Genomic DNA, 57,671 nt, shown 5'->3' with positions numbered 1-57,671 from the left:
TTCTGGAATATATGGAAAACGGACTTTGACGAAAGTCATGGGGGTAGAACCTTTGGTTGTTGTTCCCTATATCGACAACCATGATGATGAACGAGCGAGATCACAGAGACACAAGATGGTGTTTACAGGCTTCCTCTCTATTTCTCTGGTTTTCGTTGTTTACGTGCATTTTTATTACAAGCCCCTCGGTGAAATCGGTTTAGGGCTGATGCAAAAGTTGGGCTTACTATGATGACGCAGGTTAGTTGAAGATGGAGAGAATTCAAGAAGCAGTTGATCGAGCTCGTACTGAACGCCAAGATACTCCTGGACGAGCCCGAGCAGGTGGCACTATGGGTTCTGCGGGGCTTTTGCTTAAGTCAGCAAGAGATAGAAGAACCGTACCTCTAAAGGTTGAATATACAGAGACTCGATGTGTTCCTCTCAATGAAGATCTGCTCAAGTCACAGAGAATTGTTGCGGGTTTTAATCTAGATCCTCGCGCTGAAATATATCGCCAATTTAGAACTCAGGTTCTGAGGCAGCTAGAAAAGAACAATTGGAGCTCTTTGGCAATCACTAGTACCCGAGAGGGTGCGGGAAAGTCTTTGACGGCTGCAAATTTAGCGATTTCGCTAGCACGAGATGTCAATCACACCGTATTGTTGGTTGACTTAGATCTGCGTGCGCCCAGCCTGCATAAGTTATTTGGCTTTGATGTCCAGCATGGTCTCGTCGACTTTTTAAATAATGACATTCCGCTGTCCGAGTGCTTGGTAAATCCTGGGATTCCTAAGTTGGTTGTGCTGCCAAATCGTGAGGATAGTGATAAATCTTCGGAAGTTCTTTCTTCCCCCAAGATGAAGAGCTTCCTCAAAGAGGCGAAGAACAGATATCCCGATAGGATTATTATTTTTGATCTTCCTCCGCTATTAAGAAACGATGACGCGATGATATTCACGCCTTATGTAGATACCACGCTCCTGGTCGTAGAGGATGGTGTCACTACCGAGGAGGAGCTGCGTCGCTCTGTTAATTTGTTAAAAGGCTGCGACATTATTGGAACTGTCCTAAATAAGGCTCGCTGAGTTCATCGAATGTACCTAAAGCACTTCGATTTGGACGTAAAACCATTTAATTTGGTTCCTGACCCTAACTGGCTGTATATGTCAGGCCAGCATAAGTCTGCTGTCGCGACCTTGGAATATGGGCTGCAAGAAGTTCAGGGCGTTATACTGCTAACAGGGGATGCTGGCGTAGGTAAAACCGCTCTTATAGGGCACATATTGCAAAGATTGGACGCCGACAATGTGAATGTCGGGGTGCTTAATAATACTGTTAACATTCAATGTGGGTTGTTACCCTGGGTGGCATCCGCTTATGGTTTATCGGTCGAAGGAAAAAGCCTGGTAGATTTACATGCCGAGTTTTCAGCCTTTCTGTACCATCAACATCAAAGCGATAAACATTGTGTTTTGGTCATTGATGAAGCCCAGTCCCTCTCCCAAGAGTCTTTGGAAGAGTTACGCTTGCTTTCAAATTCCGGCTTTGTCGGAAACAGAGTTCTCAAATTAATGCTAGTTGCGTCAACCGAGCTAAAGCAGCGTTTGATGTTGCCGGCTTTCGGGGGTTTTGCACAAAGAGTTAGCGCAGAGTATCATCTGCCGCCGCTCGGATTGGGTGATACGTCAGAGTATATTGATTTCCGCATGCAGCGTGCTGGAGGCCGGCCGGAGACTTTTGACGAGCTGTCTAGGGCGTCAGTTTTTTTTCTTTCAGGAGGCGTGCCTAGGCTAATTAATACCTTGTGCGATTATGGTTTAGTTCACGCCTACGCAGCAAAACAGGACGTTGTTAACGCAGATATCATCGCCGACGTTGTATCCGGCAGGGATGTTGGGGGGATCAATAGAACTCCTCTGGAGTCTGCAGATCGTGTGGCTGCTCGTGAGTTTATTCTTGAAGCGGCCCATTTTGACATCCAGGAGATCCTGTCTTAGTTTTTCTGGCGTCGCAAGTTGCGCAAAAATATTTTGCGGTCCTGCAATATAAGTACTTCAGCTTAATACTGTAAATTATAAGGAATGCTCTGGTTGTCGATTATGCAGACAGGGCATGTTATGGAAAGAGGTCTAGCTTCCATTATGGATTCAAATAACCTTATCTTTATTGTGGGTACTGGGCGATGTGGTTCTTCCTTTGTTCACGAAATAATTGCGAAACACCAATCCATGGGTTTTGTCTCAAATATTGAGGATAACATCACGTGGTTAAATCGTACCGGGCGATACAATAACTGGCTTTATCGTACCTCTTTGGGAAACTTTCGCAGGAAGGGAAGCGCTCGATATGCTCCGTCTGAGGCGTACAATCTGATCAGTCGAGAAGTCTCTCCTATTTATGCTAATTCGTCTCGGGACCTTACGGCTGACGACGTTACTCCCTGGTTAGAAAAAAGATTCCAACGATTTTTTAGTGAAAGGATTTCCTCTCAGAAAAAGCCGGTTTTCAGCCATAAGTATACTGGGTGGTCTCGGTTAGGTTTTTTTAATGAGATCTTCCCAAAAGCTAAATTTATCAATGTTGTACGAGATGGCAGGGCTGTCGCTAATTCATGGTTGCAGATGCCTTGGTGGAACGGATATCGCGGTCCAGAAAACTGGCTTTGGGGAAGGTTATCTGAAGCGTACGAAGAGGAGTGGCGTCAAAGTAACTGTAGCTATGCGGTGCTTGCTGCGATTTCCTGGAAAATTCTAATGGACTCTTTTCACCAGTCTGAGAAGGTTCTGGAACCAGATCGCTATCTTAAAATCCGCTATGAGGATATTCTTTCTGAGCCAGAGCATAATTTCTCAAAAATGCTCGATTTTTCTGGCCTGGAAATGGACCGGGATTTTCAGAAGTTTTTTAAGCAGCAAACAATCAATGCCGGTCGCAAGCGCGGATTTGAGAAAGACCTATCCTCTGCTCAATTAGACGGTATTGAGAGAAGCCTCGAAGAACACCTAAGTCTCTATGGCTACGATTAGTTTCGTGCTTGAAATACCGCCGGTTGACAGATCTATTATGTTGATATTTTGTAAATCTACTTCCCCTGTCGGGCATAAGTTGAGGGTTTGAAGGCCGTGGACAGCAGCTCTTCAGGTAAAGAAAATTATTTTTCAAAGCGTAAAGTTCGTGGCAGCATGCTGCACTATTTGACAGGGCGCGGTATTGCATCTGTAGCAAACTTCGTTGTTGCAATCCTTGTCGTTAGAGAACTATCTGTTGCAGATTATGCGGCTTACACTGCGATAACCGGTTTGGTTCTTACTTTGATGGCTCTAACAAACGGAGGTTTGGATAGGGTCGTAGCGAGGTATATCCCAGGACTTTGTCAGGAAAATTTAGCCTCAGATCTAAAATGGTATTGCTGGGTCTTTCTCGGTTTGAGGATGTTACTGGTAATTCCGTTTATTCTGATCATGTTTATTTTCGAAGATCAGCTATCCGCAATGCTTAATGTGGACTTTGATCGAGCGATTTTAATTTGCATGTTCTGGTACATTCTTGCCAGAGCTGCATGGATGCAGCTGCAATGGACTTTGCAGTCAATGTTGTTGCAAAAAGAGATAACGAAAGCGACTGCGTTAGAATGGTTTTTTAAGCTCGTACCCATTGTGGGGTTGATGGTCGCTACGGGTTCATTGGATTTGTTTGTAGTTATTTTTATTCAAGCCCTTTCTACTTTCGCCAGTGCTTTTTATATGTTGTGGCGAATGGTAATGCATCACCAACAACTTATTAAGCGGAATGCTGAAAATGAAATTGGTGAGGAGAGGTTGTCATTGGATCATAGGCAATTAGCACGTACTGCTTGGTGGAACTACCTTCAATCAAATACTGGAATACATACTTCACCCTCTTTTGCAAAGTTATTGAGCGCAGCATTTTATAGTACTGGTGCTACAGCTGCTTTAGGCTTCGCGTTTTCTCTAACGGTTATTATAAAAAGATATCTGCCTGCAAACCTTCTCATTGGCCTAATTGAGCCCGTCGTTATGGCTCGCCACAATACTCATGGCGATTTCGAAAAAACATCACTATTGGTTGGAATTGTTTTAAAGGTAAACATGTTTATCCTAATTCCAATAACCGTTTGGTTTTATCTCGCAGGAGAGCCCATTGTATTGATGATAACTGGTGGGAAGTATGCTGATTCGGTGTGGATGATTTGTCTGCTGATGATTGTGACAATGCTTGAAAGTCAGCGGCTGGTTTTGCAAATGCTGGTGAACGCAATAGAGCAAAGCCAGTTACTGCTGTACAGTAATTTGCAATCTTTGTTTGCGGTTCCGATCGCTATCCCTTTGATGTACTTTGCTGGCATGCCAGGCTTGGTTGTTTCTATAGTGGTGGTCGCCTTACTTCGTAATTATTTCCTTATTCGTTCTCTTAGAAACAAGGGGTTTGACTACAAAACTGACTATGGCAAAGGTGTCCAGTTGGTCGTCGTTTCTATAGTAAGTGGGTTGTTAGCCGAAGCCCTACTGTTGCCGTTTATCCATGGGCTTCTCTTATCTGCATGTTCTGCCGTGATCATGGCTGTAATATTTCTTTGCTGTCTCTACTTCTGGAAGGTTTTCCACGCGGAAGAACGGGATACTCTCAACAGGTTTATTGGAAAGCCCCTAATCATCTGGTAAGGGTGTAGAATTTACACCATAAATCTCTTAACGATGGATAAAAATGCTTTACATTAAGCGCCCTATTTATTTACACACCTGCAATCTGCAGGTGTTTAAGTGTAAAGTTATTGTAAAGTATTGATTGTCTGTGTTAACCTTCCTCTTGTAGTATACGGCGGTTCGCTTCATTTGCTTGTCTTTTGAACTCTTCATCCGCCTGTAAATTATCCTAAATTTCTCATTTTGCCGTTATTTTCTGAATCTGATCTGTGATCAGATGGTGTTTTGTTGCTTTTAACGCCACAATAAAGAAAGATTAAGATAATTTAAAAAAAACCACTAAACTTATGAACTAAACAGATCTTAAAAAGTCTGTTTATAAGTCGATTGTAGGAGTTTTGTAATTTTTACTCATATTAAGCTGAGCTGGACTCGGTGGACCTGAGAGAGTTTTCTTAAATTCCTTACACGGCATGTTTATCCAGATAGTGCCATCACCAAACAAACTAGTCCTCTGGAAAAGGATGGGAGGTGGGAAACCTAAAATACTGATTCGTTTAGGTAGGAAATGGGGTGATTTCACCTCGCACAAAGTGGAGTAAAAAGATCTCAAAAGAATGAGACATCTCCAGTTTTTGCTAAACGCTTTATTTCGTGGAGATAACACATGTATCGTAAGATTCTGACTGCCGTCAGTGCAACTATTTTGTCTATTGCTTTTACAGCACCCGTTTTCGCTCAGCAGGTCAAGTGGCACCCGGGTCACTATGTGACTTTGGCTGGTGAGGACAGCATGAAGCTCAATAAACGTAACATCAACGAGATCGGTAACGTATCCTCCATTAAGGGGGTTAAAGTGAAGGTCTGGTGGAGTGATGTTGAGACGTCGAAGGGTAAATATGATTTCTCAAAAATTGATCAGCTTCTGGCTGCTTTAAGATCTCAACCTCAGAAAAAATATCTTGTCATTAAGTTTATGGATCGCTGCTTTGGCGCGAATACCTGCTCAAAGTCCAGAGCCGTGCCAAGCTATATGTTAAATTCTGCCTATGGTGGTGGAGTAACGAGAAGTAAGAGCAACGGTTGGGTTGCTCGCCAGTGGGATAAGCGAGTCATGAACCGCTGGATTGCGTTGTTTAAAGCTGTTGGTAATCGCTATAACAGTGAGCCGTTGCTTGAGGGCGTTATGCCAGGTGAGTCGACGCTTTCTTTGCCTAAGCCTTTCCCGTCTGGTTACTCAAACGAGTTGCTGGGGCAGCAATACAATCGTTTAGTTTCTCAAGTGAAAGGCAACTTTAAGAACACCAATTTTTGGATGAACCTGAATTATATCGGTTCTACCAGCATCATGAATTCTGTTGTCTCTGGGTCTAAGAACAACACCGGAGGGTTCACTGGGCCAAACACCATGCCGAACACTCTTACATTGGGTCAGAAAGTTTTAACCGGCTCTGCTGGTCCGGTATACACTTGGTCGATGCCTGTTTCAACAGGAGTTGAGGGTGGAGAACTTGGTGGTAACTTGGGAAATTATACCCCTGCTCAAATTGCTGACTTTGCATACAACACCCTTACGGCAAACCATATCTTCTGGGTGCGCAATACTTGGCAAGGTAAGGCTTCGCAACGCTGGTCGACAGGTATTTTACCCTTCCTTAAAACTAACCCTCGGTATCGAAAGAACTGTCCTCAAAATTATGCTTCTTGCAAGTGGAACTAAGCAAGGCGAATTTATTCAGAGGATAGGTTAGAAAAAAGGCGTCATCGATTTTCGATGACGCCTTTTTTCATTGTAGGATTAAAAAAAGTTTTGGCGCCTATATCATTATAAAGGCTGGTTCTGTCTAAAAGATAATCTATTAGTTTAATAAGTGAGACTTTGGTCTCGTCCCTGCGGTGTCTCGTTTCTCGGAAAGTGGCGGCACGAATACGTAATCTAATGCCATGGAACTGTTGGGAAGTCTTTTCCAAGGACTTATTAGATTATTATTTAGGTGCCACTTATGAATGCGATCAAGAAATTTTCAGGAGCGATAAAGTTATCACTTTTGACGGGAGCGGTAATGTGCTCGACAACTGCGTTAGCCGCGTCTCCTTCTTCTCCGACTTTGAGTACAACAAGCTCAACAACAACGACATATGCAAAAAAATGGCGCCCGGGCCATTATATGCTGATGCCTACGAAAGCATCTGATACTGCAGTTCTTTCTGCTTGTAGTTCGCTTAAAAATGAGAAAAATGTCCCAGGCATAATGGTTCGAATTCCATGGTCTCGTTTGGAGACGGCTAAAGGCAAGTATGACTGGTCTTTTACTGACCAGCTTGTAGAAAATTGCGCTGCGAACAATAAGCTGGTTTTTATTTTTGTTCTTGATCGTACGTTCGGTGGAAAGTCGAATGCTGATTCATGCCTTGCTCCAGAATATGTTAAAAATTTATCTGGTGGTACGGGATGTATGGCAAGTGCAAAAGGTGGATTGCCTGCGTTACATAAAGCAGAGGTTATGGATCGTCTAATCGCTCTGACCAGGCGCGTTGGATGGCGCTATGATAGCAAGGATGGTTTTGGTGGAATGCAATCTCCAGAGACGGCTACTGGCTTCGATAAGACCGTTAAAGCACCTGCTGATTATACCCATGACTCTTACGCGCAGCAGCTCATCAGGTTGCACCAAGCGGGTGCGAAGGTGCTAAAAAGAAGCATATATATCGCAGGTGTAAACTGGTTTAACAAAGCAAAGCTTGCTGAGGTTATTGACGCTGGTTATCAAAACGGCGTTGCAATTGGTGGGCCCGATGTGTTGCCGCTATCTTGTTCTTCTGGTGGTACTGCAGGGCAAGACTATTTCAAGAAGAATTATGCCGGCGTAATGGGTGGAATGTTTCAAATTCAGGCGCCAGAAATGATGGGTGATTTGGGGTTGTGCAGTGTTAATCAGTTGGTAAAAGAAGGGCAGCAACTTGGCATGACTCATTACTTCTGGTTGAAAATGTGGAAAGGCGGTAATCCAGGCATCAACTGGTCAGATGATATCTTGCCAGCAATAAGGAAGGGGCTTAGCTATAACTCCCAGTGCCCATCTAACTTTAAAGGTGGCTGCGAGAAATAATCTTAAGTTCCTTTTTACGGAGGGAAGCTACGGCTTCCCTTTTTTTGTGCTCGAAGAAACTGATTTCGGTCTACACTTCAAGAATTCGTTTTCAACACAGGTCGATGTGGTTGACCTGTTTCTTCGGATTCAATGCCATGATGAAGTTTGTTCTAGGTACACGCATTCCGGAAACTCCCCAAAAGTCTGTTTTCTGTAAGTCTCTGGCCGTCGCATTGATGGTTTGTGCTTACAGTATCGCTGTTGTGGCGGACGTTAAGACGTTGGGCTTTGCCGCGAAACCAATTCTGTCTGCATCGTTATCGCAAGAGGATGGAGGCAGTGTCCTGGCTAAATTCTACGGTGGTGAGGGTAGTCTTGCTCTATTGCCGGATAGTGAGCCATGGGACTGTCGTTCTGGAAATGCAATTGGTCTCAATTTGGTTAATCAAACAAATCACCTTCTAAATTTGACCGTAGAGCTGATCAGCAGTGATGGTTCTATGGTGCATGCGATCGATTCGATGACACCGAATGAGCAGCGTGCCATTGTGCTGCCATTCTCTGACTTTCGAACAGTAATTTACGGTGAAAAGACAAAATTCGACAGCAGTGCAATACAAAAAGTACTTATAGATGCCGGGCACTTTAATGGTGCGGCGAAGCTTGAGGTCGATGATCTACATTGTTTGTTGGTGGCTGAAGATCTGCCGGCTTGGCTTGGTCAAAGGCCACCGGTTTCGGGTGAATGGCGACAAACGTTTGTCGATCATTTTGACGGCGCCAGTGTAGATCTCTCTCGCTGGAATATTTATACCGCAAATCACTGGGACAAGCGCACTCACTTTAGTAAGCACAATGTTATTAGTGGCGCTGGGCAGGTACGTCTGAGGTATGAACAGCGGAGTGGCTATCACTGGGATGACCCTTCTCGAGGCTATTTCCATTACGCCTCAGGATATCTCGATACTTATGGTAAGTGGGTTCAACGATACGGTTACTTTGAGGCGCGCATGAAGCTGCCTGTCGGGGATGGTCTATGGCCTGCATTCTGGTTAATGCCTGATCGGGGTATAGATGTTGGGCCTCAATGGGTGAGGGCGGATACGAAAGATGGCGCTATGGAATTTGATATTATGGAGCATCTCTCTCGCTGGGGGCCTTACCGTTTCACCGCAGCGTTTCATTGGGATGGTTATGGGGCCAGTCACAAGGCGACTGGCGTGCCGGTATATTCGGCGCCTGATCCCGAGGGCTTTATCACGGTCGGATTACTCTGGTTGCCCGGTGTTGCGGAGGTCTATAGTCAAGGTAAGTTGGTTGCTCGCTATCAGACGGACCGTATCAGCGATGTTCAGTCCTATCTGATCTTTACCCACGTCTCCGGAGGTTGGGATAACAGTGAACTGTCGCCAAAACAGCTGCCTCAGGATTTTGTCATTGATTATGTCAAAGTTTGGCAGCGCCAAGACTTGGCTTCGCAAGTTGATGGGGTGCAATCAACCTTGGCTCAACCCTATGCCCCTAAATGAGATTACAGGTGTCAAATATTTGACGCTTGAAGTAGCTGTTAAATCTGGTCTTCAGGCTCGCCGTTGATTTGACGACGGTCTATTTCTCGACTATTAAATAGTTATACTTTTTGCGAGCGGGTTTTTGCCGCTCGACGCTATTCGCTCGTGACCCTTCTGGGGTGGGTTTCTGAGCAACATCTTTTCATTTCTATAACGATCGAGCTATTCCAACTAAGCTCGAGACGCAACGATTTAACCACCATTGATCAGGTAACATTCTGCGTGAGATTCTCTGGGAATCAACATATCGGGGGGCGTGGTTCGACATTTACGACCTCACCCTTCGCGTCAGTCGCCGATGCAGCACCGGCGGCCTTGGCTTCTCCTTGGGCGGACTATAAGCGGTCCTCATTGCAGCGTCGAATAGATTTTTTTTGCAGTTTCTTCATTATTTTTTTTCTGCTGACAGCGGGACCATTTGGTGTCGTTGCAACTCTGGCATTTCTCGCAATCGGCGGCACCTTCGTAGCATTACGAGCCCCCTATGCGTTGGCTGCAATGGCCAATAATCTGCCGCTTTTAATTTATCCCTTCGTTGCTTTGCTGTCCGTTTCCTGGGCGATCTATCCGGGCGAGGCCTTGCGCGGTGGTTTACAGTTATTGGTCACTGTGATCATTTTGTTAACGATGGTGTACTGCGTCAGTTTTCATCAAATTGTTTGCGCGGCATGTATCGCATTATTGCTGTTGATGGTGCCAAGTCTTTTTTCCAGTAATACAGAAACCATTTATCAAACTGGAGAAGTAGTCCGGGTTGGCTTTTTTGGCAGTAAGAACAATCTCGCAATGATTGCATCTATTGCTGCAGCATTTGGAGTTGCTCAGGTATTAATTTCGCGGAGAAGGCTGCCTCTGCTGATGCTTGGTGGATTATGCTCGCTGGTTGCATTACAAACATTCATTCAAGCGCGATCTTTAGGGACTACTTTGTCGGTAATCGTACTAGGTTTAGCGACCTCTATGTTATACCTCTACTCTGCAGCGCCACTTCAAAAGGAAACCAAGCAGGTAATCAACACGGGAATTGCCGTGCTTTTGCTCTCTGGCTTGTTGGCGCTATTGGTGTTTTTCGACTATGGCGCTTACGAGGACTTGATGTACGGCTTGGGTAAAGACCCAACCATCACTGGCCGCACGCTAATCTGGGAAGTCGGTGCAGAATCAATTCACGAGCATCCATTTCTCGGGGTTGGATTGAATTCATACTGGCAATTGGCGAATCCTGGCGCACTGGAGATTTGGGAAATCGGAGGTAAGGAGCCTGGTACCCCATTTGGCTTTCACAATTTGTACATTCATAAAATGGTCGAGTTGGGATTGCTTGGATTGATAGGGGTTGTTTGGATCTATGCTGGCTGCATCAAAGCGATTTTTGTGCGGTGTTCTGAGCGATTAGGCCCGGATGAACTGTTTGCGATTTTTCTGTTTCTTATTTTGCTCTCTAAATCATTTTTTGAAAATGCGGGATTTGCGCCCTTTAATTTTTCTACATTTTGCATTGCGTTGATGTGGGTAACGTTGCAGCGAAGCTCTTACGATCACCTGGGCAAACATGTACTTATCAGGATATAGGTCGTGGTGATTTTATATTTCGTCCATAACGTTAATGATCCGGCCGTCAAGCGGCGGGTGGCAATGTTTCATGCTGGCGGCGCAGAGGTCGTCGTCACGGGCTTTGTCCGCGGTGCGTATCGTGCGGGTATCACTGGGGCAAAGCGCGAGGTGATCTTGGGGCAAACTCATGACGCCAGATTATTTCAGCGAGCTTGGAAAGTGATGGCAAGTTTGGTTCGCGTGCCTCGTGAGCTGAGAAATATCGGCAAGGTTGATGTGGTTGTTGCTCGTAATCTTGAAACTCTCGCGGTCGCCGGTCGTTGTATCAGAGCCTTCCCGAAAGCAACTTTAATTTATGAGTGTCTTGATATTCATCGGTTATTGATTTCAAAATCAATTACTGGAGTGCTGTTAAGAGCTTTTGAATCACTATTGCTCAGGCGCTGTCAGCTTTTGCTGACCAGCTCATCAGGGTTTATCGAGAACTATTTTTCAGCGCGTCGTCCTCCGTCGATCCTATTGGTAGAGAACCGAGTTTTTGGCCCAGAACTAACCGCCACCCTATCGTTCCGTAAAGATTGCGATGCGCTTCCTAACGACTGTGATCAGGCCGATGGCAGGCCTCTAGCATTGGTTGATCGGCCCATTGTCATAGGTTGGTTTGGTGCTATCCGCTGTCGTCGAACGCTGGAGCTTTTATCCCAGTTGTCTGGATTGTTGCAGGGGCGTCTTCGTGTCGTAATTCGCGGTAGGCCGGCGGTGACTGAATTTGATGATTTCTACGGCAGGGTAAAAGCAGAGCCGTATATCGATTTTTTGGGTGAGTATTGCTATCCCGATGATCTTGCGCAAATTTATGCGGAAGTTGATTTTGTTTGGGCGATGGATTTCTTTGAGGAGGGCGCCAATTCTGAGTGGCTGCTACCTAATCGAATTTATGAAGGCGGCCTTCACTGTGCCATACCGATCTATCGGCAGGCGACACAGATCGCTATTTTCTGTCAGACGATGTCAATCGGTGTCCCTTTCTCTGAAAATCAGTTGCAGGAATTCGCCGAGTGGCTGTCAGAGCTGACGGACGAACAGTATCAGCAATTACGTCGACAAGTCACATCCATCAATCGCGGGCGTTGGCTGTATGACGAGAAAGATTGCCAGCAGCTGGTCAACGCTATGAGCAGTCCTCGCAAATGCTATGAAAGAAACGGAATAAAAGCGCAAAGAGAACATTGCCAGGTATCCTTATTGGGGGCTGCACATGAAGTTTGATGCGGCTGCAGTTACTCGCGGTGCATTTTGGTCCACCCTCGGCGCGGGCTTATCGACGGTGATTAAATTCGTCTCCATTCCTGTGTTGGCGAGATTGTTGTCGCCAGAAGAGTTTGGGGTTGCAGCTCTAGTAATGGCTATCGCGTCGATGGCGTTGATGTTAGGGGGGCGCAGTGGCTTTGGTGCCGCGCTTGTCTATTTTCACAGTCGCTGTGAAGATTATATTTATACGGCGTTTTGGGCGAGCCTGATATCTGGCGTGTGTCTTGGCGCGCTTACGTATTTTTCCGCAGAGATGATCGCCCAGTTCTTCTCTGTCCCGTCTGCTAAACCGTACTTGCAGGCGGTGAGTTTCTGCTTTCCTATTATGATGCTCGCATCTGTTGGCCGGTCTCAACTAACGGCAACAATGCAATTTCGTAAAATTGCCACCGTACTTACGGTGTCCTCGTTTTTATCGACCGTCGCTGCGCTTGTGGCTGCCGTCTTCGGTTTGGGGGCCTGGAGTTTGGTATTGCAGTTTGTATTTTTCAGTTTGCTCAACACCGCTGGGTTTATCTGGCAGTCTTCATTTCGGCCAGCTTGGGTATTTGATGTCCATGCTTTGCGGGCTATGGCACCTTTTGCCGCTCGGGTAACCCTGGCGGATACCTTTACCTGGATTGGGCAAGAAGGGCCTGTGTTAATCCTATCTCGTTTGGCGGGTGCTGCAGGCACTGGCTTTTACCGTGTTGCTCAACGCGTCGCCAGCATGCCAAGGGAAATTTTGGTTGAGGGAATGAGTAATGCGCTCTTCGCTCAAGTTGCCGGCGGCAAGAATTTGCCGGAAGAAATTAGCCGAGGTGTACTCTGGTCGCTGAAAGTCAACATCTATACCTTGACTGCAATTTATTTGGCTCTGGCGGCTTTAGCGCCTGCCATCGTTAAAGTGTTGTTAGGGCAGAGCTATATGGAGGCTTGGCCGCTTTTTTGCTGTCTTTGTTTGGGTATGGCATTAAGTGGCCCTTTCTCGGGATTAGTCGCCAGTTTGAAAGGCATCGGCAAAACATCTTGCGTGTTATGGCTAAGTGGTTTTCGCTCTTTATTTGTCGTGATAGGTGTTGCCGGTGGATGGCTTATCAATGAAAGTTTATTGGCTGTAGGTATTGGATTTATTGCTGCTCAGGTAGCGATTCTCATACTTAATCTTGCCGTTACAAGTCGCCAGTTTCGAATTACTTTTACTGCTCTGGCCGTTTGTTTAAGCAGGCCAGCGTGTGTCGCGTTTATCGTAGGAATCTTACTGTATTTGAATCAGTGGCAGTTACATCTTTTGTTGCAGCCATTGTCGCTTCTCGTTTTTTCAGGGATTGTATTTTTGGCAGCTTACTGCCTGTTGATGTGGCTGTTAGCCAGAGAGGATTTTATTGGTGTGCGGGAGGGCATGCTGGGACTCTGCGGTCGGCGCTGATAGTTAAAGAATTCATTGTACTAGTTGCGTTTTTTTCGGAGTAATCGGAAGGGTATCGGCCGCTCTGAAATTAGTAATTATTTGCACGCTTTGCTTCTAGAGTATAAAAAAATTTCAATATCTGCAGCGCTTTGAAAAATATCATCTACATTTAATGGGGTGAGAAAGTCCTGATTATCGGGGAAGTATTTTTCGGAGCGTCCTCAATGCCATCGAAAGAAGTTCTAGTTGTTATTCCTTGCTTAAATGAAGTCGATCATATCGAAGCCATTATTACTTATGCAGTGGGTTCGGTCGCGAATCCATCGTCACTGATTGTGGTGGCCGATGGTGGTAGCACTGATGGCAGCCTGGAAATTATCAAAAATTGTTGCGACCGCTATGACCAAGTTCGTCTGTTTAACAATACTCAGCGTTTACAGAGTGCGGCGATAAATTCGGTTGTTGCTCATTATGGCGATCGATTTGAATATATCGTTCGACTTGACGCGCATGCTGAGTATCCAGAGAACTTTATTGATCAGCTGGTGAAGGAAGCGGATAGCGTTCAGGCGGATTCCGTTGTTGTTACCATGAGAACCGTCGGCGCTTCGGTCAAGCAACGCTTGGTTGCTATCGCGCAGAGTTCGCCTCTCGGAAATGGCGGCTCCCCTCATCGAAATCGGTTAAAGGAGGGGCGCTGGGTTGAGCATGGTCACCATGCATTAATGCGTATAGACGCGTTTCGTGAGGTCGGTGGTTATGATGAAACATTTAGTCACAACGAAGATGCGGAATTGGACTGTCGGTTGGTCGAGTCTGGGCGCCGAATCTGGCTGACCGCAACAACGGATATGACGTATTTCCCTCGCGCTCGATTTCGTGCGCTGTTTCAGCAGTATCGAAACTATGGGCGAGGTCGAGCTAAAAACAGTCTCAAACATCATCGTATGCCTGGGGTTCGTCAATTGGTGCTTCTCTCGGTCTTTCCGGCATTTATCTTATGGCTGTTTTGTTGGGTTCATTGGGTTTTTGCTATCCCGTTTGCTGCGTGGTTGGCGTTAACCCTAGGGGCGGGAGTGATTGTTGGCGCTCGGTCTCCGGAATCTCTCAGAAGTCGATTCTTCGTGGGGATACCTGCGGCGACCATGCATTTTGCTTGGTCCTTCGGCTTTCTGGAGGAGCTTGGCAAGCTGGAGATTCGTCTGCCTAATCTTCGGGAGACTAAGCGTGTCTAACGGAATGATTTCAGTCACTATCGCCGTATGTACCTGGCGTCGAACCTCACTTGCTTTTACGCTGCGCTCACTGAATCAGCTTAGTGTGGCGCCGGAATGGCAAGTGAGTGTTTTAATTGCTGACAATGACGCTGAGCCTTCCGCCAAGGCTCTGGTCGATAGGATCGCTCCAGACATTATATTTCCAATTCGCTATATACATGCGCCTGAGTCCAATATCTCCCTCGCTAGAAATGCCTGCCTGGATCATTGTGATACTCAATGGTTGGCATTCATCGATGATGATGAAGAGGTGTCTCGGGATTGGCTGTCGGAGCTTTTGGTAACAGGGATCAAGCAGCGTGCTGACATCGTTATTGGTCCCGTTAAAGCCTGCTATCTGCCCAACCAGCCAGGCTGGATGTTAGCCGGAGACTTTCATTCCACGTATCCCGTTATTCGTGGCGGTAAGCCTGAGACCGGCTACACCTGTAATGTGTTGATGTCTATGTCTACGCCTGAGATCGCTGCCAGTCGTTTTGATCTGGCCTATGGTGCCAGCGGGGGCGAGGATACCTTATTTTTCAGCAAGCTGGTCTCCCGAGGTATGCGTATAGCGTTTGCGCCGGGCGCGATTGTGACAGAAAAGGTGGTTACCGGCCGGGATCGATTGCGCTGGCTTGTCAATCGCCGTTTCCGCAGTGGGCAGACTCATGGAGATCTGCTCTTGCTGGAAGGGCGTCATATTTTAGATCGAATCAGAAACGCGACAATCGCCATTGGCAAGGCGACCTATTGCTTCGCGGGTGTGGTGCTCAATGCTTGGTCTCCTGTTGGCTGGCGACGCTGGCTGTTGCGAGGAAGTCTTCACGTTGGTGTTGTCAGCCGCCTGATGGGGCAATCGTTATTGATTCAGTATGGCAATCTTCGTCGAGGACAGGCGAATGTTTGAAGTCGCTCGCGAGCCCAGCATTACCGTTATTATCAGCAATTACAATTACGCCCGTTTTCTGCGGCAGTCTATCGAAAGTGTCCTGTCACAAAACTATCCGAATAAGCGGCTAATTGTGGTTGATGATGCATCGATCGATAGCTCTCGTGAAGTGATCGAATCCTACCAGAATCAACTCACAGCCATTTTTCAGGATGAAAATCGCGGACATGGAGCCGCATTTAATGCGGGATATGCGCAAAGCGACTCTGATCTGATTATGTTCCTGGATGCGGATGACTTCTTAAAGCCGAACGTGCTTAAGATCATTTCCGAAGACTTCCGGCCGGAGGTTGCTCTCTATCAATACCATATGGATTTAGTCGATGGTGATGGACGAGTCTACGATGTATTTCCGAAGTTCGAGCGACGTCTGGACGCGGATAGTGCATTGCAAAAAGTATTGGACTGCGGTCGCTACGTTGCGACAGTAACATCAGGTCTGGTGTTTAGCCGTCGTTATCTATCACAGGTGATGCCGATGAACGCCGATGCATTTCGGCAGGGCGCGGATGGCTACTTGGTCACACTGGCGCCTCTCTACGGAGATGTGACAACCAGTGAAACTATTATCTCAGCCTATCGACAGCATCAGACAAATCACTCTGCATTCAGCCAAGCTCTGGCTCAAAAATCCCAGTGGCACTTGGCTCATAATAAGGCGCGCTATGGTGCATTGCGGGAACATGCGAAACGGCGTCAATTAGGCCTTAGGGAGCCATTGCCGCTTCGTGATGAGCTGAATTTAGAGCAAATGTTGTGTAGCCATTTATTTGACCCTAATTCGGACATATCTACAGCGCGCTGGCGCTTAGCGCTAAGAGCGATCAGTGCCATCAAAAAAAATAACGATTCCGTCGTGAATAAGTTGATTACCACTCTCTGGTGGTTATCCGCGGTGTTAACGCCATCTCGGTTGGCTCGGGTCATCTATTGTTGGCGATTGCAGCCTCAGTCGCGACCGGATTGGGTATCCGGCCTCGCACGTCGACTGCGGACAATATAAAAGGGAGAAATAATGAACGCATTCTATTCTGCAAATCCGTTAGCCATGTCCGATCATGACGAGCCTCGTGTCGCACTTATTGTTCCATATTACGGTAAGTTGCCCAGCTATTTTCCGTTCTATCTAAAAGGGTTGGCTAACCAGAAGGTTATCGATCTTCTGTTGATTACAGATATCGATGTCAAAGGTCAACTGCCGGAAAACTGCTATGTCATACCCATGGGTAAAGAAGAAGTTGTTGCCCGTATATGTGACGCCACAGGGATCAATGTTGATTTATCCAGCAACTATAAGCTATGCGATTTAAAGCCGAGCTATGGAATGATCTTTCAAGACCTGATCGTCGGATACAGCCACTGGGCGTTTGGCGATATTGATCTGGTTTATGGGGATGTTGAGCACTTCTTGCCAGCACACTGGGAGTCTTTCGACTTGTTGAGTTTTTTGACGCCCTGGATTTCTGCGTCATTGTGCATTCTCAAAAACAGTGAAGAGATGAATCGACTCTTTATGAAGAGCCGTAGTTGGCAGAGAGTTTTTCGAAGTCCTGAACATTTTGCGTTTGATGAATGCCATTTTCTCTATGATGAATTACGCAGTGGTGGCGATATTTTCGAATTGGATCATCAGGAATCCTTTACGTGGGTTGTTAAGCGTGAAGCAAACGAGGGTCGACTAAAATCCTGGTTCGGGGAAGGCGTCATTCGTGAATATATCGAAGACGATGCACATATCACCTATGAGCCTGGAAAAATCAGACATTCAGGCGGATCTGAGTTTGCCTATTACCATATGGTCAGCGAGAAAATTCACTCTCGCTTCTACGTTCCTGAGTGGACACATATTCCCGACCAATTTATCGTCACTCCGTCCGGGATACATAACACGCAAGTTTTTCGCCAGGGTTGGCTAAGTCAGCCGGGATTGCAGAGGTTTTTCCGCGCAAAAGTTCATCAGTGTCATTCGCTGGCGGTAAGAGCCTTCCGAAAAATTATTCGAATTCTACGTCAAAGACCTTTGTCACAGTTGCATAAAGCCGCATGAAACACGTCGATTTATCCTCGAGAAATATTTTTTGCAAGGTCCATTATCTTATGGACCGTATTGGTGCCGTTTATGGAACCTCTGAGAAGCCGGTTCTTATCAGTGGGTTCTGGCGCAGCGGGACAACGTGGGTTCAGGAAACAGTGGCAACGGCACTGAAGGCCAAGACCGTCTTCGAGCCTTTTGACAGCAATACATTGATGCCGTGCCACCTGCGTGGTGACATCAGTCATCCGGCATGTATTCCGCTCACGCCCGAGCTTTTCGATGAGGCAGATCGCCATTTTCTCCGGCTAGCTTTTCGAGGTGTCGCCCCACGCCGTTCTCGATTTAATTATCTTTGCCGAAAGGAGCTCACCGAGGCCGCCAGGCGTCGCGTGGTTGTTAAATTTGTACGTTGCCAGTTTCTTTTGGACTATTTAAGAGAGACCTACGGAACACACACGCCCATCCACATTGTTCGGCATCCCCAAGCGGTGGTCGCCAGTCTGCTTAATACGACCTGGAATTGGAGTTTTCAGGACGTCGATTTTCGCACGTTATATCAGCGATTTCCGGCTGACTTGTTTTCTGAGTTTGGAGACTTTCTGGATTCTGAAGTAATGCGTCATACGGAATCGCGTATCGCCTTCCTGTGGGCGCTGTCTGAAAGAGCTGTGCGATCGGCCTCTTCTGTCAATATCTTTTCTTATGAAGAGCTCATGCGCAACCCAGATGCTGAGTTTCGCAAGCTGCTTATCACTTTGGGAGAGTCGAATCCTGTCTTGCCTGAAGCAAAGCAAGATAGCCCGGTAACGGAGAAAAATCGCCGAGGATTGACGCCAGAAGAACGCCTTTTTTCTTGGCGCAACTCACTGAGCACGCAGCAACAAGAGAGGGTGTGGCAAACCATTGCCACGGTATGGCCGGAAGGTCCGGAACTCTGGAAGCATTAAAGGAATCTAGCCGATGTACGTTTCAGATGATTTTGTATTTCTCGAATTGCATAAGACCGGATGCAGCCATATTCGACGAATTCTGGCCGAGGTGACAACGGGGGAAAGGGTTGGCAAGCACAATCCAATGCCGCGAGAGATGGCGGCGCAAAAAGTGCGTAAGTTGGGATCGGTACGCAATCCGTGGGAATGGTATGTGTCACTCTGGGCTTATGGCTGCGATAAGCGGGGATCGCTACGACAACGTCTGGTCGATTTTCCACGTTTGAAGGTGAGAGAAATCGGTTGGAAGAATAATTGCCAAGCAACTTTACGAGAGTTTATCAGTATTGCGCTCAGAGACCGTCAAGAATGGTCAGGCCTGTACAGTGACGTGAATAATACCGAAAACTTTCGTCGCTGGTTGAGGAAGATTCATGAGCCCAGTAATAGATATCTCTTGGGTGAAGAGTACGGTTACTTTCCTTTGAGTCAGTTTACTGGCTTGATGACCTATCGTTATTTGAGACTCTTTTGTTGTTTTGCAGAAGATTATCGAAAGCTGGATCAAATTCGGGCCCCTGGCGATTTGATGATATTTGATCAGCAGCACAATTTTGTGACTCATTTTATTCGCAACGAGTCTCTTGAATCCGACTTGGCTAAGGCTCTTGCTGGTATAGATCTTACGCTGAGTGAGAATCTTGACACTTACTTAAGTAATCTTCCCCGTAGCAATACTTCATCCAGAAGCCGATCGATCAATGATTTTTATGACGCGGAAACTTATAACCTCGTGTTAGAACGGGATGGCTTACTGATCGAGAAATTCCACTATTCCAATTCCATGATGGCGTCAGCAGCCTGATTGAGAGGAGAACCTCATGCAGAATGTGTCTATGCCTATTGATCCAGATAGCATGAAGAGCGAGTTTTCAGAGTGCTTTGCCAACCTGGCTGATGATATTCGCCATTGCGCGGGTGATAGGACCGTGATCTACATTCCCAATCCGGGAAATTTTGGTGACGGCTTAATTCGCTACGCAACAAAAAAGTTTCTGCTGGAAAACAAAATCCAGCATCAAGAGCTCAATATTGGGTATGGCAGATTACTCTATCAATTAATGCCTTATCTCGTTCATCGCGACAGGTATTTTTTCCTGGTTGGAGGCGGTGGAGGGTGGTGTAAGGCCTATGATTGCGGCTCTCGAATTGCCCGGAAAATCGCACGTTTCAGTGCGAATTATTTGGTATTGCCGTCAACCTACGAAACCTTCAGTCTATCAAACTTCAATCATGTTGGTCGATTTTATCGGCGTGATAACTTTATGAGTAAAGGCGCCAATAAGGAGGCGGCCTTTTGTCATGACATGGCATTTTATCTCCTCGCGTCACCCATTCAGCATTTGGCTTTCCGGAAAAAAGATCGCTCAGGTATTGGCCTTTATTTGCGAAATGATCTGGAATCTCTGTGCCCATTAGAGCTACGTGAATCTTCTCGGGATATCAGTACTGAGGGCGACCACATGTCGAATACCGATGAGTTCCTGGCATTAATCGGTCGGTGTACGCAAGTTTATACCGATCGTCTACATGTGTGTATTGGCGCGCTCATTACCGGAACACCTGTGAACCTTTATGCAGGCAATTACGCGAAAATTCAGGATATCTACAAAACCAGTATTAAAGACCATTTCGAGCAAGTGGCCTATTTCGGTACCAGCTTTACCTCTTTGGCCGCTATTGACGGTAAGGTTGAATTTGAACATGGCTGTGATTTGTCCGAAGAATCTACCGTTAATCTGCGCATGGTGCGCTGACCGATTTATGATGGAGTAACACCGTGAACAGTCGTTTGAACCCTTATGCTACTCAGTATCGCGAGGAAGTTATCGATCTCAGCCGATATGTGCGGTTGTTCAAGCAAGAGATCTGGAAGATTGTTTTCTTTGCCTTTTTGGTCACTTGCTTAGCGCTGCTTTTGTTGCAGAAGGTGCAGCCAAAATATGAAGCGTCAACCACGGTATTGATTGAAAGCAGGGAGGCGAATGTACTCAATATACAAGATGTTTACAGCGTTAATGCCTCTAACAAAGAGTACTTTCAGACTCAGTTTGAAATTCTGAAGTCAAAGGATTTGGCTGAAAAGGTTGTAGAGCGTCTGGATCTATTAAATCATCCGCTATTCCGTGATGATGGATCCCATCGAAAGCCACAAGGGTTTGTTGCTGGTGTAAAAGCATCAGTTGCGGGTGTTCTCGGCAGTATATTCCCGGGTAGCGAGTGGGTAGCCAGTTTGCAGCCTGATGTGAACACTGGCCCGGCCGACCCTAATGCCATCAAGGCCGCTGTCGTCAATGCGGTGAGTCGTACGGTACAGATTCATCCGGTAAGAAATACGCAGTTGGTTAAAATAAGCTATCAATCTAGATCACCGGAACTCGCCGCCAGTATCCCCAATGCCTTGGCTCAGGTCTTTATCGAAAGTCACATGTCGGCGAAAATTCAGGTGACTCAAACGGCAAGCCACTGGTTGAATGAGCGCCTTGGTTCTTTGCACGCAAAGCTCACCGAATCTGAACATAAATTGCAGGATTACCGCGAGCAAGCCAATCTTGTTGACGTTCAAGGTGTGCAAACTCTCGATGCCAATACGCTTGAACAATTATCCCAGCGGTATATGGATGTGCGTAAAGAGCGTATGCAAGCGGAATCTCTCTATCGTCAGGTTCGTGGTTTGGGGGGGGACCCTTCCACGGAGCAGCTTCTCGAAATTCCATCTATTCTGAATCACAGCTTGATCAAAGGGCTGAAAGAAACGGAAGTTCTGGCGTTTCAACGGGTTTCTGAGCTTAGCAAACGCTACGGTCCTCGCCACCCGGTGATGGTTGCAGCCGAGTCAGAATTGCGTACCGCAAGAATGGAGTTGGGGCGCCAGGTTCTGCGCGTATCGAAGGGATTCTCTGCTGATTACCAGGCTTTGATGACTACTGAGTCGTCGATTAAAAAGCAAATCGACACGATGAAAGGTGAGGTTCAAGAATTAAATCGCAAAGAATTTCGTTTGCGCGAATTGGAAAGAGAAGTCGAAAGTAACCGCGAGCTTTACGACATGTTCTTGACGAGAGCAAAAGAAACCAGTGAGGCAGAGGGGCTTCAATCCGCACACGCTCGAGTAATCGATAGTGCGGTACCTCCAAGGCGACCTGTTGCACCCAATAAGAAATTAATTTTAATGGCTGCCTTCGTGGGATCTGCAATCGCGTATTTTGGGTTGGTGGTATTGATCTCGTTGTTTGATCGATCGATACGCTCTCCGCAGGATATTGATCATAAATTGCATATTCCTATGTTAGGTGTTCTGCCGGAGGTTAAAGGTCCCCGCCGCAAAGTGGTTCAAGTGCTTAGAGGTGGATATCAGGAAGGCAGCTATTCGGAAGCCATTAGGACGATACGTACCAGCTTGCTATTATCCACTACTGGGCAGGTTTCAAGCCGGATTTTGGTGACGTCCAGTTTAGACAACGAAGGTAAATCAACGGTTGCAGTGAACCTCGCGCTCTCGGTTGCCAAGCTTCATAAGACGCTGCTGATTGATGCTGATGTTCGTAGGCCTTCGCTGTCAGGAATGCTGTCCGCCTCTGAATTTCATGTCGGTCTATCTGAGGTAATGACTGGAAGGGCCGGGATAGATGATGCTATTCAACCCATAAGAGGCTCAGAACTGCATTATTTATCTGCCGGGGAGCTGGTCGCTAATCCACAGGAATTGCTTTCAGGGTCGGTGTTGAAGCAGTTGCTCGAAAGGTTAAGTGAAAAATACGAAGTTATTTTGTTGGATTCTGCTCCGGTTGGGCTGGTTAGTGATGCGGTTATTCTTGCGAGGCAATGTGACGCTACAGTCTTTACGATCAAGTCTGGACACACCTCCGAAGAGGTAGCCCAATCCTGTATCGATCGTCTGCGTGATGCGGGATCAGAAACGATTGGTGCTGTATTTAATCGCTACAATGAAGCGAGTTTCGATGTCTATGGAAGCTATGGACAATCAACGTCCTCGGCCCGTTCTCCCGAAGCATTAGCAAGCTAGTTTAGAAACATTTTTCTGTAAAAAAACAATACCGTTGCAGGTGATCCATTGCCGAAAATCACCTGCGATTTTTATACTTCCTATCTGTTTTCTAAGTCGTAACGGACGCAACGTTCGTTGTTCTTTTGCGTTTCTCAATAATGAGAAACGCGCGGAATTCTGTTGCCTTTAAAAAAGAAAATGCCTTTTTCTTAAAAAAAAGCGTTATTGATGGAAAAGTATAAGGATCAAGACTATATAAAATTTGTAGGCAAATTTCTTTTCATTATTTTCCTGTCGACGTTTTTTTTGATGCGTTTCGATTCATCGAATCAGCAATAAAGGTTTCTCGTTTTTTCGCTCTGGTCATTTTAGTTTTGTTGCCAGTCGTAAATTCGCGCGGAATCCATTTAACGGAAAAGTGGTAGTTTCTGGATGTCAATATGAGTAGCAGTGAAGGGTTGCAGGGTTCTAGTATGAAGGGGTCGCTGGATAGCGCGCGTGAAATGCACGCCCATGAAGTTGAAAAGATACTGGATTCATTATGCAGTAAAGCCAAAGTAGAGGGGCGGCGGTTTCGGTTGTTTCGTCATCGTTCCACGGAGAAGATGGCCTGGCATATCATTTGTGATCTGATTACTTTCACCCTGTGTCTAGTGTTGGCCTATGGTATTTCAGCGGGCATTCGAACGGCTCATGCGCCCGACCTCCCTGCTATGAGTGTTGCCGCCAGTTTGGCATCACTGCCGGTACTTTTTGGCTTACCTATGGTGATGATCCTGATTGCCTGTCGGGAAAAAGGTCATTACACACGTTTTAAGGGGTTCTGGGAAGAATTTGGTGAGTTTCTGCACATTGCGGTTTCTATGGCAGGCTTGACCACGGCATATCTATTTTTTGTCCAGTCGGATTTTTCTCGGCTTTGGTTGGCAACCACCTGGGCGTTAGTTCTTCTTATGGTTCCTATGGCGAGAATGTTGCTGAAGCACATATTGATTCGAGCCGGACGTTGGTTTACTCCCACCATCGTAGTGGGGTCCGGCAAGAATGCCTTGGAAAGTGCCCTTGCGATGGAAAGTAATCCTCTTATGGGTTTTGAAGTCGTGGCTTTGATGGAGATCGGGGATCTTCAGCGCCTTGCTGAAGAGGGGACGACGAAAACCATTTATGACGATCTGAAAAGTCGCGACCGGACGTATCCCCTCATCGGTTATGGTAAGGATGTGGCTGGAGCAGTGGCCGACATTAGCCGCTGCTACATTGTCTTAGCTCTCGAGTCTTCTGACTACGAAAAATATGGGGCTTTACTGGGAGAATTGGCGGCCAGTCGAAAGAATCTAAGTATTATCCCTCCATTGCGGGGCTTGCCCTTACTTGGGGCAGAGATTTCACCGATATTTCGCCATGAAGTTCTGCATCTGCGTATCCGCAATAATCTATCCAATCGTCTGCCCCGGTTCATCAAGCGTAGCTTTGACATCGTCATGTCGGGGTTGGCGTTGATCGCGCTTTCTCCGCTGTTTCTGATTCTGATGGCTATGATCCGTCGGGATGGCGGTTCGCCGTTCTACGCTCAGACACGAATCGGACGCAATCAAAAATCGTTTAAGTGCTGGAAGTTCCGTTCGATGCGTAGTGATGCAGAGGCCTATCTGGCAGAACTGCTTGCCGCCGATCCGCAGTTACGCGAAGAGTACGAACATACGCAGAAATTAAAGAACGACCCTCGTATTACGCCTGTCGGGCAATTTATTCGTCGTACCAGCATTGATGAGTTGCCTCAGCTTTGGAACGTATTCATTGGCGAGATGAGTCTGGTGGGGCCACGTCCGGTTAAGCAGGATGAGTTAGATCGTTACGGACCTCAGGCACGTTACTATGCTGAGACGGCCCCAGGTATTACCGGGCTTTGGCAGATCAGTGGCCGGAATGACGTTAAGTACAGCACGCGGGTTAGCCTGGATTCCTGGTACGTACGCAATTGGTCTCTATGGTATGACATTACCATTCTGACCAAGACGATTGCAGTGGTGTTGAAGCAGCGCGGTGCTTACTAACACATCGACATTCCGGGGCATATTCTCTACCCCAATAGCATCAAAGGCTGGTCAGTTGCTGACCAGCCTTTTTTATGGCCTGTACTCGAAAATATAAGACTCGCATCACAATTGATAGCAATCGCGGTGTAATTGTTGAACGCCGTAAATACAAATCGTGCAAAGTATCATCAAGTCTGGTAACGTCAATTGCCAGTTTGGCGCCTCAATTTTCGTTTCTGAAGTGCCATAGCGCAGAGATTTCTTGTCTGTAAGGGGTTTGTTGAGCGCTTAGGGGCTCAGAAAGAAACTCTAATTCGACATGTGTGTCAGAATTAGCAGATTACAATGCTCTCCGGGGATGCTCGTTTTCCTGAGGTAGGGCTAAAGAGTTGTGTTCAGGTTTCTGGGGAGCTCACGTATTTGCAGACTCTAGCGATAGATCTGTAGTGAGTTGAAATCCTGAACATAGAGTTTTATTTTCAAGCGTAGACACACTAAAGAATGAATCCTTCAACGACGCCTTTGATCGCCGTTTGCCTTTGCACGTATTTACGACCGAAATTCTTAACAGAAGCACTTCTCAGTCTCTGTGCTTTGAGAGCGCCAGACGGTTTCCGGTTGCACCTTGTGGTGGTCGACAACGATTTTGCTGGCAGTGCTCGTGACACTGTCGACTCGTTTCGGCAACGCTTACCTTTCCCTCTAACCTATGAATTGGAGACCCGCCGGGGGATTCCTTTTGCAAAAAATCGTGCCATTGGCACGGCGGTTGAGCTGGGTGCAGACAAGTTAGCCTTCTTTGATGATGATGCCGAAGTGACACCGGATTGGTTAGAGCAGTTTATGAAAACCGATGCCGACGTTGTCGAGGGGGTTGTTCACTTTAAGTTGCCAGAAAAAAAGCATGTCTCTCCTCTCATCCGTTATTACTTTCAACAAATGAAAGTAAAGAAGTTAAGAACCGGTGATCGTCGGCAGTCGGCGACGACAACCAATGTGTTCTTTGATGCAAAATTGGTTCGAGATTGGGGATTGCGATTCGCCGAATGTTTTGCGGTTACCGGCGGCGAAGATGTGCACTTTTTTTCAAAGGCCGCCAAGCATGGGGCGATTATATGTTATTCACATCTGGCGTGTATTACGGAGAAAGTTCCTGAAACACGGGCATGCAATTATTGGCTGTTGCGACGGTGGTTTCGATTGGGAACATCAGCCACTCAGCAGTACCGTCTAAATTATTCCAGCCAAGTCGCTACTGCAAAAATTATCACCAAATCCGTTTCGAGAATTTTGGTTAACTTGCCGCTCTTACTTTTTTTGCCTCTGCTACCGATCGCGACTCAGGCGAAGATCGTACACCGATTTGTATTTGGGCTGGGCCTATTTAGTGGCCTGTTTGGATATCAGTATAAAGAATATAAGAAGATTCACGGCTATTGAACGCTAGCCAAGCCCCGTAGACCTATAGATGAACGGGGCTTTTGGTTCAGGCTGCTGGGAAAATACGCCTTTTGTATTCTGATATAGGTGAGACTGTGCTCACCTCGGGCGTTCTTTACCCGAACCCTATAAATCAGGCCGTGAAGATCGATTTAGCGATTTTCTAAGCGGTTGTAGTCCAGCCATCCGTAGCGATATGGTTGTTGCTGTTTAAAGATTTCATGAAGCTTGTCGCTGAATTGCCAAAAGTTCTTGTCCGTTCTCCGTATTCCGAAATTAGAAACCAGCTGAAAGTAATCTTCTTCAGTTCGCAAGCGCGTCACGCTATCGACGAAATTCTGAATATCTTCATCACGTATCTTCAGCAGCACGTTGGGGTAGTCTCCAATCAATCCGTAGGCAACGGTTATGGTATCTTCTGACGGGAGCCGGGTCTCATTTTCGGATAGCAAACTGGTGATATTGCTATGACCGCGGTTTGCGAGAAGTGATACTAGCTGGGGAGTTTCTTCTTCATGAGTAATCATGATGTGAGTCACTTCCGGTAATCTTGTTGCTGCTTCCCCGGTGATATTTTCTAGGTCGAGTAATTTCTTTAACGCCGAAGTTTCTGACAGGGGTCTGCTATAGGATTGATTTAGAGGTTTTTCCACCTGATCTCTCAGGAGGGTATAAAGCTCCTGCTGAGGATTATCCGTTTCGTAATCGATATCTGGGTTGTGTGACAAATAGGTGTCGTAGCCATACAGATGCTTTTTCAAGCGACTGTCTGCATTTCTATACCAGTAGTCTCGCGTTTTTAAGCGATGAGATTCCGGAAGAAAAGCGAGAAAATTGTTCTCGCCTTCAATGCGTAGAAAGTCCATATACAATCTGGTGTTGAGCTGGTGGCCGATATTTCCGAAAACATCGTAATCGGTTGTTAGAAGATAGTGAATGCGTTCGAGTAAGGGATAGTCGATAACCCAGGCAGTTTTTGGCGGGGTGCCGACAAGCCCTTTCACGACTGCGGCATCGTCAAAATTGCGAAAGACCGTCAGTGCAACATTGTCGTTTTCACCGTCGCCATCCCAGATTAAATCCGTGTTGATCTTGTAGCCTTCCGCGAATAGTTTGTTCAGGGCATCGGCCTTGGCTTGAATATAATCTAGATGGAGCTTTGAATATTCCGTCCAGTAGGAAAGAATGCCAGCATTGCTGCCGTCTTGCCCGGGTAGCTTCAGGTGCTCTGTTTGTCTCTCGACAAAACCGTCCATAAAGGGCGAAAACGGATTTTCCGGGGCGACAAAGTACACCCAGAAGCGATCGTTGATGACATTGACGGCGACTTGTCCTCGGCACACCGGGCCTTTAATAAAGCCTCCAATAAAAAACTCAGACTCACCGATTAAAAACTTATAACGGGATATGGTTGGAATCGCGGCGTAACTGCGAAATGGGTTCATTTCCGCAGAGTTGTACCCGGGTAATTGACTGACCTGAAAATCGGCATTGAAAAAGAGTTCGTTGTACCACTCTCGTCGCTCTTCATCGAGTCGGTAAGGTAGTAGGGTTTTGCTGATGCGTGCAGACTGGACGGGTTCCAGCCGATAGTAAGGACGTTTTACTCCCGGTGCATCCGTTGGTCGGCGAGTGGCAATAATATCAATAGGCTGGCCAGGAGGTGTGCGTGAGCGCACCAGGCGAAACCAGGTTCTTTCGGCCGGCTTTGGATCTGCATCAGGAAAATAGATTGACCCTAAAAACAGATGCTCAAAGATGTATCGGGAGATTAGCTGAGCTTTCAGAGAGTCTTGATTTAGGTAGGTTTCCCATGTGTTTACCTGATCTTGTAATGCAGATGAGATGGGTTTAGGGGCGCCAAATTTGGCGCCTTGGCTGAGCCACGCGGTTAGGGTATTAAATTCTTCATCGTTGAGCCCCGGAAGACCGTAGGGCATCCCGGCGAGAGGCTTTTGTTTTTCATAGTGATCAAACTCTTCGATTTTGGGGCAGGAATCCTGTCGATATAGCGTGACGTCGAATTGCGATTGATCCAGAAGGTCGGAGTCTGGCAGTGGGTTTTCTTTTTTAAGCCGCAGGTGGCGATACAGTAGGCTGCCTTCTAAGTTCGCGGCAGGGCTGCGCTCATTGAGAACCGGAAAAAAGCCTTCATGCCGCCAGCCGCTCGTGATTTCTTCATCGATAAAAAGCCGTGTTGGCTTAGCGGCAAATAGGCGGGTTCCGTCATAGACCGATTGCTTTGTTGCGCCACGATCTATTCCCTCGTTGGAGCTTAACTTGAGCTGGCAAGGGGCGTCATAGCAGGCGTGACACGCAATGCAGCGGCTTTCGAAAATGGGCTTGACCTCGCTTTCGTAAAACACGCCCGCGTCGGATGTGCTTAATACCTCCCGATCTTGAGGACTTGGTTGCCCAAAGTTGTTGTCCAGTTGTTGGCGAGCATAGAAGCTGCATCCGGCAATCAGCATGGCGACGACCAGGCATGCTCCGGCAAGAGCGCGAAATGTCATAGTAGGCCTTGACTTGAGAAGGTATTGCTAAGAACGTGCTAGCGATGGGTATAGGGAGGAGTTTAGGTTAAATGTGAGCGACTGTGAATTACTGGAATATTTGTTGTCCAGCGGGGTAACGTTAAGTCTCTGTTTGTGTCGTTGGAGATCTTTCAGCGGGAATTTTCTTTTTATTTCCCGCTATTGATTCGGCGATTTTTGCAGTTACTGCGGCGTGGGGCGATATTTTCCGCCGAGAGAAGACGTGCGTCTAAATATACTTCTATAGCAACTGTAGGCAACCGATTGTTTGTGAGCGATGTATCGAGGGTGAACATCGGCGGTAAAATTGTTAGCAAATCTAACTCCGCCCTCAGTAATGACGCCGTCGAAGTCAAAGATTAGGTTTCGGCTCATCGCGTCAGAAATAGCGTTCCAAACGATCAGCGGGGTTGCTCCGCTGTGTGACCATGGCGTTCTGCTTGTCAGTAGGTAATAGCTGCTGACAGAATCCCATGCACAAAACATTGAGGCAGCGACACGTCCTTTGTTGTCGCGAGCCTGATAAATGCGACCTTGGTTTTTCTCGAGGCATGTTCCTATGAGTTTTGCGCAAACTGACAGGTTTTTATGGTTCTCATCTCCGCGAAGATTAATGTTTTTGATGTAAAAATCAGCAAACGCTTCAGGGTCATCTCCAAATTCTACTGTGTGACATCGACGTGCGAATCGAATCATATTCCTAGCTTTGGAGCGAAGTGATTTCCATAGCTGGTCCTCGGGTTGCGGCTTGATCTCGTGGGTGAATTGGACCGCAGTATCATATCCACAGGTTTGGAAGCCGAGTGCATCATCAATGTCTCGATGACATTTGAAGTAGTACTTTGACGCTTTTGGTAGTCGGTTTAAGAGCTCTTGCGTTATCCGGTAACGCTTAAGAAAGCGCGTATTGTCTTTGCCGTCTCCTTCATTGATTGCAGGCCCCAAAAAGTGAGTTATCGGAGGGGGAGTGATCATTTTTAAGCCAAATTTATTGCTTTTGACCACATAGGGGAGCCTCCCGACGGTAAACTGGCCATCATGGTATTCGATCATTTCACAGCGACCTTCCGATGCGATATCTAGCCACCAAGGCTGGTGAAAGATGGTCGGCTCAAGTGGACTGTTTATCTGTAGTGCTCTTGGAGGAAGTGGTTGCATATGCGATATAGAATTGATAGCTGACGTCCTTGATACGCTTCAACCGCAATCGAGGCGCTTTTTACCTGAATGCTCAGTGACTTAAATGAGCCTTATATTACAATGATCTGCTTGCAGTATAACTGATCCCTTCATCTTCAATGGTAGTAAGGAAATGTCGAGTTAACTTAACTGATGTTGGTTTTTGACACAGTTAAGTCAATTGGTTCCTTTTTTATTTTGCTAATGAGGGCAATAAGTCTAGTTTTGACTCATTATAGGCTGTGGGTGGAGATTTGCGGATGTATTTCTAGTCTTCCATGGCTCTTATCAGGGGCTTTTTTCGGGTATTGATGCTTAGGTTGTAAGCGGATACTGAATGCCTGCTTCAGAAACAATCAGAAGATCTTTATTTGCGGGTAGGAAGTTCGGCGCAGTATTTCATAATCTCTAAAACTTTGTATTGATATTTGTCAATGAGATTCCCGCCAGCCGATTTAGTTTTTTCACGCATTTGTGATAAGGATTTTTTTAAACGCCTGGATTTTGGGCGAGCCATTGCGCCAAATGCCGTCTAGATGAGTTATTTTGTCAGAGACCTTTGGGGTGTTTGGTGGGGGGGGAATGCGCCGTATCTTGCTTTGCGGGGGCAAGAATATGGTAGTCTTCACGCCGTACACAAGTCTCTCTGTCTACCAAGCTCTCTATTAGGTGCTTTTCTGGTGCGCATTTTGCTTGCATGGCAGTTTTTGTAATAAGTGCCTTTAGAAACTTGGGGGGCTTTTAGGTGTCCCAAATCAGTCTGTAATTTTAGGAATTTTAAAGTGGTTGAGCTCGCCAAAACGACATACATTGGAATTGGAGCGCAAAAATGCGCTTCGACCTGGGTGCACCGGATTCTGGAAGATCATCCGCAGGTTTTTGTCAGTCAGCCCAAAGAGTTAGACTTTTTTACGCACAACTTTGATCGGGGGTACCAATGGTATCTGGATCATTTTAAAGGTGCTGGTGAGGGGCAGCTAAAAGGTGAAATCTCACCTTCCTATTTTTACGATCCGCTCGCGCCTGCACGAGCACATGCTTTCAATCCTGATCTAAAGGTTATTCTTTGCTTAAGAGATCCGATAAAGCGGGCTTACTCAAATCACCTGCATGAAATTAGAGTGGGTCATTTTGCGTCTTCCGATGTTAGTTTTGAGGCGGGACTGGCCAATAACCCTATGTATATGTATCAGGGCTTATATGCCACTCACATGAGGAAATGGCTTGATTATTTTCCTCGTGAGCAGTTGCTTGTGCTCATTCAGGAGGAGATTCAGGCTGATCCTGAGCGGCATGCTCTGGAGGTCTACAACTATCTTGGCATTGATCACGATCATAAGTCAGACTTTTTGGATCGCCGTGCCAATGCTAGCCACACAGAGAAGTACCAAGGCTTGGATAGTGGGCTCAAATTTCTGGGGCGAACGGCCAGGCGCATTGGACTGTCGTCTCTTGTAGATCAGGTCAAGAGTACTTCTGCTGTTCAGAAGGTGAGGGAGGCGAATCGAGAGCATCTCAGTGAGACGATCCCCCCAATGCTGGAGGAGACAAAGGCACGGTTGAAAGAAGAGCTTGCGGAAGAGATGTCAGATTTCGTTAAGTTGCTTGGAAGGCAGCCCGCGTCTTGGAATGCACTGCCCATAGAGACTTCGGTCGAATAGCTTGGAATTGTTAGATAAATGAAAGCCTTGATTTTAGCAGTAATGGCGGTGGGGGCTCTCGGCGCCTTTGCCTTGCTGGCTCGGCCTGTCCTGCTACTTTGGTTTACTACCTTATTTTCGCTGGTTATCGGTGGCACCGTTGGGTATTTTATTCCTTCTGCGAAGATGCTGGTGTGGGTATCTTACGGGGCCGGTCTGTTGATGTTTGTGTACGCTTTTACTCAGCGTTCTCAAGTAAGGATTTCATGTCAAGGTGATGGCTTATTATTGGCCAGTCTAGCGACTTTCCTATTCGTTTGTGCGCTTTCTTCTGCGTTCGCTTTATCCCCAGTCATGCAGCTTGTTGTCGCATTGAAGAGTTTGGTTTTCTTTGCCGGGATGTGGGTATTTTTCATGCAAGTACCTATTTCCGACAAAGTTATGTCGCGCTGGCTCATGCTGATTTGCGGGATTGCATTAGGGCAGTGGGTGATTGCGTTATACCAGTATATTTTCGTAAGAAACTACCGTATTGCCAGTGGGCTGGGTACGGTTGAGGCGTCCGACAGTGTTGTTGGGACGTTTGGCGGAAGTATGGAGTCTGGAGGCCTTACTGCTGTCCTGGCATTTTTCTTGGTGTTAATGATTATCGCTTTCTCAGCTCTGAGGTCAGAAAATATATTAAAAGGAAAGATGTTTTATCTTGCTTTAGGCTTGACGACTTTTCCTCTCCTTATCATGGAAGTGAAAATTATCTTTTTCTACTTGCCTGTCGCTCTGTTTGTTTTGCACCGGAAACAGCTGCTCGCTAATCCTTTGAAGTTAATAGCGTTTGGCGGCGGCGGAGCTTTAATGCTGGCGGCTCTGTTATTTACCTATCAGAAATTACATTGGTCCTCAGGTGGCAATGATCCGCAGGATGCCGAGGCAATTTTTGCCTATAGCTTTGAGGCGAAAAGTGGTTACTTTGCCGAGCAAGAAGGCGTTTTAACCCGCATGGGATCCCTGCTTTATTGGTGGCAAGAGCATGCTGATGGCGATTTTCTTCATATGGCTATTGGGCATGGATTAGGTAGCTCTCGTACGGTAGGGCGCGCCTTGGGGGCGATGGGCAAAGAGCATAGCCCTAAAAATATTGATAGAACGGCACTCGCACTCTTTCTATGGGACGTTGGAATCGTAGGGTTTGCTGCGATTCTCGGCATTTTGTATTCAATGTTTAGAATTACAGCCTATTTGACCGAATACGCTACGCCAGGGACATGGAAGAGGGCGTTGGCTCGAACGCTAAATGTTGCCATGCCTCTGTTCGCGTTATCCCTTGTCTATCGAAACGATATTCCCTACGCCGCTCCAATGATGTTTATTATATTTACCGCTTTTGGGTGTACTGCTTGGCTAAGACGATCATTTTATTATGAAAAAATAGGCGCTAAAGAAGTTGAGGTGGCTCCATTGTTAAATGAAGCGCCCGTCAAGCGTCGTAGAGGTCTTCTGATTGATCGGGAAGCCGTTTAGTATTTCTGTACACTGTTGGGCCGCATCACATGACCGGTGTATTTGAGTTTTTAAATTTTGATGAATGATTTATGACGAAGTACTGTTTAATTTGCTCCGCTGCTCGCTCCGGTTCTACATTATTGGACTTGCTGCTTGGAGGGCACTCAACGTCCGCTTCTACCGGCGAGTTTAGTTTTCTTGGGAAGGCGATAGCTCTTAACCAAACCTGCTCCTGTGGCGAAAAGCTGCGAGATTGCCCCGCTTGGTCCAGTGTGATTGCTAAAGTGCGGGAAGAAATGGGAGTGGATCTTTATGAAAACCCCTACGCACTCAGGCAGTGGGATACAAAAGCGTCGGTCGTTATTGATCATCAGCAGCAGACAAAAATGTACACCTACAGTACGAAGCTGAGGACATTATGGTGCGATATGGTCTATGGGTTGGACGTTCATAAGGTCAACCCAGGACTTAAAATCCCTGGAAGCTTGCAAAAGGGGGTTCAAAACACTCTTTACCTTTATGATGTGATCAGTCGAGAATGGGGTAAAGACCTCATTATTGACTCTTCTAAAAATGTTCATAAGGCCGTTTCACTCTATAAAGCCTGTCCAGAAAAAGTTCGTATCATTTATTTAACAAGGGATGGTCGAGGCGTCTATTATTCTCGGCGAACCAGCGGCTTTTCTCGGCCTGAGTCTATTGCCGGTTGGAGAAACTACAACCGTAGAGCTGAGCGGCAATTGACCAACCTGGTAGGAAGTGAAGGTTTGTTGCGGTTGAAGTATGAAGACTTGGTTGGTGATCTTGAGGGATCGTTGGATTCAATCTGCCAATTTTTAGGGGTCGATTATGAATCCTCTATGACAAATTTAAGTCATGGAGAACGCCACCTCGTGAATGGTAATGCGACAATGTATAAGCGAGACAGTGGTGTCAAGCTCGATACTCGCTGGAAGGATGGTTTAGTCGGTGATGAAATGCTAGCGTTTCAAAAATCCTGTGGATCTCTAAATCGGAAACTTGGGTACATCTAGCGAGACTTTATTTGGCGTGCCGTTCAGTAATGCAACGGCAAGCTCTCCTTGATAATAATCTTCTTTTTTTCCATCGAAATATACCCTCCCGTGACCAAGTCTTTCATGATGCGCGATACCATTTCCCGGCTGGCGCCGACGCGATTAGCGATATCCTGCTGCGTCAGTGGGATTTCGGTAATGCGTTGCTCCCCATTGATAACAGACAGCTGCAGCAAGGTGTTGGCGACTCTACCGTAGACGTCCATGAGGGCGAGGTTCTTGACGTTGTTCGTCAAAGAACGAATTCTCTGTGTGAGAATCACAATGATGTTATGAGCCAGATCCGGGTTATCCCTGTAAGATTCCACAAGCACGGATTTAGTCAGAATCATAAAGCGACAGGGTTCTGTGGTAATCACGGATGCGGAGCGCTCGCAGTCATCCAGCAGTGCCAGTTCACCGAAATAGTCGCCAGCTTTTAGGTCGTTGAGGGTAATCTCACGGCCGTCTTCGTCGCTACAGAAGACTCTGACGCGACCGGAAACAATGACGTAGAGGGGGTCGCTGACTTCTCCTTCAGTAATCACGACATAGTTCTTTTTGAAGGATTTCAGGGCCGCATGTTGTTCCAGTTGCTGGATTTGCTCAGGCGTGCAGCAGGAAAACAAAGGAACCTGGGCGAGATGACTCATTGTTTTGTGCTCCGTTGGCCAGTATCAGAATGATCACGGGGTGGATGCCGGCTGGTCAGGGGCTGCCACAGTTTGGCGGTGATCGACGGGGTGGATGTGGTTTCGCGGTCACAATCTCGCAAATTCGCATCCGGGATAGAATCCCCCATGGTACAAAGTTGTGTTAAGCCTGCATAGGTTCATCTGAGACTATGGTAGCCGATATCAGGTATTATTTGACGCCATCGCGCTGAAATCACTCAAAGTCCCTGATTATTGTCGGTGGTTGTTATGATCTTGAGCTTGATTGGTGTGCCACTGCCGGGCAATTGGGGGTGAAAGTGCTTAGGTAGAGGCTTTGGCTGGACTCTCTCTCGGTTGGCGCGCGATTTTCTCTGAATGATAGATGTGTACGGTTAATGGCAGTCCTGCGAAACGCAATCTTGGGGGTAGTCGCGCTATTGCTGCTGGCGATATGGCAGTTGTCTCCTTGGGCGGTTAATCTCGAGGAGCAGCCAGGGCTGGACCTGTTGTTTCAATGGCGTGGAGAACGTCCGGTTCCGGATGACCTGGTTATTGTTGCGATTACGGAGCAAACTCCCGACAAACTCCATCTGTCTCGCTTGATGACCGATTGGCCGCGCAGCGTCTACGCTGGCCTGGTCAGCCGATTGACGGAGCTGGGCGCTCGTTTTGTCGCCTTTGACGTATTTTTTGAAGGATTGCGTGAATCCGGTCCAGATCAGCAGTTTGCCGACGCGATGGCGAAGCATGGTGGAGTGATGCTGTTTGCCCATAGTCGCCGTCAGGTGTTGGAGTTAAACGGCCAAAGCCTCTATCAAGATTCCATCATCTATCCCCATCCGCTCTTTGCCAAACAAGCATTTGCGATTCACCCTTTTCCGCTTCCCAAAGTGGGGGCCAGTGTCCGCTATTTTTGGTTGCGCAGGGTGCTGGATCGTCGATACCACACCTTCCCCGTCGCCTTGTGGCATTACACGGATCCGAAAAAAAATCACTTTGAGGATGTTGAGCCTCTGGGAGCCACACTTCCCTACAACTTCTATGGGCCACCCAGGTCGATTACGACCATCGATTTGGAAGACCTGTTCGCGGATCCCGCACGTTATGCCCAGCAGCTGCGCAACGCGGTTGTCTTTGTGGGCTATTCTGCACACCATCAGCCAGGACAGAGGGATGGCTTTCGTACGCCATTTACCTCTGCCGGACAGCTGGATATCAGTGGGGTGGAGCTATCTGCGACCGCCTTCAGCAATCTCCGAGAGCAAAGCTGGCTGAGGCAGTCTCATACGGCATGGGCTATAGCGACGGCTATTTTTGCGCTGATCGTGTTTCTCATTTTCAGGTTGTTACGGCCTTTATGGGCGTTTCCGTTGTTGCTGGGGTGGCTCGGAGCCTATCTGTCGGGCGTGTTTTTGCTGTTCGCGAAATGGCAGATCTGGCTGCCCTGGATCACGCCGGTGCTTATCGTTACGCCGCTATTGGTGTTGACCTTGCTGGGGTGGAGGGTGCGCCAGATTGGCGAGCAGAAGTTGCGGCTCGAGCGCTCTTTTGGCCATTACTTGCCACCTGCGGAGATCAAACGGCTTGCGGCCTCCAGAGAGTTTTCTCCTTATCAGGAGAGCATTTATGGGCTCTGCGTTGTGACTGATGCTCAAGGTTACACCCGGGTGGCGGAATCGTTGAGCTCGGATGCATTAAAAAGGCTGATGGACGATTATTATCGAGCCATCATCGATACCATACGGCGGTTTGGAGGGGTTATATCCGACGTAGCTGGCGACGGTATCATTGCCTTATGGCCTGATGCGAATCCCCAGGACGTCGGGCGTCTTTCTGCAGACGTCATCGCGGCCCTGGATCAGTCGGTCATAGAGTTTAATGAATTGCATCATGAAAACACGCTGCCGACGCGGATTGGGGCGCACGCTGGTGAGGTTTTGCTTGGGCATTTCGGCGCTGGGGATTATTTCGAGTATCGCGCTGTCGGAGATATAGTAAACACGGCCTCGCGGCTGGAGGGGGCGAACAAGACGCTGGGGGTGATGACACTGGTAAGTCGTGAGTGTACCTCGGGCCATGACAGCGCATTTCGTAAGCTTGGCTGGTTCCTGCTAAAGGGGAAGCAGCAGCCGGTTTATCTCTGTTCTCCCCGTTTAAATCATTGGTTAGACGCTGACGAAGAGCGGTTTCAAGAGGCCCTGGAAGACTTTCAGCGGGGAATGTTTGTTGCGGCTGAACAGAAATTTAGGAATATTTATGCGTCATCCAGTGATCCAGTAAGTGATTTTTTGCGTAGTTGCTGCCTTGATGAGGCTCTTAGAGTTTGGTTGGATGAACCTCAAGGTTACGCTGTTGTCATTGTAAGGAAGTGAAAAGCTTTTCTTGCTTCCTGTGTGTCAAAAGTGCCACTATGGCCTCTTAAGCAATGTAGAAACAGGCGCCTGTTTGTTGCTGTAAACCCCAGTATCGTGTAGGGTGTCGCCCGTTTTTTCGCCAATTATGACCCTCCCCCCGAGCCGGTCGGCATTACCGTTATTTCCAGAGGCTGAAGTGTATAGAATTGTTTTTTCTGCGCTGGTAGTTTTAGCCTTGCCTGCGTGGGCGGACTGTGAAAACTGGGCTGCAAAAGTGGTTTCTGTTGAGGGCGATGTGAGGATAAGTCACGTCGATCCTCTGCGCAGTTCAGCTCGACAACGCACAACTGACGTGGCGGGTTCGGCGGATCACGCCGGCCAAGGCCAAGCCGTGTGTTTTGGGCAGAGTATCCAGGTTGGGGAGGGCAGTCGTGCGGTCCTTTTTCTAAGTAACAATACCACCGTGCAGCTCAGCGCCAATTCCCTGTTGGCATTCCCAGAGGCGCAACCAAAAGACGACTTTCTCGTGCAATTGCGCCGAGGGGTATCTTATTACCTCAGTCGTATCAGTCATCGCTTTGTCGTAGAAACGCCGTTCGTCAACGCGGCGGTCGATGGCACGGAATTTTTGGTGACTGCAGCTGGGGGTGAAAGCCGCGTCTCTGTTATGGAAGGTGATGTCTCTGTTGCCCGCCGCGGCGACGATTGGCGTGAGCTAATGCCAGGTGAGCAAGCGGTGATCAGTGGCCAAGCAACGGAAGAAATTGTGGTTTTTCCGGTGCAGAAAGGGCCTCTTGTCGATCATGCGATCTATTATCCGCCGCTGACTACCCTGACGGAACTCTCCCGCCAGGGTGATCCAGCGCTCGTTGATGCTGTGGCCAATTTGCGTCAACGGCGAACGGATTTGGCGCTCTCTCGCCTGGCCGCGGCACCGCAGACGGCGGCTACCAGGACTGCGCGCGCGGCAATATTGCTGGCAGTCGGGGAGGTTGCTTCGGCGGAGGACCTGCTCAATCAAGTGCCGGACAATACCCCTGAAGGGGCGCCCGCACTGGCGTTGCGCAGTATTATCGCGAATACCCAGAACCGATTTGGTGAAGCGGTACCCAACGCACAGCGGGCCTTGCAGGTAGACCCGGATTCTGCCGCTGGATGGATCGCATTATCCTATGCGTGGCAGTCCGTAAGGGAGCTTGAGTCCGCACGAGCGGCTGCGCAAGAAGCCGTAAGTCGCCACCCGGCTAACGCTCTGGCGTGGGCTCGTTTAAGTCAGATGCAGCAGGTCTTTAACGCAACTCAGGCCGCTCGTGATGCGGCAGAGACCGCCGTTGAGCTGGATCCCAATGCCGTTGAGGCCGTTGTGCAACTTGGGTTTGTGCATCTTTTCGCGTTGGATATTGAGGCGGCCACACAGAGATTTCGGCAGGCGTTGAGTAAGGCGCCAGACCATCCGGGAGCCCATTTGGGGATGGGGCTGGCACTGGTGAGAAAAGGAAACACCGGTCGTGGCCGTCGTGAGTTGGAGTTGGCGACCAGCCTTGACCCCGCACGCAGTGTGTTGCGCAGTTATTTAGGGCGCATTTACTTCGAAGAGCGCCGCGATAAAGATGCCGCGACCCAATGGGAGTTGGCCAAAGAATTTGATCCAGAAGATCCCACACCGTGGTTTTACGAAGGGGTTCAAAAGCTGTTTGCTAACGATCCCATTGGCGCCATCGAATCCCTCGAAGCGTCAGCTGACCGTAATGACGCACGCGGTGTATATCGTTCCAAAGCCTTGTTGCAGAGTGATGCTGCGACCCGCGAAGTGACCCGGGCCCGAGCCTACGAAGACGTCGGCTATAACTCGGGGATATTAACCGCAGGTGCGGATGCCTTGGCCCATGATCCTACAAGTGCCGCGGGTCATCGACTCATGTCGGACTACTACAGCAATTTTGGTTATTTTGACAGCGCCAGTGCGGACGACTTGCTTCAGTCTAAATTATGGCAGTCGCTTTCTTCTTATCCGTTACAACCTCAATTATCGGGTGCCAGCCTGTCGCTTATTGAGGGGCAGGGTCCGCAAAATCCTGGGATAAACGAATACCACCCATTGTTCACCCAGGAAGGGCTCTATGGTTCGGTTACAGGCTTTGGTGGTTCGGATTCGACTTGGGGGAATGATCTTTCCGTTTCTTGGTTGGGGGGGCCTGTGTCAGTCAATCTAGCCCAGTATCACTATGAATCTGATATGTGGCGTGACGATGCATTATTAAAGCAGGATGTTGTCAACGGGATGGTTCAATGGCAAGTGAATCCGGATACTCGCATCCAGGCTGAATGGGTTGATAGCACTGTTGATAATAGCAATTTGCAGCCGTCACTTTCGGAAAGCTCCTCTGGTTATGATTTAGGGGATAAATCCAGTAACTGGCGTTTTGGGGCTTGGCATCGACTCAGTGATAGCTGGGACCTTGTCGCGTCTTGGAGTCATCTGGATAGTGATTACAATGAAGGTTCGATGATTGGTGATAGTTTTGACGCAATCTTTACGAGCAGTTTTATAAGGACTGAAGTCGATACTTTAGGGCTCCAATTTGCCGGCCGGACCCAGGTGGGAAACTGGGTGGTTGGTGTTGAGCAACAGCAAAGAACAGCCGATAGTGATATTGGTTTGTCGATACCAGGTATCGGGGTCAGTACGCTAAGTCAAACAGAAGTGAATGTTGAGCACCGCAGTTTATACGCTTATTGGAATCGGCCGGTGTCGAACTGGTTGGATGTCTTTGCTGGAATAAAATATTTAGATGCCGAAGATGAATATGTTACGGATGATGGGTTCTCCATTGAGAAGGAGGATGGCGAAGATGATTTTTGGCTGGGGAAATTGGGATTCAAGGTTGCGCTGACAGATCAGCTATCTTTGCGTTTTGCTGGCTTTCAGAATCGTGTTTCACAATTGGCCGCCGGTCATAGCCTCGAGCCAACGAATTTTAACGGATTTTCGCAATTGTATAATTCTGGCCAGGAGCGATATTCAAAAGAGCAAAATTTGGCCATTGCTCTGGATTATGATTCGGTGATTTTAAAAGCCGGTGCTTGGTTTGTTGATCGTCAGGTCGATATGGAAACAGGTTTGTCATACGGTGAGCAGATCTCGTCATTGTACGGTTATCTGCCGCTCGGCGACCGCGTTGCGCTTTCCGTTAAGGCGAATTACGAGGATCGACGGTATAATGATGCTGATAACGTTTCTTTTGACACAGTTAATATCTACCATTTAGAGCGCAAAACGATCCCGGTCAGTCTACACTGGTTTATGAACGACAAACTGACTTTGTCGGCAGAGCAAGAGTATCTCTGGGAAGAGCGCCAGGTGAATGTGGGCAGCGTTAGCGAACGGAATGAGGTCTCTGTGACCAATCTATCCCTAAACTTCCGCCTGCCGGGACGACATGGATACCTCCAGCTGGGGGTGGACAATGTGTGGGATGAAAACGAGGAGTTTCTGGATTTCGGGTCTAACCGCTATGCGTTTTACCCCACTCGTTATTTCCATCTAACACTTAACCTAAATCTCTAGTAAGTAAATACGCTGTAATCAGTTTTTGCTGAAACGGATTCGCCACCTTGGTGGCAACTCCCATCTTGTTTTTTGCTTTTGTCCGTCAAAGTATCGTGTCGAATACTGTGACTTTTTTATTTTTACCTGGAATTGGTCCTGCTTGCAGGCCCGTTAGAAACTGGAAGCGATATCTCTTTTGTTCGTGATGCTCGTCGCGTTAGGTTGTACTCATCTGCTTTATCGTACGGGTTAGCTGCAGCAAGACGATTCTCGTAACCGCATAAACAATCAGAAATATGCTGATCATCTGGATGGTGTAGTTTGCTGTCTTTGCTTCAAGAAATTGCAGCTAGCGGCAATAAAGCTAAGAAAAAATTGCTTTGTTATGCGGGCATGGAGTGCTGCAGACATTGCATCGGCGGAAATTATTATGGTGGATGGTATGACAAGAATGTTAGGTTTTATCGGTGTTTGTGGTTTACTGGTCGCAGCCCAAACTCAGGCGGATGAAAGTAGTATCCAAATTGATCCAAGCCAAATAGGAAATTACGACGCCTTAAAGGCGGATTCTAAAGCTAAAGCATCGAACATTTTTGAGGCAGGAATGGGTGGGATATCGACATCTAAATCGATTGCTGTTGAAAACCGCTTTGAATGGAATGAAGAGGGCAGTTACTGTGAGCTTGTATGTGTCAGAGGTGACGAAATAATTCGCCATAGAGTTCCTGATGCCTATTGTACACAGCGATGATGAAAAGCGGCCCTCAATAGGGCCGTTTTTCGTTACCGCCCTCAAAAGTGATGGTTATCCCGTCATCCATTGTTTTTACGTAACCGTGAGTCCAGTCACAGCAGCCTCTATAAACCTAGTATCTATAAAAGCCGTTGATCTCTCATTAATATTAGCCTTGTCTTATTGATAAAAATACTATACATAATCGTACGGTATAGTACTATTTCTATCGGTGGCATTGCCCACCCTTTTTCAAGGCTAATTTATTTTGGCCGTGCCTTAGTAGTAAGTCGTCTTGACGCACTATTTCCAGCTATTCGTTAATGTGATGTTTTCTCATAGGGGTTGCCGACTTGATTGAAGTGGGCGCCTACTGTCTTCATTTTATGGATAGATGCAGAAATGAGTGGTTCTGCTGGGGGATGTCTGCGGTCTATATCATCGATGCGAAAAGCATAAGGAGTTTGACGTGGCAAATAGATGGGGGCTTATCGGTATCTGCTTTTTCTTGATTGCTGGATCAGCAGAAGCCGTTAATCAATCGGATGAAAATGGTAGTGAGGAAGCTGCAGTGTCTTCGAATATTTTTGAAGCAGGAATGGGCGCTTCATCGGCGACGCAGTCCACCATAATTATCGAAAATAGCTTTGAGTGGAATGATGAGGGAGGTTATTGCGAGCTCATATGTATTAGAAATGGCGAAACTTTTCGATACACAGTCCCAGACAGCTATTGCAATCATTAATGCAATGAGAAAAACGGCCCTCAAAGGGCCGTTTTTATGTACAGCAATATAGAGTTACTTCGACTAACCAAAAACGCCGCGGCGTTCTTGATCCAGCTCGATGGATTCGAACAGAGCCTGGAAGTTGCCTTCACCAAAACCCTTGTTGCCTTTGCGTTGTATAAACTCAAAGAAAATGGGGCCAATGCTATTCTTGGTAAAGATTTGCAGCAGGTAGCCGCCACCTTGTAACTTTCCGCCATCTACCAGAATGCGACGCTTGCGCAGTTCCTCAACGGGTTCGCCGTGGCCGGGAAGGCGACGATCAACCAGCTCGTAGTAAGTTTCTGGCGTATCCTGAAAGGGAATGCCATTGTTACTTAGCTGATCAACGGTGTCGTACAGGTTAGATGAATCCAACGCGATATGCTGAATGCCTTCGCCGTTGTATTCCCGCAAAAACTCAGCAATTTGAGAAATATCGTCTTTGGATTCGTTCAGCGGAATGATCACACTGCCGCATTCGCTTGCCATCACTTCACTGAACAGACCGGTCTTTTGGCCTTGAATGTCGAAGTTACGCACACGGCGGAAGCCAAAAATGGTTTCATAAAACTTACACATTCTGGCAACGCCACCCTTATTAAGATTATGGGTAACGTGGTCGACGCGCTGTAGGTTGGAGCTCTCGACCTTGGCATCTGCCGGGTTGTGACCAAATTGCTTAAACAGAGCCTTTTCGTGTTCAGCATCAACCAAATAAATGATGGATTGACCGACACCCTTAATGGCAGGAATGTCGTAATCGGTGACGGCTGCCTCGGAGGCGCCATTACTGAGGGCGATCTCGAGGGCTTTGGCGGAGTCTTCTACTCTAAAGCCCATAGCGCTGGCACCGCGAACATGAACTGAGCGAAACAGCTCAGCGTTGCCGCCGCAGGTTGGGTTAGAAATAAAATAGATTTCGCCGGAATTATACAGCTCTATGGGGGTTTCTGGGATGTTTCCTACTTTTGACAATCCCATTTGATCAAACAGGGAGGTGAGCAGGTTGGGGCGACTGCCTGAATATTCAATAAACGCCATGCCGGAAACCGCCACAAAGTCCTTTTGTGAAGCCATGCTATTCTCCTTCGCGTTAATGCGTTGTGACATATTGATACAAATTCGAACTTACGTCGCAAAACTAACACAGGTCCTGGCTATCACATAGTCAGGAAGTCTAAAGTTGTGACTTGTGCACGGATTTTTAGGACCGGTTATTTTTGCTCGCTGGCGGCGAATCCCTTATAGCCCTTGTGGCGCCTGGTTCTTTTTTATTAAGGCGTTAGAATCCTGACCTACTCGGTTTTTTCCAATATGCAATCTACTTTTATCGATATATCAGAAGGTGGCTGGCTGGACAGTTGAGGGTAAGGGGCGAGATTTGGAGCCCTATACGCAAAGAGGCCGTCAGTGACGGCCTCTTATGGTGATCATTTCATAAAATGGAGATTACATGGAATGATCAAGCACTTTCTTTCCCACGCCCATGCCCCCGCCTGTAATGTCTTCATAAACATAGCGGGTTTGGGTCGCGACATCGCGCCAGTTGTATTTTTCGGATACCCAGGACCGGATTTCGGACTTCTTCTCATCGTCTTGGGCGGTTGGTACACAACGCTCGTTAAAGGAGTTGGCCAGGGCTTTGGTGTCGCCCAGCGGGAAGTAGCACTCTTCGCCAAGTTCCAATTCAAGATGGGGAGGGATGTCGCTTGCAAGCACAGGAAGTCCAAAAGAAAGCGCTTCCAGGAGCGCAATAGGCATACCTTCGTGGGAAGACGGTAAGATAAACAGCCCTGCGTGGGAGTAAAACTGAGCTAATGCGTCGCCGGTCTGTTTGCCAGGCATGATGACTCGTGGCGTCATCGCTGCCTTTTTGAGAACTTTGCGTGCGTAATCGTCTTCGTGATCGGCATTACCTACGATGACCAGCTGCCAATCTTTGAGTTTTGATTTGGCGAAGGCTTCAATAACATCCAGGTGGCGCTTTTCTGGTACCAGGCGGGTAACCATCAAAATGTAGCGACCGGGATTCACTTTGAAGCTCTCCAGAACGTTTTTGTTCTCTTGCAGATCAAAGACGGATACGCCATTGGCGATACGAACGGTATCGACTCCGTACATGGCCTTGACCTGATCTTGAATCGTGCGAGATATGACGACCGTTTTGTTGGCGTAAATGACGCCGAACTTCTCGCCAAGGCGAAGAGATATTCGAGCAAGTTTGCCCCATTTTTGACGATCGTAATCCGGCCCGTGGTGGGTCATGACGACTTTTAGGCCCAGTAAGCGAGCGAGAGGTACCATTAATGAGGGGCCAACCGCATGGATATGAAGAATGTCCGGGCGATTGATTAGTCCTGCGTATAAGACACCTAGCAGAGTATGTACGATGGTTTCCAATCTGCTCGACGATGGGCTCCAAATACGATGAAGACGAATGCCTTTATAGTCTTTACCTGGATAGTGGCGCATGTAGCGCGAACGAACAATTGAACTCACTTCCACGCTTCCTTGCTTTTGGAGCTCCTGACAGAGATGCTCGGCGTGAGTTTCAATCCCGCCCTGAACCTGCGGAAAACCCCGCAAACCCAGCATCATCACTCGGACTTTACCCATTTTCAAAAAACTCCGTGCTCAATTTATGAGCCAAAAAAACACCTTGATGGTCGCAAAATAACGTTGTTTGAACATCGTTTGACCGGCATGGCTGAAAAAGCCAAGCAGACCTCACCCTTTAATTTATCCGTGATAAATCAATCACACTGCACACTTGGAATATGTTGCGGAAAGATACACTAAGAAGTGTTTACCCAGTATCAGACTGGCAGAACAGAAAAATGTTCAATTCTGACTGTTTTCAGTGTCAAAATGTCAATTTCTGCCGACCGGGTCGAAAACTCGTCTTCATTCCATTTTAACAACAGATCCCTGCGTCCAGTGCTGGAATACTGACAACCAAGCGTATCACTGTACCCGCCAAAATTAAATATCTTGGTGACAACATCTTGCATAGTGCAGTCTTGGTTACTGTCCCCAGTTTGCCCTTACTATCTGAGAAAGCAAACTCTATGAGCCAACATTTACCTACCTGTTTTATACCTTTAGAGCGTAGTGTCGCCGCATATTTAAACCAAAGTATGACGTTCTGATGTGCTTCTAGATCCAAAACGACATTGAGCGTTTTTACGTGCGGCTGGTGGTGCTGGATCGATCAATTTAGGTTTGTTAAGCAATTGTCATGCTAAAAGAATAAAAAGAAATGAATGTGGCGATTTTGGGAGCAGTTTGGGCCCAGATTTGAACCAATTCACAGAATTTTCAGTGCTAATGATTCTTTAGGAAAAATGGTGCGGGCGTTTTTTAGCGTCAACCTGGTGCGTTAGGATGTGTTAAGGCACGCCATGGGGCGTTTAGATTTTTTTAAGGACCAACGGTGAATTCGGCCCGAACAAATCATAGCTGAGTTCGATCACGGAACCGTCGTCTGTCAGCGTGGCCGTGTTCGTATATTCAACACCCTGTGTGCTTTTGCAGCTCTGACTGAGCATATTTAATGCCGAAGCAGCCCATTCGCTGCATTGGTAGGTGGCTCGATATTCGCCCGATTCATACGCGGTAATAAAGCCATTCTTCTCGATAAATTGCCAGAGATAGTTAAATCGCCCTAGGCTTTCGGCTTCGAGCAAGTCGTAGCCTTCCAGAGTTATGCCATCCCCATAGATATTGCCGAAGACAAACACCGGGCTCATATCCACCACATAGACGCGTTTTTTGTACTGATTCCATTGCAGTTCCCATTCAAAAGGGCGCAGCTCCTTAGAGTCGTCGGTCATCAAGTCCTTTAAACCTTGAAGCTGCGATGACTTCACCACAATGCAACCCGGCAGACATAGCAGTAGGGGGATGAGCAAAATGGTTGGCATTATGCGGCGCATTGGTTGCGGTCTGGTTTGGTTAATAGGGGGGCGTGGATTTGATGTTATGCACAATCGTCACTTGCGGTGATCTGACTTATATTCGTAGGAATAGTTGTATCCATAGCCATATCCGTATCCCGATGCTTTTTTCTCAATGGCATTGAGGATCGCCCCCTTAACCGGCACATTGTTTTGCAAGAAGCGCTTGTAGCTTAATTCAACTTCCTTGGTGCTGTTTAGGCCATAGCGGACCACCAAAAAGGCAACGCCGCATTGCTGCCCGACAATGGTAGCGTCGGTGACAGCGAGGACCGGTGGGGTATCGATAAGCACATAATCGTATTGTTTTGAAACTAGGTTAATGGCGTCTGTGAAGCCGGCGCTCATGAGGAGTTCCGATGGATTCGGGGGCGCGCTGCCCCTGGCCAGGATATATAGCCCTTCGACATCGGTGGATTGAATTTGTGATTCCACCGTCGCTTGCTTGGCCAGCACCTGAGAAAGGCCAACAGTATTGACCTTTTTAAACATCGCGTGCAGGTAACCTTTGCGCATATCGGCATCAATCAGTAAAACGCGCTGACCCGAATTTGCGATAACTGCAGCCAAGTTGCCCGCAATAAAGGACTTGCCGACCGAAGGGCTGGCGCCAGAAACCATAATGATGTTGTTGCGGGCCTCCAGCATTGCAAAGTGCAGGCTGGTGCGTAGGCTGCGCAGGCTCTCGATAGAAATATCGGTAGGGTCGTCTTTTGCCAGCAAGCCGCCAGGATGGTCGGCATCACTGACTTTGTGATAGCGGAAAAAGTTTTGGGAGACCTTGTCCAGCTTCATCTGCTGTTCTGATAATGGCACTGAGGCATAAACTGGCAGGCCGATGTCTTCCAATGCTTCCGGGCTTTCCACGCCGGTACGCAATGCTCGCTGAATGACGACGATACCAATTGCCAAAAACAGGCCCAGCATAAAGGAAAGTGCAACAATGATTTTCTTTTTGGGTTTGACGGGCTCCTCCACGTTAGTGGCGGCCTCGTCGATTAAGCGCACGTTCCCGACGGCGCCGGCACGGGCGATGTCCAGCTCCTGTATATTATTCAGCATCTGAGTGTAAATGGCGGTACTGACTTCCAGGTCCCGCCGTAACCCCAGCAGCTCTTGCTGCGTAAAGGGCAGGTCTTTCACCTTTTCGGCCAGTTCGCTTTTGCGCTGTTCCAATTCGGCAACCTGTTCTTGCCATGCCAGATAGGTTGGGTGGTCCTTGGTATATTTGCGATCGAGCTCGGCCTTTTGCAGTCTGAGTTGGGCGATGTCTGATTCGATATCGACCACTTGCTGCAATAGAGCTTCTGTCTCTGCACTGATGTCGACAGAGCCAGCATCGACTTGGTATTCATTGAACTTAGATTCTGCGGATTCCAAATTCCGGCGCACCTCTGGTAGTTGCTGGTGCAGAAAATCCAAACTTTTGGCGGCTTCGGCGGATTGGCGTTCTACATTTTGGCGAATGTAGGCGTCGGCAATGACGTTCAGAATACTTTCGGCTTTTTCGGGTGATTCATCTTCCAGCGACAAAACTATAATGCCGGAATCACTGCCTTTCTCCGAGACGCTCAATAATTGCTGGTAACGAAGTATCGTGTTAAGCGTACGGGCCCTTTTCACGGTAAAGCTAATGCCAGCTGATGCCTCCAGTTTTTGCACAAAAATGGAATAGAGACCGGCTTCCGCCTTTTCGCCAACCTTGCCCCTCAGAACTTCATTGCCTTCTGGATCCATCAGGCGATACATACCGGCACCCTCGGTAATCAATTCGAGGTCTTCACCGTACATTCGATCTGGAACCTGCAGAGATGTGATGACGACCACCTCGTCACCTAAGGCGTAATTACCCCAGGAGATCGGCATTTTCCTACGGGCGAACGCTTTGCCGATGATCGGCACGTAGTGAGGCTCCACTTTAATATTTAAGTGTTCCTGTTCTACGGCAACGCCGATGACCTTTCTGCTGCGAATCAATTCGATCTCAGTAATCGCGCTGGATTCGCTACCGAAGAGTTCCGTGACTTCTGAAAGCCCTGGTAACGACGACGCTTTTTCTTCCACTTGGATGACCGCATTCGCCTGATAGATGGGGGTGGAAAGAAGCGCGTAGGCAACGCCCATAAAAAGAAACAGGACGACAATCAGGCCGATGAAGGTGCGTCGTTCCCAAATACTGAAAAATAACGCCAGCAAATCGATTTCATCATCCGCTGTGCGCGAAGAGGCCTTTAAAGGAGAGATATCAGGGTGAGAGCTTGTCATTGGTTAAATCAATTCCGGCAGGATGCTGCGCATAGCGTTGCCTGATTCGCGAGACGTTCGGGCCAGTGGCGCAGGTGGCAAGCGAGTCAGGCTGGGTGAAATCAAAACTCAGTTGTTTTCTATATCGCCAATATTTTCTGTGGCGACGATAGTGGGAAGTAATTGACTAAGAAACCGGTTCCAACGGGCAATGGGGGCTGCCGAAACATAAACCACATCACGAGCTTGTAGCGGAAACTGATCCGCGAGCATAAAGCCCACCGCGCTGGCTGCATTTAAATGAAACACTTGCGCCCGATAAACAGGGTAACCTGCCTCATCTTTATCTATACCCGTGTTTCGTAAGACATAAACGCCACGACCGTCGGCACGGTTTTCGTCAATACCTCGGGATTCAGAGATAGCCTCTGCTAACGTTGTGCCATTACGCGACAAGAAAATACTACCTGGAGACCTAACCTCTCCTAGTACAAATATTTTGTTCGCATCGTAGCGGGGTACATGAATGACGTCTTGATCTTGCAGGAGCAAATTTTCTGAAATGACGCCTTGTTCATAAATAGAGCGTAATGAAATCGTCTGGCGAACCCCATCGCGTGTTAAGGCGACAGATTCCCATGCAGCATCATCTGCCAAGCCGCCTAATTGGTCGATGGCATCAAGCAGAGTCAGTGGGACAGTATTAAGCGTTAATGTGCCAGGCTGTCGAATAGCGCCGCTGACGAAGACTTTCTGGCTGCGGAAATCTGCCACGCGAACATCTACCTGAGGGTTGCGGATAACACCAGATAAACTGGAGCGTAGCTTCTCACTGATTTCGGCCGTCGTCAGTCCGCCAACATCAACTTGCCCGGCATAGGGATAAAAGATGGTGCCGTCAGATTTAATTTCGGTGCCTGATTCTGCCGCGGATCGAAACGAGCCTGCAGGAATGGTCAGTTCTGGGTGCTCCCAGACGATGATGGTGAGAATATCGCCAGGGCCCACGTGATACCGATAGTTGTCTATCTTCTGTTTTAGGGAGTTGTCAGGCTTGGGCTCTTCCTTAACACGAATATTAAGGTTGGTGACAACCGTAGAATTAATGGGTATGTAATCCAGGTCTGTCGTTGCCTCGACATACTCCGATGGCGTTTCGTCATACATGAATAAGTCGCGACGCATATGACTTCCGGGGACTATGGTGCAGGAGGTAAGCAGAGTTACCCCTATCAGAGGAAAAGAAAGGGCACTAAAACGCATGAACATATCCTTAAGCGGCAATGCAACGAACTAAGACGTGGCTGATAAGCTAATTCGCAGGTTTATAAATCGTCAGAAGATTGCAGGGACGATTTAAGCGACGTATCTGCGCAAAACAAGGTTGCTGTTGTTAGGTGTAGTCTGCTTGAGACCTTAAGCGAAAAGCAGTGAGCTGTCGCCACCAGGGTTGGCTTTTGCCGTTGAAGCTCTCATGCTCACAGGTTGACCCCAAACGCGGAGCACGCACCGCATAATCTAAGATTGAATGCGTTCACGATTTCGACCTTAAACAGAAATGGAGCCAGTCATCGAGTCGAGCATTCTAGTAAGTTCAAAAACCGCTGTCTCGATGGAATGCATGCTGCCGAAAATGTAATCAACCCGTGTTATTCAGGCATTATCTAGCGATAAAGCAGCGAACTGCCATTCTCCTATCACTCGCTTCAATGCTTCAACTTGTGCGTCAACCTGACGCATGCCAACAATCAACCTTGCATGCACATTGCGAAAAAACCACCAGAACTTCCCTAGCCATTAGACTGCAATATTTCCCTGCCGGGTAAAATTCCTGTGTAGATCCAGTGTACTCAAACTTTCTGGTCAATGTCACCATAACTTTGCTGTGTATTTACAACCAATGGATGTTTTTTTCGGTTTTTTTGTAAAGTGTGCGTCACAAACTAGTACAAAATTATTAGCCGGAGATATTGATCAGTAATTCGAGTGATTCATGCTTTGCGTGACACCCTCGTATCGATATACTGAAACCTCCGACCTATTGCGTAGCCCCAGGATGGTGTGCTCGCAAACAATTCATAGTTTCTGTTTTTCTGCGGTATTCCTCGGTGGAATCCCTTGCCTATGGGCAGTATGGATAGCAGTTAGATCAACGAAGGACGTTGTGTGGATTCTCCTGAATTTTCCTGGTTTTTCGCGGCTTTACGTTTGTTAAAAGCCAGCATGCTTTCCTTTCTTCTCTTCAGCAGTTCTTTCGCAGAGCCTCCGCAGAGCTCAAATTCCGCAGTGGCTGATGCAAGTCGGTCTGACGACGTCACCAAAGATGTTGAGGCCCGGAAACCAAAATTTCACGGAATGAACTACGCGGCTGCCGTGCGCTTAGGGCTGCCTATGGGGCCGCTGATTCGAGGTAAGGCTTTAAATAAGCTGCAGAATGGATCAGACCAGCAGGTTGTTGGTGAATCCGCAAACGTGACAAAACGGTAACAATGGCGTTGCTTGTGGTAAAGCGAGAATCAAGATTAAAGCAATTCACCTGCTGCGGAAAAAAGGTGGCGGTGGCCCGTAATGTTATTTTGTTATTCTTGCCTGCGATAAGTTTGAGCGGTTTCTGTTTTGCAGGGGCGTCTAATTTTGGAACAACGGGTTTAATTGATATTCCTAGTGCCCATATGGCAGAGGATGCCACATTGACGACCACGGTTTCTTCGTCTGACCGTTACGATAATTTCGCCTTAACCTATCAGGCATTACCCTGGTTAGAGGCAACCTTTCGCTATCGACGAGTCCGTGATGCAGAAAATATTGAAAATCAAGGCTGGTCAGACTATTACGATCGTAACTTTGCGGCCAAGATTCGACTGCTTGAAGAAGACTACTATATGCCCCAAGTGAGCATCGGTATGCGTGATTTTGTGGGTACCGGGCTCGTCGGGTCTGAATATCTTGTCGCCTCTAAAAATATTGGGAATTTTGATGTCACCCTTGGAGTGGGTTGGGGCGACATGGCGGGGGATGACGATTTAAAGAATCCTTTGATTTATCTCAGTGACAAATTCGAAGATCGAGAAGACGGCGCAAATGGCGGGAGTCGTCCTGGTCGTATTCCCCTTGGTTCATTGTTTCAAGGTGAGAACATCGGACTATTTGGCGGAGTCTCTTATCAATTTGATCGCTACCCAGTACGTTTGTTGTTGGAGCGAAATCCAGAATATAACCGATACGATGTTGACCGATTTGGCGTCGAGAAGCCAGAAACAGAACTATCTTATGGCGCAGAGTGGGATGTTACGCCCAATTTAACGGTGGGTATTGGGCGCCAGCAAGGGTTTGATTGGAGCATGCGCTTAGCGTATCAAGCGAATACAGCACGCCGAACTCCAATTCGGCCTGTGAAATATCGAAACTTTGATCTTTTACATACAAACATAGAAGAGAAAACATGGTACCCAGCCATGCTGGCTGATATGGAACAATCTGGTTTGTTGCTGTTATCAGGAAAGCTCGATGAAGGAGAAGGTGTTGCCTACTTGCGAATTGGCAATCAAAGCTATCCAGAATGGTCTGATGCGGTAGATCGTGCAACTTCATTAAGTGATCTCTACTTACCTGACAATATTAGAACCATCGAATTTACTCTGGAGGACAGGGGATATGAAGTGGTTAATATGGAGGTTAAACGGCCTACACCTTTTATCGTTGAGGAAGACCTAGAGGTTCATCAGCTTCAGCCTGAATGGAAAAGCGCGACGGCAATTAACGATGCCGACTATGAGACCAATTTCGTTCAAAATAAGATCGCCTTTGATTTAGGCTTAACGACTCGTATACAGCTGTTTGACCCTGAAGAACCCTTCCGCTACGGCATTGGCATTGCCGCCAATACAACGATCCCACTTCCGGATAATTATCTAATCCGTGGTTCATACACCCACATGTTGGACCAGAATTTTGACGAAAGTATTCGAGATTCTAATTCCGTATTGCCTCATGTTCGCACCGATGTTGTCGATTATTTAAAAGATAAAAACCGGTTAAACGCCCTTTATTTAGAAAAGCGAGGGACTATTCACCCAAGCACCTACTGGCGTGGTTTCGGTGGAATACTTGAAGAGATGTATTCCGGCGCTGGGGGTGAAGTGCTTTATCACCCATACAATTGGCGTGTTGGGTTTGGTGCGTCTATGGCTTGGGTTAAACAGCGAGAGCCTGACGACGATTTCGCAATGAGGGATTATGAAACAGTTACCGGATTTGTAAGCGCCTATTGGGACACGCCTTTTTATAACTATGATGTCGCTTTACACGTTGGAAAATACCTTGCGAAAGATACAGGTGCTACCTTTGAAATAAGAAGAACATTCTCAAATGGGTGGAGTGTTGGCGCATGGGCAACGTTTACAGATGTTTCATCGGAAGATTTTGGTGAGGGCAGTTTTGACAAGGGGATATTTATCAAGATTCCCTTAGACGGTATTTATGAAAGAGGCACGAGAAGCACATTTTCAACATCTGTTCGTCCTATTCAAAGAGATGGTGGGCAGAGATTGGGAGAGTTTTCTAATTCGATTTGGAATGATAGCGCTTCGTTGAAGTACTCAACAAATCCGCTGGGTAATTGATATGATTTACTCCATTCAATATATCAGAGCTTTTGCGGCTATTTTAGTAGTGGCAACACACGTTTTTTCACTTATTAACGAGCTGGAGCCAATCAAGAGTGAGGTCAATATATTTAGAGATGTAAATATTGCCTTTACATTTGCTGCTGGGTTCCTTTTTCAAAACCTTTCTATCTCTGAAAACTACAAAAATTTTATTTCCAGAAAGATAAAAAATGTAATTATCCCTTACATTTTTCTATCGGTTCCGGCAATTTTAATTTACTGTTTAGGAATAAAACAGCACCCAAACTTAGATTTGTCTCAGATAAACGGATATTTGCTACCTTTTTATTTGTTGGTTACGGGAGTTCATCTAGGGCCACTTTGGTTTGTTCCCATGATTTTCATAATCTATTTATCTACACCGATGCTTAGAATGTTTGATAAGTTTCAGGATAATTACTTGTTAGCCTTTATTGCTTCTTTGGTCGTATCGGTTTTAATCTTTAATCGGCCGGAAAATAATGATCAACCTTTGGTTGCTGCTATGCATTATCTGCCTGTATTTATTTTGGGGATGTGTTTTTCAAAGTCATATGAGAACATTAGAGGGGCAGCAAAAATTATAAAATTATCTTCATTACCTCTTGCTGTTTTGGTTGTCTACATAAGTGTTGGGGTGACTGAAAATGTCAATTTCGTTCTAAAAATTATTTCATTAGGTTTCTTTTTTTTGTTTTTTGTAAGTATAGAGTCGCATAGATCAAAGGTTGTAGACATTCTTGCTAAGAACTCCTTTGGTATTTTCTTTATTCATGGTTATGTAATTGCAGCTATAAGATTTCTTCCAAATAGAGAGTCTTTGGCTTCAAGTGGTAAATTGTTGGCCGTTTTAAGCATTACCTGCCTAATTATTATACTTTGTTTAGTGTCAATTTATGCGACAAAAAAAATGCTGGGGAAAAGAAGTCGTTATTTGATTGGGGCCTAATAGTTTTTTTGAGGTTTTTTTATAGAGTATTTGAATTTCCGATTCGCCCCTGATCTTTAACGCTGTTAAAAATTCTGGTATTAGATGTGTCACTTGAGCTTCCTGGACTATTTCTTTTCATGGCATGCCTTTTGTTCTCAAAAGCATTTGGCGTTAATAAGGTATCTTCTGCCGGGATAGCATTGCCATTTGAAGCAACTTATTTAATTAGTTTTGGTGGTTTTGGGATTAATGCATTTGATGCATATCTGATGTTTTTGATTGGTGATTATATTGCGCGCTCAAAGTTTTCTATTAAAAAAAATAATGCTATAGAAACATCGCTGATCTTAGTCCTAATTTTTCATGCTTTATGGGTAACAATATTTTCTATTAGTATGTTCTCGCATCATGTTGAGGTCTCTTCCCTTGGTGGTGGGCAGGCTACCAAAGTTGGAAAAGGGTTTTTACTTACGGTGGGCCCTCTTGAACTTACATTATCTAATTTTTCTCAGATGTTTTATCTCGTTTTTCAGATGGGGGCATTTCTATACTTCGTTTTTATTGCAAGAAAGTATGATACCAAGGTATTGATTAGATTATTGGAGTTAGCATTTTATTCAAATTTAATTATGGTGTTTGTGGATCTTGCTGGTTTAAAGTTCATTCAGGATTGGTTCTTTACTGCTCATTACAAAAACCTTCAATCTGCAAGTGTGCATGGTTTTGAGCGTGTAGTTGGTGGATTTAGAGAGGCTGCACGGCAGGGACAGTTCTCTGCGGTTCTCTTTTCTCTTTGGTTAACCTACTTTCTAATAACAGGGGAAAAAAAGGCTGTTTATTTTTTTATTACTAGTCTTTTAATTTCAGTTCTATCATTATCTTCTACTGCTTTTGTGTGTGTTGGCTATGGTTTGCTGGCATCTATATTGGCGGCTTTACTAGCTACTCGAGAATCAAGAAATAGAGCATTGATCTCTTTGATGTCATGTTTTTTGGTGTTTTCCACGATATCTATCCTTATGTACATGCTATCCGAGTCATTTGCAGATATTGTTGGAGTTGTTTTTAACAGTTTAATTTTCGAAAAGATGAATTCATCGTCGGGTCAGGAGAGGATGGCTCTCGCGAATATAGGGATGAGGGTACTACAAGAGACTTATTTCCTTGGGGCTGGGATGGGGTCTACAAGAGCAAATGGCTTGATTTCTGTTTGGCTAGCAAATTTAGGGGGTGTGGGCTTTACGTTGCTATTAATTTTAATTTATATCTGTATCTTTCCACTAAGGAAAAGTGTTAGCTTCAAGGAATATGGTTTCGCATCGCGTGTTGCATTTTCAACGTTTTTAATTGCTTGTATGATCTCGCTGACAATGCCAAACGTGGGGCAACTGTTTCCAATTTTTGCAGCGCTATGCCTGTGCGCAAATGAACGAAAGCTTCAATCTTAGGGGTTTATCTGAATTGAAATTAACAGTCTAGAGTATTTTGGGCCAATATGGTGGGTTGGATGAAAAAAATTGTCTATAGCATATTATCCACTATCCTCATGTTGGTTAGCTTATCTGCTAGTTCCATGGAATCAACTCCCATATGTGTGAATGAAAAATTATGGAATCTGAGTGAAAAGGAAATAGATTTATCATTAAATTCTGCTAAAAAATTGGGCGTAGAATATATTCGCTGGGGGGTCCCCTGGAAAGCTGTAGAAGAAAAAGTTGGAGAGTACGAAGTTCACCCAAACTGGCGGTACATAATAAAGAGAACTCAAGAGTTAAAAATTAGAAATATAATAGTTCTGGGGTATTCGAATTCAATTTATGATAATGGAGACAAGCCTAAATCAAAGAAGGCTGTTCGTGCTTTTGCAAATTATGCGTCATTCGTCGTTGGTCAATTTCAAAATGAAGTTAGATATTTTGAAGTTTGGAATGAGTGGGATGGTACAATTGGTCCATCGGAAAAAGGACGCGTAGAAGATTACGTAAGCTTGTTAAAGGCTACATATCAGAATGTCAAAAAATCTTATCCGGATGTAGAATTAATCGGCGGTAGTTTTACAGGAAAATCTTTATTCAGCGTTATTAAATTTGGCGATAATACTTCCTATTTTGAAAGTTTTGTAGGCACTAATGCGCATAGATATCTCGATGTGGTTGGATTGCACCCCTATGTATTGAAGTGGGAGGTAGAGGATATGGCGTTAGCGATATCTAAAAATTTAAATTTGGTCAAAAATTTCTTAGATAGAAGTGAGTGGGCGGATAAGAAGCGATTCATTACTGAGATAGGTTGGTCTACACATGGTCAGCATAAAAAGGGAGTTTCACCTGTTAAACAGGCGAGTTTGTTAAGAGAATCTTACAAAACTGCGAACGTATTGGGTTACGAGTTGTTTTGTATATATAAGTTAAAGGATCTAAATAGTTCTGGAAAAAGTTTTGAAGCACATTTTGGAATCCTAAATGATAAATATGAATTAAAATTTGATCGATTTTCTTTGAAATGACCCATGTTTACTAATTTTGTACTCGGTCCGCTGAGAGCTTTCAGTGGAGGAAAAATAAATTATCTTTTCTAGTAATAACTAAGACCGAAGTTATATATTTTCCGATAAAAATTGTTTTAATTCAGTGAATCACCTTATATAAAGTCTCGTAAAGAAGCGCACTAGGATCGGATACTTCATGAGATATCCGTAGGTATGAGTTTAAAGTGTTCTGTGGCTAGCTCTTTGGTATTTTTGATATGGTAAGCCGCGTTACTGATTTTTATTTGAATTAATAAAAACGCCGTCATAATATTTCTTTGAAAATTGTATTTTTGGAATATGACTGCCTAAGACGAAAACTCTAATTTTTTGTTTGGCGTATAACCATTTTGGAATTTATTTACATACTCTGTTTCACGATAAAGAACTGTTTTTAATTGGCTAATTAAAATCTGCGTCGAATCCGTAGTTTTTGGTTTCTCCTTGGTTGTATTTAGTGAGCGATATAAGTTTCTTAGCTTTTTGTAGACCTCTCCTTGAGGTAGGTATTTTCTTGAAAATGTATTCAGTGCCTGCAATGTGCGAGATTTTACGTAATATGTTTCGTTCTCTGCTGGAAAGCTATAATCATCAAAGATATCTGTAGCTAGATTTAAACGAGACACAATTTGATTTACAACTACTTTGGGGTTTTGAAGCAAGTTTTTCATTTCATAGATAAGAATATCCTCCTTCCCTAATGTGCTTTGCCATCTCTCAATCCAGTAAGAAAATTGAGCATATTCTAAAGCGTTTTTAAGGTGATCTTGCTTAAAAATAACTTTGTTTTCTTTGCTAATAAGCATTTCTAGAAAGTTGTCAAGAGTTATGTTCTTAGAAATGTATTGCTTATTATTATGAAAATAGTGGTATGTAGAAAGGATGTGGTCTATTGGGTCTCGAATAATGAAGACGCAGAGTTTTTCTGTTTTTAACTGAGATATAGTTTTTAAAGCGGTGTCATGATAGGCGTAGGCGGGCGTTGAATCTATAAAAATTGAGTTTTTTCTGTCTTGTGGGAAAAGGCACTTATATCCTTCTATTCCTTGTTTGTGAATATTAAAATTTTTCTTATAAAAATAAGATGTTTCGTCATAAAGAAATTCAAGTTCCTTG

Annotated in this window: 42 protein-coding genes (2 of these 42 cut by a window edge); 33 read left to right on the top strand and 9 right to left on the bottom strand. The window is 46.5% G+C overall.

The window, feature by feature from the left end; translation table 11 throughout:
- The 21 genes from ACXAFR_RS08935 to ACXAFR_RS08835 form a co-directional block, all read left to right on the top strand.
- Window positions 1-232: the final stretch of a GumC family protein gene (locus ACXAFR_RS08935; protein ID WP_475175765.1), read on the top strand. 1,532 nt of this gene lie to the left of the window's left edge; the window shows 232 of its 1,764 coding nt (coding positions 1,533-1,764); its start codon lies beyond the left edge, outside the window; its stop codon occupies window positions 230-232.
- A 19-nt stretch (window positions 233-251) separates the two neighbouring features.
- Window positions 252-1,067, top strand: coding sequence for a CpsD/CapB family tyrosine-protein kinase (locus ACXAFR_RS08930; protein ID WP_475175764.1), 816 nt, complete (start codon window positions 252-254; stop codon window positions 1,065-1,067).
- Between the two features lie 9 nt (window positions 1,068-1,076).
- Complete coding sequence (locus ACXAFR_RS08925; protein WP_475175761.1) at window positions 1,077-1,979, top strand: ExeA family protein; 903 nt, start codon at window positions 1,077-1,079, stop codon at window positions 1,977-1,979.
- Window positions 1,980-2,081: 102 nt separating this feature from the next.
- Window positions 2,082-3,008 (top strand): sulfotransferase family protein, encoded by a 927-nt coding sequence (locus tag ACXAFR_RS08920; RefSeq protein WP_475175848.1) that lies wholly within the window; start codon window positions 2,082-2,084, stop codon window positions 3,006-3,008.
- A 96-nt stretch (window positions 3,009-3,104) separates the two neighbouring features.
- Complete coding sequence (locus ACXAFR_RS08915) at window positions 3,105-4,664, top strand: lipopolysaccharide biosynthesis protein (protein ID WP_475175760.1); 1,560 nt, start codon at window positions 3,105-3,107, stop codon at window positions 4,662-4,664.
- Between the two features lie 649 nt (window positions 4,665-5,313).
- Window positions 5,314-6,366: a hypothetical protein gene (locus ACXAFR_RS08910; protein WP_475175757.1), complete on the top strand. Its 1,053-nt coding sequence runs from the start codon at window positions 5,314-5,316 to the stop codon at window positions 6,364-6,366.
- A 283-nt stretch (window positions 6,367-6,649) separates the two neighbouring features.
- Window positions 6,650-7,756: a hypothetical protein gene (locus ACXAFR_RS08905; protein WP_475175756.1), complete on the top strand. Its 1,107-nt coding sequence runs from the start codon at window positions 6,650-6,652 to the stop codon at window positions 7,754-7,756.
- A gap of 137 nt (window positions 7,757-7,893) precedes the next feature.
- Window positions 7,894-9,267 (top strand): glycoside hydrolase family 16 protein, encoded by a 1,374-nt coding sequence (locus tag ACXAFR_RS08900; protein ID WP_475175755.1) that lies wholly within the window; start codon window positions 7,894-7,896, stop codon window positions 9,265-9,267.
- A gap of 264 nt (window positions 9,268-9,531) precedes the next feature.
- Window positions 9,532-10,881 carry an O-antigen ligase family protein gene (locus ACXAFR_RS08895; RefSeq protein ID WP_475175753.1) on the top strand — a complete coding sequence of 450 codons (1,350 nt, stop codon included), beginning with the start codon at window positions 9,532-9,534 and terminating at the stop codon, window positions 10,879-10,881.
- Between the two features lie 3 nt (window positions 10,882-10,884).
- A complete protein-coding gene (locus ACXAFR_RS08890) occupies window positions 10,885-12,132 on the top strand; it encodes a glycosyl transferase family 1 (RefSeq protein WP_475175752.1) in 1,248 nt (415 codons plus the stop codon).
- Window positions 12,122-13,582 carry an oligosaccharide flippase family protein gene (locus ACXAFR_RS08885; RefSeq protein WP_475175749.1) on the top strand — a complete coding sequence of 487 codons (1,461 nt, stop codon included), beginning with the start codon at window positions 12,122-12,124 and terminating at the stop codon, window positions 13,580-13,582. The genes ACXAFR_RS08890 and ACXAFR_RS08885 overlap by 11 nt, the downstream gene beginning before the upstream one ends.
- Before the next feature lie 206 nt (window positions 13,583-13,788).
- Window positions 13,789-14,799, top strand: a complete 1,011-nt coding sequence (locus ACXAFR_RS08880; RefSeq protein ID WP_475175747.1) for a glycosyltransferase family 2 protein — start codon at window positions 13,789-13,791, stop codon at window positions 14,797-14,799.
- A complete protein-coding gene (locus tag ACXAFR_RS08875; protein ID WP_475175745.1) occupies window positions 14,792-15,730 on the top strand; it encodes a glycosyltransferase family 2 protein in 939 nt (312 codons plus the stop codon). Before ACXAFR_RS08880 ends, ACXAFR_RS08875 begins: the two co-directional genes overlap by 8 nt.
- The gene (locus ACXAFR_RS08870) at window positions 15,723-16,775 is read left to right on the top strand and encodes a glycosyltransferase family 2 protein (protein WP_475175744.1); all 1,053 of its coding nucleotides are present in this window, start codon (window positions 15,723-15,725) and stop codon (window positions 16,773-16,775) included. Before ACXAFR_RS08875 ends, ACXAFR_RS08870 begins: the two co-directional genes overlap by 8 nt.
- A 12-nt stretch (window positions 16,776-16,787) precedes the next feature.
- The gene (locus tag ACXAFR_RS08865) at window positions 16,788-17,819 is read left to right on the top strand and encodes a DUF6625 family protein (RefSeq protein WP_475175741.1); all 1,032 of its coding nucleotides are present in this window, start codon (window positions 16,788-16,790) and stop codon (window positions 17,817-17,819) included.
- 50 nt (window positions 17,820-17,869) lie between these two features.
- A complete protein-coding gene (locus ACXAFR_RS08860; RefSeq protein WP_475175738.1) occupies window positions 17,870-18,754 on the top strand; it encodes a sulfotransferase in 885 nt (294 codons plus the stop codon).
- Window positions 18,755-18,767: 13 nt separating this feature from the next.
- Window positions 18,768-19,601 (top strand): hypothetical protein, encoded by an 834-nt coding sequence (locus ACXAFR_RS08855; protein WP_475175737.1) that lies wholly within the window; start codon window positions 18,768-18,770, stop codon window positions 19,599-19,601.
- 16 nt (window positions 19,602-19,617) lie between these two features.
- A complete protein-coding gene (locus ACXAFR_RS08850) occupies window positions 19,618-20,553 on the top strand; it encodes a polysaccharide pyruvyl transferase family protein (RefSeq protein WP_475175733.1) in 936 nt (311 codons plus the stop codon).
- A 23-nt stretch (window positions 20,554-20,576) separates the two neighbouring features.
- Window positions 20,577-22,823 (top strand): GumC family protein, encoded by a 2,247-nt coding sequence (locus tag ACXAFR_RS08845; protein WP_475175730.1) that lies wholly within the window; start codon window positions 20,577-20,579, stop codon window positions 22,821-22,823.
- A gap of 422 nt (window positions 22,824-23,245) precedes the next feature.
- A complete protein-coding gene (wbaP, locus tag ACXAFR_RS08840; RefSeq protein WP_475175728.1) occupies window positions 23,246-24,859 on the top strand; it encodes an undecaprenyl-phosphate galactose phosphotransferase WbaP in 1,614 nt (537 codons plus the stop codon).
- Window positions 24,860-25,342: 483 nt separating this feature from the next.
- On the top strand, window positions 25,343-26,281 hold the full coding sequence (locus tag ACXAFR_RS08835; RefSeq protein WP_475175726.1) for a glycosyltransferase family 2 protein: 939 nt from the start codon (window positions 25,343-25,345) through the stop codon (window positions 26,279-26,281).
- 152 nt (window positions 26,282-26,433) lie between these two features.
- Here ACXAFR_RS08835 and ACXAFR_RS08830 read toward each other — a convergent pair whose 3' ends face one another.
- Both ACXAFR_RS08830 and ACXAFR_RS08825 read right to left on the bottom strand, forming a co-directional pair.
- Window positions 26,434-28,794: a fatty acid cis/trans isomerase gene (locus tag ACXAFR_RS08830; RefSeq protein WP_475175724.1), complete on the bottom strand. Its 2,361-nt coding sequence runs from the start codon at window positions 28,792-28,794 to the stop codon at window positions 26,434-26,436.
- Window positions 28,795-28,998: 204 nt separating this feature from the next.
- Complete coding sequence (locus ACXAFR_RS08825; protein WP_475175722.1) at window positions 28,999-29,973, bottom strand: GNAT family N-acetyltransferase; 975 nt, start codon at window positions 29,971-29,973, stop codon at window positions 28,999-29,001.
- Between the two features lie 803 nt (window positions 29,974-30,776).
- Here ACXAFR_RS08825 and ACXAFR_RS08820 point away from each other — a divergent pair.
- The 3 genes from ACXAFR_RS08820 to ACXAFR_RS08810 all read left to right on the top strand — a co-directional run bounded on the left by ACXAFR_RS08820 (window position 30,777) and on the right by ACXAFR_RS08810 (window position 34,168).
- A complete protein-coding gene (locus tag ACXAFR_RS08820; RefSeq protein WP_475175719.1) occupies window positions 30,777-31,655 on the top strand; it encodes a sulfotransferase family protein in 879 nt (292 codons plus the stop codon).
- 18 nt (window positions 31,656-31,673) lie between these two features.
- Complete coding sequence (locus ACXAFR_RS08815; protein ID WP_475175717.1) at window positions 31,674-33,152, top strand: hypothetical protein; 1,479 nt, start codon at window positions 31,674-31,676, stop codon at window positions 33,150-33,152.
- 71 nt (window positions 33,153-33,223) lie between these two features.
- Complete coding sequence (locus ACXAFR_RS08810) at window positions 33,224-34,168, top strand: sulfotransferase (protein ID WP_475175715.1); 945 nt, start codon at window positions 33,224-33,226, stop codon at window positions 34,166-34,168.
- Window positions 34,169-34,191: 23 nt separating this feature from the next.
- Here ACXAFR_RS08810 and ACXAFR_RS08805 read toward each other — a convergent pair whose 3' ends face one another.
- Window positions 34,192-34,842 carry a Crp/Fnr family transcriptional regulator gene (locus ACXAFR_RS08805; protein WP_475175714.1) on the bottom strand — a complete coding sequence of 217 codons (651 nt, stop codon included), beginning with the start codon at window positions 34,840-34,842 and terminating at the stop codon, window positions 34,192-34,194.
- Window positions 34,843-35,240: 398 nt separating this feature from the next.
- Between ACXAFR_RS08805 and ACXAFR_RS08800 the strand changes: the two genes are divergently transcribed.
- From ACXAFR_RS08800 to ACXAFR_RS08785, 4 genes are all read left to right on the top strand, one after another.
- Complete coding sequence (locus ACXAFR_RS08800; protein ID WP_475175711.1) at window positions 35,241-37,217, top strand: CHASE2 domain-containing protein; 1,977 nt, start codon at window positions 35,241-35,243, stop codon at window positions 37,215-37,217.
- A gap of 178 nt (window positions 37,218-37,395) precedes the next feature.
- Complete coding sequence (locus tag ACXAFR_RS08795; protein WP_475175710.1) at window positions 37,396-40,767, top strand: FecR domain-containing protein; 3,372 nt, start codon at window positions 37,396-37,398, stop codon at window positions 40,765-40,767.
- Window positions 40,768-41,179: 412 nt separating this feature from the next.
- Complete coding sequence (locus ACXAFR_RS08790; protein WP_475175706.1) at window positions 41,180-41,500, top strand: hypothetical protein; 321 nt, start codon at window positions 41,180-41,182, stop codon at window positions 41,498-41,500.
- A 451-nt stretch (window positions 41,501-41,951) separates the two neighbouring features.
- A complete protein-coding gene (locus ACXAFR_RS08785; protein ID WP_475175704.1) occupies window positions 41,952-42,227 on the top strand; it encodes a hypothetical protein in 276 nt (91 codons plus the stop codon).
- Window positions 42,228-42,290: 63 nt separating this feature from the next.
- Here the strand turns inward: ACXAFR_RS08785 and hppD are convergent, their stop codons facing one another.
- The 5 genes from hppD to ACXAFR_RS08760 all read right to left on the bottom strand — a co-directional run bounded on the left by hppD (window position 42,291) and on the right by ACXAFR_RS08760 (window position 49,714).
- The gene (gene hppD / locus ACXAFR_RS08780; protein WP_475175702.1) at window positions 42,291-43,328 is read right to left on the bottom strand and encodes a 4-hydroxyphenylpyruvate dioxygenase; all 1,038 of its coding nucleotides are present in this window, start codon (window positions 43,326-43,328) and stop codon (window positions 42,291-42,293) included.
- Window positions 43,329-43,700: 372 nt separating this feature from the next.
- Window positions 43,701-44,867 (bottom strand): glycosyltransferase family 4 protein, encoded by a 1,167-nt coding sequence (locus tag ACXAFR_RS08775; protein WP_475175699.1) that lies wholly within the window; start codon window positions 44,865-44,867, stop codon window positions 43,701-43,703.
- Window positions 44,868-45,661: 794 nt separating this feature from the next.
- Window positions 45,662-46,174: a hypothetical protein gene (locus ACXAFR_RS08770; RefSeq protein WP_475175697.1), complete on the bottom strand. Its 513-nt coding sequence runs from the start codon at window positions 46,172-46,174 to the stop codon at window positions 45,662-45,664.
- A gap of 69 nt (window positions 46,175-46,243) precedes the next feature.
- Complete coding sequence (locus ACXAFR_RS08765; protein WP_475175695.1) at window positions 46,244-48,472, bottom strand: polysaccharide biosynthesis tyrosine autokinase; 2,229 nt, start codon at window positions 48,470-48,472, stop codon at window positions 46,244-46,246.
- 108 nt (window positions 48,473-48,580) lie between these two features.
- Window positions 48,581-49,714 (bottom strand): polysaccharide export protein, encoded by a 1,134-nt coding sequence (locus ACXAFR_RS08760; RefSeq protein ID WP_475175693.1) that lies wholly within the window; start codon window positions 49,712-49,714, stop codon window positions 48,581-48,583.
- A gap of 903 nt (window positions 49,715-50,617) precedes the next feature.
- Between ACXAFR_RS08760 and ACXAFR_RS08755 the strand changes: the two genes are divergently transcribed.
- From ACXAFR_RS08755 to ACXAFR_RS08735, 5 genes are all read left to right on the top strand, one after another.
- Window positions 50,618-50,938: a hypothetical protein gene (locus ACXAFR_RS08755; RefSeq protein WP_475175689.1), complete on the top strand. Its 321-nt coding sequence runs from the start codon at window positions 50,618-50,620 to the stop codon at window positions 50,936-50,938.
- Window positions 50,939-50,952: 14 nt separating this feature from the next.
- Complete coding sequence (locus ACXAFR_RS08750; RefSeq protein WP_475175687.1) at window positions 50,953-53,073, top strand: YjbH domain-containing protein; 2,121 nt, start codon at window positions 50,953-50,955, stop codon at window positions 53,071-53,073.
- Window position 53,074: 1 nt separating this feature from the next.
- Window positions 53,075-54,046 carry an acyltransferase family protein gene (locus ACXAFR_RS08745; RefSeq protein ID WP_475175685.1) on the top strand — a complete coding sequence of 324 codons (972 nt, stop codon included), beginning with the start codon at window positions 53,075-53,077 and terminating at the stop codon, window positions 54,044-54,046.
- Between the two features lie 86 nt (window positions 54,047-54,132).
- Window positions 54,133-55,476: a hypothetical protein gene (locus ACXAFR_RS08740; RefSeq protein ID WP_475175683.1), complete on the top strand. Its 1,344-nt coding sequence runs from the start codon at window positions 54,133-54,135 to the stop codon at window positions 55,474-55,476.
- A gap of 59 nt (window positions 55,477-55,535) precedes the next feature.
- Window positions 55,536-56,534 carry a hypothetical protein gene (locus ACXAFR_RS08735; protein WP_475175681.1) on the top strand — a complete coding sequence of 333 codons (999 nt, stop codon included), beginning with the start codon at window positions 55,536-55,538 and terminating at the stop codon, window positions 56,532-56,534.
- Window positions 56,535-56,863: 329 nt separating this feature from the next.
- Here the strand turns inward: ACXAFR_RS08735 and ACXAFR_RS08730 are convergent, their stop codons facing one another.
- Window positions 56,864-57,671: the 3' portion of a sulfotransferase domain-containing protein gene (locus ACXAFR_RS08730; protein WP_475175678.1), read on the bottom strand. The gene runs 113 nt beyond the window's last position; 808 of the gene's 921 nt are visible here — the last part of the coding sequence; the start codon falls outside the window, past its right edge; it ends in the stop codon at window positions 56,864-56,866.

The organism is Pseudomaricurvus sp. ABR4_320 (assembly GCF_056159445.1).
This window is presented reverse-complemented; position numbering and strand designations above follow the sequence as displayed.

Excerpts from the sequence above, each read along its gene's own strand:
- ACXAFR_RS08810 (WP_475175715.1), top strand. The coding sequence starts at position 33,224 with ATGACGAAGTACTGTTTAATTTGCTCCGCTGCTCGCTCCGGTTCTACA.
- ACXAFR_RS08860 (WP_475175738.1), top strand. The coding sequence starts at position 17,870 with ATGGACCGTATTGGTGCCGTTTATGGAACCTCTGAGAAGCCGGTTCTT.
- ACXAFR_RS08910 (WP_475175757.1), top strand. The coding sequence starts at position 5,314 with ATGTATCGTAAGATTCTGACTGCCGTCAGTGCAACTATTTTGTCTATT.
- ACXAFR_RS08735 (WP_475175681.1), top strand. The coding sequence starts at position 55,536 with ATGAAAAAAATTGTCTATAGCATATTATCCACTATCCTCATGTTGGTT.
- ACXAFR_RS08925 (WP_475175761.1), top strand. The coding sequence starts at position 1,077 with ATGTACCTAAAGCACTTCGATTTGGACGTAAAACCATTTAATTTGGTT.
- ACXAFR_RS08920 (WP_475175848.1), top strand. The coding sequence starts at position 2,082 with ATGCAGACAGGGCATGTTATGGAAAGAGGTCTAGCTTCCATTATGGAT.
- ACXAFR_RS08815 (WP_475175717.1), top strand. The coding sequence starts at position 31,674 with ATGAAAGCCTTGATTTTAGCAGTAATGGCGGTGGGGGCTCTCGGCGCC.
- hppD (WP_475175702.1), bottom strand. The coding sequence starts at position 43,328 with ATGGCTTCACAAAAGGACTTTGTGGCGGTTTCCGGCATGGCGTTTATT.
- ACXAFR_RS08830 (WP_475175724.1), bottom strand. The coding sequence starts at position 28,794 with ATGACATTTCGCGCTCTTGCCGGAGCATGCCTGGTCGTCGCCATGCTG.
- ACXAFR_RS08825 (WP_475175722.1), bottom strand. The coding sequence starts at position 29,973 with ATGCAACCACTTCCTCCAAGAGCACTACAGATAAACAGTCCACTTGAG.
- ACXAFR_RS08765 (WP_475175695.1), bottom strand. The coding sequence starts at position 48,472 with ATGACAAGCTCTCACCCTGATATCTCTCCTTTAAAGGCCTCTTCGCGC.
- ACXAFR_RS08805 (WP_475175714.1), bottom strand. The coding sequence starts at position 34,842 with ATGAGTCATCTCGCCCAGGTTCCTTTGTTTTCCTGCTGCACGCCTGAG.
- ACXAFR_RS08905 (WP_475175756.1), top strand. The coding sequence starts at position 6,650 with ATGAATGCGATCAAGAAATTTTCAGGAGCGATAAAGTTATCACTTTTG.
- ACXAFR_RS08870 (WP_475175744.1), top strand. The coding sequence starts at position 15,723 with ATGTTTGAAGTCGCTCGCGAGCCCAGCATTACCGTTATTATCAGCAAT.
- ACXAFR_RS08745 (WP_475175685.1), top strand. The coding sequence starts at position 53,075 with ATGATTTACTCCATTCAATATATCAGAGCTTTTGCGGCTATTTTAGTA.
- ACXAFR_RS08855 (WP_475175737.1), top strand. The coding sequence starts at position 18,768 with ATGTACGTTTCAGATGATTTTGTATTTCTCGAATTGCATAAGACCGGA.
- ACXAFR_RS08760 (WP_475175693.1), bottom strand. The coding sequence starts at position 49,714 with ATGCGTTTTAGTGCCCTTTCTTTTCCTCTGATAGGGGTAACTCTGCTT.
- ACXAFR_RS08835 (WP_475175726.1), top strand. The coding sequence starts at position 25,343 with ATGAATCCTTCAACGACGCCTTTGATCGCCGTTTGCCTTTGCACGTAT.
- ACXAFR_RS08930 (WP_475175764.1), top strand. The coding sequence starts at position 252 with ATGGAGAGAATTCAAGAAGCAGTTGATCGAGCTCGTACTGAACGCCAA.
- ACXAFR_RS08880 (WP_475175747.1), top strand. The coding sequence starts at position 13,789 with ATGCCATCGAAAGAAGTTCTAGTTGTTATTCCTTGCTTAAATGAAGTC.
- ACXAFR_RS08770 (WP_475175697.1), bottom strand. The coding sequence starts at position 46,174 with ATGCCAACCATTTTGCTCATCCCCCTACTGCTATGTCTGCCGGGTTGC.
- ACXAFR_RS08865 (WP_475175741.1), top strand. The coding sequence starts at position 16,788 with ATGAACGCATTCTATTCTGCAAATCCGTTAGCCATGTCCGATCATGAC.
- ACXAFR_RS08775 (WP_475175699.1), bottom strand. The coding sequence starts at position 44,867 with ATGGGTAAAGTCCGAGTGATGATGCTGGGTTTGCGGGGTTTTCCGCAG.
- ACXAFR_RS08885 (WP_475175749.1), top strand. The coding sequence starts at position 12,122 with ATGAAGTTTGATGCGGCTGCAGTTACTCGCGGTGCATTTTGGTCCACC.
- ACXAFR_RS08850 (WP_475175733.1), top strand. The coding sequence starts at position 19,618 with ATGCAGAATGTGTCTATGCCTATTGATCCAGATAGCATGAAGAGCGAG.
- ACXAFR_RS08900 (WP_475175755.1), top strand. The coding sequence starts at position 7,894 with ATGATGAAGTTTGTTCTAGGTACACGCATTCCGGAAACTCCCCAAAAG.
- ACXAFR_RS08790 (WP_475175706.1), top strand. The coding sequence starts at position 41,180 with ATGGTGGATGGTATGACAAGAATGTTAGGTTTTATCGGTGTTTGTGGT.
- ACXAFR_RS08800 (WP_475175711.1), top strand. The coding sequence starts at position 35,241 with ATGGCAGTCCTGCGAAACGCAATCTTGGGGGTAGTCGCGCTATTGCTG.
- wbaP (WP_475175728.1), top strand. The coding sequence starts at position 23,246 with ATGAGTAGCAGTGAAGGGTTGCAGGGTTCTAGTATGAAGGGGTCGCTG.